General features: G+C 70.8%; 50 protein-coding genes and 3 tRNA genes (1 of these 53 cut by a window edge). 24 read left to right on the forward strand and 29 right to left on the reverse strand.

Annotated elements, in window-relative coordinates; translation table 11 throughout:
• Positions 1-218 precede the first annotated feature (218 nt).
• The 7 genes from AB0D53_RS38095 to galU all read right to left on the reverse strand — a co-directional run bounded on the left by AB0D53_RS38095 (position 219) and on the right by galU (position 5,785).
• Positions 219-292 (reverse strand) — tRNA-Ala (locus tag AB0D53_RS38095).
• A gap of 92 nt (positions 293-384) precedes the next feature.
• Positions 385-1,551, reverse strand: a complete 1,167-nt coding sequence (glpR, locus tag AB0D53_RS38100) for a gephyrin-like molybdotransferase receptor GlpR (RefSeq protein WP_362453954.1) — start codon at positions 1,549-1,551, stop codon at positions 385-387.
• Between the two features lie 158 nt (positions 1,552-1,709).
• Positions 1,710-2,321 carry a GNAT family protein gene (locus AB0D53_RS38105; protein ID WP_362453955.1) on the reverse strand — a complete coding sequence of 204 codons (612 nt, stop codon included), beginning with the start codon at positions 2,319-2,321 and terminating at the stop codon, positions 1,710-1,712.
• A gap of 17 nt (positions 2,322-2,338) precedes the next feature.
• Positions 2,339-2,839 carry a MogA/MoaB family molybdenum cofactor biosynthesis protein gene (locus tag AB0D53_RS38110; protein ID WP_362454008.1) on the reverse strand — a complete coding sequence of 167 codons (501 nt, stop codon included), beginning with the start codon at positions 2,837-2,839 and terminating at the stop codon, positions 2,339-2,341.
• A 104-nt stretch (positions 2,840-2,943) separates the two neighbouring features.
• On the reverse strand, positions 2,944-3,444 hold the full coding sequence (gene moaC / locus AB0D53_RS38115; RefSeq protein ID WP_362453956.1) for a cyclic pyranopterin monophosphate synthase MoaC: 501 nt from the start codon (positions 3,442-3,444) through the stop codon (positions 2,944-2,946).
• A 123-nt stretch (positions 3,445-3,567) separates the two neighbouring features.
• Entirely contained in the window at positions 3,568-4,878 is a 1,311-nt protein-coding gene (gene glp, locus AB0D53_RS38120) for a gephyrin-like molybdotransferase Glp (RefSeq protein WP_362453957.1), read from the reverse strand.
• A gap of 4 nt (positions 4,879-4,882) precedes the next feature.
• Complete coding sequence (galU, locus tag AB0D53_RS38125) at positions 4,883-5,785, reverse strand: UTP--glucose-1-phosphate uridylyltransferase GalU (protein ID WP_362453958.1); 903 nt, start codon at positions 5,783-5,785, stop codon at positions 4,883-4,885.
• Between the two features lie 106 nt (positions 5,786-5,891).
• Here galU and AB0D53_RS38130 point away from each other — a divergent pair, with 106 nt between their 5' ends.
• On the forward strand, positions 5,892-6,479 hold the full coding sequence (locus AB0D53_RS38130; protein WP_362453959.1) for a 5-formyltetrahydrofolate cyclo-ligase: 588 nt from the start codon (positions 5,892-5,894) through the stop codon (positions 6,477-6,479).
• On the opposite strand, the gene AB0D53_RS38135 is transcribed toward AB0D53_RS38130, so the two are convergent.
• On the reverse strand, positions 6,469-9,216 hold the full coding sequence (locus AB0D53_RS38135) for a penicillin acylase family protein (protein ID WP_362453960.1): 2,748 nt from the start codon (positions 9,214-9,216) through the stop codon (positions 6,469-6,471). The two genes, AB0D53_RS38130 and AB0D53_RS38135, sit on opposite strands and share 11 nt — an antisense overlap.
• A gap of 305 nt (positions 9,217-9,521) precedes the next feature.
• On the opposite strand from AB0D53_RS38135, the gene AB0D53_RS38140 reads away from it, so the two are divergent.
• The 6 genes from AB0D53_RS38140 to AB0D53_RS38165 all read left to right on the forward strand — a co-directional run bounded on the left by AB0D53_RS38140 (position 9,522) and on the right by AB0D53_RS38165 (position 15,651).
• Positions 9,522-11,075, forward strand: coding sequence for a potassium/proton antiporter (locus AB0D53_RS38140; RefSeq protein WP_362454009.1), 1,554 nt, complete (start codon positions 9,522-9,524; stop codon positions 11,073-11,075).
• Positions 11,076-11,527: 452 nt separating this feature from the next.
• The gene (locus AB0D53_RS38145; RefSeq protein WP_362453961.1) at positions 11,528-12,811 is read left to right on the forward strand and encodes an MFS transporter; all 1,284 of its coding nucleotides are present in this window, start codon (positions 11,528-11,530) and stop codon (positions 12,809-12,811) included.
• Positions 12,812-12,877: 66 nt separating this feature from the next.
• A complete protein-coding gene (locus AB0D53_RS38150) occupies positions 12,878-13,237 on the forward strand; it encodes an FmdB family zinc ribbon protein (protein WP_362453962.1) in 360 nt (119 codons plus the stop codon).
• 89 nt (positions 13,238-13,326) lie between these two features.
• Positions 13,327-14,160 (forward strand): S-methyl-5'-thioadenosine phosphorylase, encoded by an 834-nt coding sequence (locus AB0D53_RS38155; protein ID WP_329818460.1) that lies wholly within the window; start codon positions 13,327-13,329, stop codon positions 14,158-14,160.
• Between the two features lie 351 nt (positions 14,161-14,511).
• Positions 14,512-15,021 carry an RcpC/CpaB family pilus assembly protein gene (locus AB0D53_RS38160; RefSeq protein WP_362453963.1) on the forward strand — a complete coding sequence of 170 codons (510 nt, stop codon included), beginning with the start codon at positions 14,512-14,514 and terminating at the stop codon, positions 15,019-15,021.
• A 123-nt stretch (positions 15,022-15,144) separates the two neighbouring features.
• The gene (locus AB0D53_RS38165) at positions 15,145-15,651 is read left to right on the forward strand and encodes an MscL family protein (protein ID WP_362453964.1); all 507 of its coding nucleotides are present in this window, start codon (positions 15,145-15,147) and stop codon (positions 15,649-15,651) included.
• A 59-nt stretch (positions 15,652-15,710) separates the two neighbouring features.
• Here AB0D53_RS38165 and AB0D53_RS38170 read toward each other — a convergent pair whose 3' ends face one another.
• The 6 genes from AB0D53_RS38170 to AB0D53_RS38195 form a co-directional block, all read right to left on the reverse strand.
• Positions 15,711-15,920, reverse strand: coding sequence for a hypothetical protein (locus tag AB0D53_RS38170; RefSeq protein WP_072487377.1), 210 nt, complete (start codon positions 15,918-15,920; stop codon positions 15,711-15,713).
• 21 nt (positions 15,921-15,941) lie between these two features.
• Positions 15,942-16,337: a hypothetical protein gene (locus AB0D53_RS38175; protein WP_362453965.1), complete on the reverse strand. Its 396-nt coding sequence runs from the start codon at positions 16,335-16,337 to the stop codon at positions 15,942-15,944.
• A complete protein-coding gene (locus AB0D53_RS38180; RefSeq protein ID WP_362453966.1) occupies positions 16,334-17,005 on the reverse strand; it encodes a Rieske (2Fe-2S) protein in 672 nt (223 codons plus the stop codon). The genes AB0D53_RS38175 and AB0D53_RS38180 overlap by 4 nt, the downstream gene beginning before the upstream one ends.
• Positions 17,002-17,604 (reverse strand): 4Fe-4S dicluster domain-containing protein, encoded by a 603-nt coding sequence (locus tag AB0D53_RS38185; protein ID WP_362453967.1) that lies wholly within the window; start codon positions 17,602-17,604, stop codon positions 17,002-17,004. The genes AB0D53_RS38180 and AB0D53_RS38185 overlap by 4 nt, the downstream gene beginning before the upstream one ends.
• A gap of 7 nt (positions 17,605-17,611) precedes the next feature.
• Positions 17,612-19,837, reverse strand: a complete 2,226-nt coding sequence (locus tag AB0D53_RS38190) for a molybdopterin oxidoreductase family protein (RefSeq protein ID WP_362454010.1) — start codon at positions 19,835-19,837, stop codon at positions 17,612-17,614.
• A gap of 125 nt (positions 19,838-19,962) precedes the next feature.
• Positions 19,963-21,117, reverse strand: a complete 1,155-nt coding sequence (locus AB0D53_RS38195) for an MFS transporter (RefSeq protein WP_362453968.1) — start codon at positions 21,115-21,117, stop codon at positions 19,963-19,965.
• Between the two features lie 124 nt (positions 21,118-21,241).
• Here AB0D53_RS38195 and AB0D53_RS38200 point away from each other — a divergent pair, with 124 nt between their 5' ends.
• The 3 genes from AB0D53_RS38200 (at position 21,242) to AB0D53_RS38210 (ending at position 24,529) form a co-directional block, all read left to right on the forward strand.
• Positions 21,242-22,399, forward strand: coding sequence for a low temperature requirement protein A (locus AB0D53_RS38200; protein WP_362453969.1), 1,158 nt, complete (start codon positions 21,242-21,244; stop codon positions 22,397-22,399).
• Positions 22,400-22,442: 43 nt separating this feature from the next.
• Entirely contained in the window at positions 22,443-23,624 is a 1,182-nt protein-coding gene (locus AB0D53_RS38205) for a P1 family peptidase (RefSeq protein WP_362453970.1), read from the forward strand.
• A 134-nt stretch (positions 23,625-23,758) separates the two neighbouring features.
• Complete coding sequence (locus AB0D53_RS38210) at positions 23,759-24,529, forward strand: DUF6227 family protein (protein WP_329818467.1); 771 nt, start codon at positions 23,759-23,761, stop codon at positions 24,527-24,529.
• Positions 24,530-24,651: 122 nt separating this feature from the next.
• On the opposite strand, the gene AB0D53_RS38215 is transcribed toward AB0D53_RS38210, so the two are convergent.
• A complete protein-coding gene (locus AB0D53_RS38215) occupies positions 24,652-26,244 on the reverse strand; it encodes an MFS transporter (protein WP_362453971.1) in 1,593 nt (530 codons plus the stop codon).
• A 90-nt stretch (positions 26,245-26,334) separates the two neighbouring features.
• On the opposite strand from AB0D53_RS38215, the gene AB0D53_RS38220 reads away from it, so the two are divergent.
• Positions 26,335-27,297 (forward strand): transcriptional regulator, encoded by a 963-nt coding sequence (locus AB0D53_RS38220; protein WP_362453972.1) that lies wholly within the window; start codon positions 26,335-26,337, stop codon positions 27,295-27,297.
• A gap of 224 nt (positions 27,298-27,521) precedes the next feature.
• On the opposite strand, the gene AB0D53_RS38225 is transcribed toward AB0D53_RS38220, so the two are convergent.
• Positions 27,522-28,520, reverse strand: a complete 999-nt coding sequence (locus tag AB0D53_RS38225) for a sigma-70 family RNA polymerase sigma factor (protein WP_362453973.1) — start codon at positions 28,518-28,520, stop codon at positions 27,522-27,524.
• A 148-nt stretch (positions 28,521-28,668) separates the two neighbouring features.
• Between AB0D53_RS38225 and AB0D53_RS38230 the strand changes: the two genes are divergently transcribed.
• Positions 28,669-29,208 (forward strand): N-acetyltransferase family protein, encoded by a 540-nt coding sequence (locus AB0D53_RS38230; RefSeq protein ID WP_362453974.1) that lies wholly within the window; start codon positions 28,669-28,671, stop codon positions 29,206-29,208.
• A gap of 72 nt (positions 29,209-29,280) precedes the next feature.
• Complete coding sequence (locus tag AB0D53_RS38235) at positions 29,281-30,315, forward strand: questin oxidase family protein (protein WP_362453975.1); 1,035 nt, start codon at positions 29,281-29,283, stop codon at positions 30,313-30,315.
• A 36-nt stretch (positions 30,316-30,351) separates the two neighbouring features.
• Here the strand turns inward: AB0D53_RS38235 and AB0D53_RS38240 are convergent, their stop codons facing one another.
• On the reverse strand, positions 30,352-31,131 hold the full coding sequence (locus tag AB0D53_RS38240; RefSeq protein ID WP_362453976.1) for a class III extradiol ring-cleavage dioxygenase: 780 nt from the start codon (positions 31,129-31,131) through the stop codon (positions 30,352-30,354).
• Positions 31,132-31,269: 138 nt separating this feature from the next.
• Between AB0D53_RS38240 and AB0D53_RS38245 the strand changes: the two genes are divergently transcribed.
• Positions 31,270-31,782 (forward strand): MarR family transcriptional regulator, encoded by a 513-nt coding sequence (locus tag AB0D53_RS38245; protein WP_329818474.1) that lies wholly within the window; start codon positions 31,270-31,272, stop codon positions 31,780-31,782.
• 135 nt (positions 31,783-31,917) lie between these two features.
• Here AB0D53_RS38245 and AB0D53_RS38250 read toward each other — a convergent pair whose 3' ends face one another.
• Together AB0D53_RS38250 and AB0D53_RS38255 are read right to left on the reverse strand one after the other, a co-directional pair.
• Positions 31,918-33,450 carry an MFS transporter gene (locus AB0D53_RS38250; RefSeq protein WP_362453977.1) on the reverse strand — a complete coding sequence of 511 codons (1,533 nt, stop codon included), beginning with the start codon at positions 33,448-33,450 and terminating at the stop codon, positions 31,918-31,920.
• Positions 33,451-33,720: 270 nt separating this feature from the next.
• A complete protein-coding gene (locus AB0D53_RS38255) occupies positions 33,721-34,383 on the reverse strand; it encodes a TetR/AcrR family transcriptional regulator (RefSeq protein WP_362453978.1) in 663 nt (220 codons plus the stop codon).
• Positions 34,384-34,676: 293 nt separating this feature from the next.
• On the opposite strand from AB0D53_RS38255, the gene AB0D53_RS38260 reads away from it, so the two are divergent.
• Complete coding sequence (locus tag AB0D53_RS38260) at positions 34,677-35,954, forward strand: M6 family metalloprotease domain-containing protein (RefSeq protein ID WP_362453979.1); 1,278 nt, start codon at positions 34,677-34,679, stop codon at positions 35,952-35,954.
• Between the two features lie 42 nt (positions 35,955-35,996).
• Here AB0D53_RS38260 and AB0D53_RS38265 read toward each other — a convergent pair whose 3' ends face one another.
• Together AB0D53_RS38265 and AB0D53_RS38270 are read right to left on the reverse strand one after the other, a co-directional pair.
• Positions 35,997-37,754, reverse strand: a complete 1,758-nt coding sequence (locus AB0D53_RS38265; protein ID WP_362454011.1) for a class I adenylate-forming enzyme family protein — start codon at positions 37,752-37,754, stop codon at positions 35,997-35,999.
• A gap of 95 nt (positions 37,755-37,849) precedes the next feature.
• Complete coding sequence (locus AB0D53_RS38270) at positions 37,850-38,437, reverse strand: TlpA disulfide reductase family protein (protein WP_362453980.1); 588 nt, start codon at positions 38,435-38,437, stop codon at positions 37,850-37,852.
• A 419-nt stretch (positions 38,438-38,856) separates the two neighbouring features.
• Between AB0D53_RS38270 and AB0D53_RS38275 the strand changes: the two genes are divergently transcribed.
• Complete coding sequence (locus tag AB0D53_RS38275; RefSeq protein ID WP_362453981.1) at positions 38,857-39,810, forward strand: serine protease; 954 nt, start codon at positions 38,857-38,859, stop codon at positions 39,808-39,810.
• 566 nt (positions 39,811-40,376) lie between these two features.
• Positions 40,377-40,449: transfer RNA gene (locus AB0D53_RS38280), tRNA-Arg, on the forward strand.
• Positions 40,450-40,530: 81 nt separating this feature from the next.
• Here AB0D53_RS38280 and AB0D53_RS38285 read toward each other — a convergent pair.
• Positions 40,531-40,653, reverse strand: coding sequence for an integrase (locus tag AB0D53_RS38285; RefSeq protein WP_362453982.1), 123 nt, complete (start codon positions 40,651-40,653; stop codon positions 40,531-40,533).
• Between the two features lie 290 nt (positions 40,654-40,943).
• Here AB0D53_RS38285 and AB0D53_RS38290 point away from each other — a divergent pair, with 290 nt between their 5' ends.
• Positions 40,944-41,204 (forward strand): cold shock domain-containing protein, encoded by a 261-nt coding sequence (locus AB0D53_RS38290; RefSeq protein WP_362453983.1) that lies wholly within the window; start codon positions 40,944-40,946, stop codon positions 41,202-41,204.
• A 451-nt stretch (positions 41,205-41,655) separates the two neighbouring features.
• On the opposite strand, the gene AB0D53_RS38295 is transcribed toward AB0D53_RS38290, so the two are convergent.
• A tRNA-Trp gene (locus AB0D53_RS38295) sits at positions 41,656-41,730 on the reverse strand.
• A gap of 443 nt (positions 41,731-42,173) precedes the next feature.
• On the opposite strand from AB0D53_RS38295, the gene AB0D53_RS38300 reads away from it, so the two are divergent.
• Positions 42,174-43,682 (forward strand): immunity 49 family protein, encoded by a 1,509-nt coding sequence (locus tag AB0D53_RS38300; protein ID WP_362453984.1) that lies wholly within the window; start codon positions 42,174-42,176, stop codon positions 43,680-43,682.
• An 89-nt stretch (positions 43,683-43,771) separates the two neighbouring features.
• Here the strand turns inward: AB0D53_RS38300 and AB0D53_RS38305 are convergent, their stop codons facing one another.
• Positions 43,772-45,673, reverse strand: a complete 1,902-nt coding sequence (locus tag AB0D53_RS38305; RefSeq protein ID WP_362453985.1) for an alkyl sulfatase dimerization domain-containing protein — start codon at positions 45,671-45,673, stop codon at positions 43,772-43,774.
• Between the two features lie 250 nt (positions 45,674-45,923).
• Here AB0D53_RS38305 and AB0D53_RS38310 point away from each other — a divergent pair, with 250 nt between their 5' ends.
• The gene (locus AB0D53_RS38310) at positions 45,924-46,754 is read left to right on the forward strand and encodes a YhjD/YihY/BrkB family envelope integrity protein (protein WP_362453986.1); all 831 of its coding nucleotides are present in this window, start codon (positions 45,924-45,926) and stop codon (positions 46,752-46,754) included.
• Between the two features lie 78 nt (positions 46,755-46,832).
• On the opposite strand, the gene AB0D53_RS38315 is transcribed toward AB0D53_RS38310, so the two are convergent.
• From AB0D53_RS38315 to AB0D53_RS38330, 4 genes are all read right to left on the reverse strand, one after another.
• Positions 46,833-47,684 (reverse strand): hypothetical protein, encoded by an 852-nt coding sequence (locus AB0D53_RS38315; protein WP_362453987.1) that lies wholly within the window; start codon positions 47,682-47,684, stop codon positions 46,833-46,835.
• A 10-nt stretch (positions 47,685-47,694) separates the two neighbouring features.
• Positions 47,695-48,417, reverse strand: coding sequence for a hypothetical protein (locus tag AB0D53_RS38320; RefSeq protein ID WP_362453988.1), 723 nt, complete (start codon positions 48,415-48,417; stop codon positions 47,695-47,697).
• Between the two features lie 223 nt (positions 48,418-48,640).
• Positions 48,641-50,482, reverse strand: coding sequence for an MFS transporter (locus tag AB0D53_RS38325; protein ID WP_362453989.1), 1,842 nt, complete (start codon positions 50,480-50,482; stop codon positions 48,641-48,643).
• Positions 50,483-51,080: 598 nt separating this feature from the next.
• On the reverse strand, positions 51,081-53,702 hold the full coding sequence (locus AB0D53_RS38330) for a D-alanyl-D-alanine carboxypeptidase (protein ID WP_362453990.1): 2,622 nt from the start codon (positions 53,700-53,702) through the stop codon (positions 51,081-51,083).
• A 181-nt stretch (positions 53,703-53,883) separates the two neighbouring features.
• Between AB0D53_RS38330 and AB0D53_RS38335 the strand changes: the two genes are divergently transcribed.
• The 3 genes from AB0D53_RS38335 (at position 53,884) to AB0D53_RS38345 (ending at position 56,241) form a co-directional block, all read left to right on the forward strand.
• Complete coding sequence (locus AB0D53_RS38335) at positions 53,884-54,606, forward strand: GPP34 family phosphoprotein (RefSeq protein ID WP_362453991.1); 723 nt, start codon at positions 53,884-53,886, stop codon at positions 54,604-54,606.
• Positions 54,607-54,885: 279 nt separating this feature from the next.
• Positions 54,886-55,755, forward strand: coding sequence for a helix-turn-helix transcriptional regulator (locus tag AB0D53_RS38340; RefSeq protein ID WP_362453992.1), 870 nt, complete (start codon positions 54,886-54,888; stop codon positions 55,753-55,755).
• 279 nt (positions 55,756-56,034) lie between these two features.
• Complete coding sequence (locus tag AB0D53_RS38345; protein ID WP_329816079.1) at positions 56,035-56,241, forward strand: DUF397 domain-containing protein; 207 nt, start codon at positions 56,035-56,037, stop codon at positions 56,239-56,241.
• Between the two features lie 141 nt (positions 56,242-56,382).
• Here AB0D53_RS38345 and AB0D53_RS38350 read toward each other — a convergent pair whose 3' ends face one another.
• Positions 56,383-57,222, reverse strand: coding sequence for a hypothetical protein (locus tag AB0D53_RS38350; protein WP_362453993.1), 840 nt, complete (start codon positions 57,220-57,222; stop codon positions 56,383-56,385).
• Between the two features lie 80 nt (positions 57,223-57,302).
• On the opposite strand from AB0D53_RS38350, the gene AB0D53_RS38355 reads away from it, so the two are divergent.
• Positions 57,303-57,487: the 5' portion of an SDR family oxidoreductase gene (locus tag AB0D53_RS38355; protein ID WP_362453994.1), read on the forward strand. It continues 598 nt past the right edge of the window; the window shows 185 of its 783 coding nt (coding positions 1-185); the start codon lies at positions 57,303-57,305; the stop codon falls past the right edge of the window.

Below are 57,487 nucleotides of genomic sequence, written 5' to 3' on the forward strand. Positions count from 1 at the left end.
TCAGTTCGGGGCCGCCCACGGGGACGATCTCGGTCATGTACGGAGTCCTTTCACAGCTTTCGCTGCTTTCGCAGCTTTCGCGGCCCGCCCGGCCGCCCTCCGGCCGGAGGGATCTGCCGCCTCCCGCAGCCGGGCCTCCCACCGAGCAACGACCAAGCCCCGGGAACGACAGAGATCCCGCCCGATCTTTCGATCGGACGGGATCTCCGTGTGTGCGGTGGACCTGTGGGGATTTGAACCCCAGACCCCCTCGATGCGAACGAGGTGCGCTACCAGACTGCGCCACAGGCCCTTGCAACGAGTGAAACTCTAGCACCCCGAACGGGGTGCTCGGAAATCCGGTCCGTGCTGGTCAGCCGAGGCGGCGGCGCGGCGGGCCCGGGCTCACTCATTGGCGGCTCTGGGGCGCTCCCCGTCCTCGTACTGGTCGAAGAGCGGGGTCCGGCCCCGGTCACGGCTGCGGCGGGACTGGCTGGTGCGCTGGCGTGGTGCCGGGTCGACCGGGGGCGCGACGGGGTGCGAGGTGCCGGTGGGCTCGGCGGCGCTGGAGCGGGCCGCGCTCCAGGTCTCCGGGTTGCCGACCTCGACGCCGCCCGTGGCGCGCGGGGCGACCGGGGCGGTGACGTAGGTGGGCAGCGGGACCGGGACCGGCTCCCAGCTGTCGCCCTGGGCCCGGCCACGCTCGCGCTGCTGGTCGACCCATTCCGCGTGGTCCGTCTGCTCGACCAGGGCGCGGCGGCCGGCCTCCTGCGGGGAGACCGCGGGCGCGGGCTCCGGCTCGGGGCGGCGTGCTTCGGGCTCCTCGTCGGGCTCGGCGGGGGCCGCCGCGGCCGGCTGGTGCCTGCGGGTGCGGCTCTCGCGCAGATGCTGCGCCGCCACCTCGGCCCGGCGCCGGTCCATGGTGAAGGCGAACCGGCGCCGCTCCTGGGCCCGCAGATGCACGATGTACGTGCTCAGCAGCACGGCCGGGACCGCGGGCGCCCAGAGGAAGTGGAGGCCGCCGACCGCCGCGACGACCGCACCGAGGGTGAAGGCCAGGAAGAGGACGACGGTGGTGCGCCGACGGCGCGCGAGGACCTGAAGGCGCTGGGCCCGCCGGACGCGCTCGGCGTCCGTTCCGCCGGGGCGCTGGCGTGCGCGCCGTGCGGAAGCCGGTGCCTTGGTCCGGGGCTTTGCCTGTGCCCGCGCCTGTGCCTTTGCCGGTTCGGGGCGCCCCTCGGGGGTGCGCTCCCGCGCGCGCGCCGGGTCGTGCACCCGGGCTTCGGTGTGCGCGTCGGGCGCGGCGAAGGCCCGGACGTCCACGGAATCCATTCGGTCCGTGTCGACGTCCGGGTCCGCGTCGGGCTCCGCCTCCTCGCCGATGCGCTCCCGCAGGTCCTTGGCGTACCGGCGCTCCATCGCCGCCCGTCCGGACAGCAGCCGGATGGCGGTGCTGAAGCGTTCCGTCGGACGGGCTTCGTTGAGCTCGTCCTGCCTGCGGAGCCACATCGGTACCAAGTAGGCGGCCCAGGCCCCGACGATGACTGCGTAGATGAGGCCGCTGCTGCTCACGCCTCACACCGTAGAGGGGTTTGCACGGGGGCATCCGCCAATTGGCCCGGTGTGTCGCACGATCCGGCTGATATCACGGACTTTTTTTGTGATTGTTCAGATCAGCCACGGGTGTTTGTGCGTTCGACATCGGTCAACTGCCGATCAATATCGAACATTTATTTTATTTCCCGTGGCGTTCCGGGCCGTGACCGGTGCCAGCGTCGGAGCAGTCCGTCGGGCACTTCCTCCGCGGTGAGCGCATAGATGAGGTGGTCCCGCCAGGCTCCGTCGATGTGGAGATAGCGCGGGCGCAGGCCTTCCTCACGGAATCCCAGTTTCTCCACGACCCTTCTGCTGGGCTTGTTCTCCGGCCGAATGCACACCTCGATGCGGTGCAGTCCGACCGTGCGGAAGCAGTGGTCGACGGCGAGCGCGACCGCGGTCGGCATCACTCCCCGGCCGGCCACCTCCTGGTCGACCCAGTAGCCGACATGGCCCGAGCACATCGAGCCCCAGGTGATCCCGGCGACCGTCAGCTGACCGACCAGCCGGCCGTCGTACTCGATGGCGAAGGGCAGCATCCGGCCCGCGTTGGCCTCGGCGCGCAGGTGACGGATCATCTGACGGTACGTGGGGCGCTGGCCCACCGGTCCGCCCGGGGCGGGCGGCGGCACGGTCGCCTCCCAGGGGCGCAGCCAGTCGCGGTTGCGCCGGTTGACCTCGCGCCACATGCGCTGGTCGCGCAGTTTGATCGGCCGGAGCACGATCTCGCCGTCTCTGAGGACCACCGGCCAGGTCGAGACGTTCAGCTCGGGCTCCCCGGTCGGGGGTGATCGCCGCCGCGCACCTGGTCGACGGCGTGCACCAGGAGACGGGCGAGGACGGCGAGTCCGTCGCGCACTCCGCCGGTGGAGCCCGGCAGGTTCACGATGAGGGTGCGGCCCGCGACGCCCGCGAGGCCCCTGGAGAGCGCGGCGGTGGGGACCTTGTCGCGGCCCTCGGCGCGGATCGCCTCCGGGATGCCGGGGATCTCGTGGTCCAGGACGCGGCGGGTGGCCTCGGGGGTGCGGTCGGTGGGCGAGATGCCCGTACCGCCGGTCGTGACGATGACGTCGTAGCCGGCGGCCGCTCCGGCGCGCAGGGCCTGTTCGACGGGGTCGCCGTCGGGCACGACCTGCGGGCCGTCGACGGCGAAGCCGAGCTGCGTGAGCGCCTCGGAGATCAGGGGGCCGCCCTTGTCGGCGTAGACGCCGGCCGAGGCCCGGTTGGAGGCGGTGACGACGAGAGCGGCGTACGGCGCGGTCAGTGCGCCGCCGAGCGGAGGCTCGGCCTGCCGGGCGTCACCGGACTGCCCGGTTCCGGACGCCGCGTTCCGGTCCGGCCCGCCGGGGGCCACCGCGTCGGGCGCGGTCATGCGTCCGCTCCGTCCGCCTCGGTGCGCCGGTAGTCGCCGGACTTGCCGCCGGACTTCGACTCGACCCGTACGTCCGTGATGACCGCCGCCTTGTCGACCGCCTTGACCATGTCGATCACGGTGAGCGCGGCGACGGAGACCGCGGTCAGGGCCTCCATCTCGACGCCGGTGCGGTCCGTGGTCTTCACGGTGGCCGTGATCTCCACCGCGTCGTCGGTGACGCTCAGGTCGACCTCCACGCCGGAGACGGCCAGCGGGTGGCAGAGCGGGATCAGGTCGGGGGTGCGCTTGGCGCCCATGATCCCGGCGATCCGGGCGGTCGCGAGGGCATCGCCCTTGGGGACGCCCTCGCCGCGGAGCAGCTCGATGACGCGCGGCGAGACGAGGACCCGGCCGCTCGCGCGGGCCACCCGCGCGGTGACGTTCTTCTCCGAGACGTCGACCATGCGGGCCGCGCCCGCCTCGTCGATGTGCGTCAGCCTGTTCTGCGTACTCAACTAACTCCGCCTCGCGGTAGGGCGCCGGTTGCCCGCTGGGCCCGCACCGGGGTGCGGGCCGGGGGCCCGGGGGTGTCCCCGGGACGGCACAGCGCCAGACACCGTACCGCCACTGCCCGGCAATCAGCGGAGCAGGATCACCTCGGTGTCCGTGCCGGGCTCGGCGGAGGTGACGTCCTCGGGCAGCACGATCAGCGCGTCCGCCCGCGCGAGTGCGCCGATCAGATGCGATCCGGCGCCGCCGACGGGGGTGACCGTGCCGGCCTCCGCGTCGTACGTACCGCGCAGGAACTGGCGCCTGCCGGAGGGCGAGGTGAGCACCTTGTCGGTGTCCAGCACGGCCCGGACGGTGGGGCGGTGCACGTCCGGCAGCCCCATCAGGGCGCGGATCACGGGCCGTACGAACAGCTCGAAGGAGATGTACGAGGAGACGGGGTTGCCCGGCAGCGCCAGCAGCGGTGTGTGGTCGGGGCCGATCGAGCCGAAGCCCTGCGGCTTGCCCGGCTGCATGGCGAGCTTGCGGAAGTCGATGCCGCTGCCCGGCTCGTCCTCGTCGCCCACCGAGGAGAGGGCTTCCTTGACGACGTCGTACGCGCCGACGCTGACGCCTCCGGTGGTGACGACGATGTCGGCGCGGATCAGCTGGTCCTCGATCGTGGCGCGGAGCGTGTCGGCGTCGTCGGTGACGGCGCCGACGCGGTAGGCGATCGCTCCGGCGTCCTTGGCCGCGGCCGTGAGCGCGAAGCTGTTCGAGTCGTAGATCCGGCCGCCGGTCAGTTCCTCGCCGGGCTGGACCAGTTCGCTGCCGGTGGAGATGACGACGACGCGCGGCCGGGGCCGCACCTTCACCGTCGAGCGGCCGATCGCGGCGAGCAGGCCGATCTGCGGCGGGCCGACGACCGATCCCGCGCTCAGCGCCAGATCGCCCGGCTTGACGTCACTGCCGCGGGCCCGGACATGGGCGCGGGCCTCGACGGGGCGGTGCACCCGGACCTCGCCGCCCGCCCCTTCCGGGGCGTCGTTCAGGGAGCGCATGGTGTCGGCGGGGCCGCCGCCCGTGCCGCCGTCGGTCCACTCGACCGGGACCACGGCCTCGGCGCCGGCCGGCAGCGGGGCACCGGTCATGATCCGGGCGGCCTCGCCGGGGCCGACGGCCCGGTCGCCGGGCAGGCCGTCGCTGCCCGCCGCGACATCACCGATGACCGTGAGCACCGCGGGGAACTCCTCGTCGGCGCCCTCGATGTCGGCGACGCGGACCGCGTACCCGTCCATCGAGCTGTTGTCGAAGGGCGGCAGGGCGATCTCCACCATGACGTCCTCGACGAGGACGCAGCCCTGGGCATCGTGCAGTTGCAGCTCGATGGGTTCGAGCGGGCGCACCGCTTCGAGAATGTCTGCCAGGTGCTCGTCCACCGACCACATCGTGCTGCTCAAAGTGCTACATCTCCTCGGTGACGTAACTGCGGAGCCAGGTCTTGAAGTCCGGGCCCAGGTCTTCACGTTCGCACGCGAGTCTGACAATGGCACGGAGGTAGTCGCTCCGGTCACCGGTGTCATAGCGGCGGCCCTTGAAGACGACACCGTGGACGGGGCCGCCGGCCTTCTCGTCCTCGGCGAGGAGCTGGAGCGCGTCGGTGAGCTGGATCTCGCCGCCGCGGCCCGGTTCGGTCCTGCGCAGTATCCCGAAGACGGCGGGGTCCAGGACGTAGCGGCCGATGATGGCGAGGTTGCTGGGCGCCTCGTCCGCCTCGGGCTTCTCGACGAGGCCGGTGATGCGCACCACATCGCCCTCGGCGGTGGGCTCGACGGCCGCGCAGCCGTACTGGTGGATCTGCTCCGGCGCGACCTCCATCAGCGCGATGACGCTGCCGCCCTCGCGCTCCTGGATCTCGACCATGCGGGCCAGCAGCGGGTCGCGCGGGTCGATCAGGTCGTCGCCGAGGAGGACCGCGAAGGGCTGGTCGCCGACGTGCGGCGCGGCGCACAGCACGGCGTGGCCGAGGCCGCGCGGGTCGCCCTGACGGACGTAGTGCATGGTGGCCAGGTCGCTCGACTCCTGGACCTTCTTGAGCCGTGCGGCGTCTCCCTTGCGGGTGAGCGCGGACTCCAGTTCGTAATTGCGGTCGAAGTGGTCCTCCAGCGGACGCTTGTTGCGCCCGGTGATCATCAGTACGTCGGAGAGGCCGGCGGTCACCGCCTCCTCGACGACGTACTGGATCGCCGGCTTGTCGACCACAGGCAGCATCTCCTTGGGAGTGGCTTTGGTGGCCGGCAGGAAGCGGGTACCGAGTCCCGCGGCCGGGATGACAGCCTTGCTGATCCTGGGGTGCGACTGAGTCATGCGCAGAACGATAACCGGTGCGTATGTGAGGAAGATGAGGCTCCGGTTAACTTTGTACGGCTATACGCACATATGAGAGATCCGGGGGTGCCCGTTGAGCACTGAGATGTCCCGAAAGACGCTGCTCCGGCGTGAACTGCTGGCCGCGCGGCGCCTTCTGACCAGGGAAGACGTGGAAAACGCCGCGGTGGTTCTGTCCCGGGGCGCACTGGATCTCCCGGAGCTGTCCGGAGCCCGTACCGTCGCCGCGTACGTCTCGGTGGGCAGCGAGCCGGGCACCCGGGTACTGCTGGAGGCCCTGCGCGCCCGGGGCGTGCGGGTGCTGCTGCCGGTGCTCCTCGCGGACAACGATCTGGACTGGGCGCCGTACGAGGGGGCGGACCGTCTCGTCCGGGCCGGCCGCGGACTGCTGGAGCCGGACGGCGCGCGGCTCGGCCCCGAAGCGGTCCTGGAGGCCGACGCGGTACTGCTGCCGGGTCTCGCGGTGGACGGGCGCGGGATGCGGCTCGGCCGGGGCGGCGGCAGCTACGACCGGGTGCTCGCCAGGCTCGCCGCGGCCGGGGCGCATCCCGCGCTGATCGTCCTGCTCTACGACGACGAGGTGGTCGCGCGGGTCCCGGAGGAACCGCACGACCACCCCGTGGACGTGGTGGTGACACCGGCGGCGAGCCGCCGGACGGACCCTAGGGCTTGAGGGTCAGGGTGTCGGTCGTCGACTTGGCGACGGCGTTCGTACCGAAGGACCAGTCGAGCAGTTCACCGTTGACCCACTTGTCGGTCTGATCGGTGTAGTGCGCGCTGAACGCGTGCCCGGAGGCGCCGGTGAGGTTGATCCAGCGGGACTTGTCCCAGTCCCCCACGTTGACCACCATCCGCATCGACGGGACCCAGACGACCTCGTAGCCGCCCGCCGCGTTCCAGCCGCTGGCGTTGACCGCGGCCTCGCCGCCGCCGAGGTTCCACGGGCCGCGGTTGAGGGCCCGCTGGAGCAGTCCGGGGCCCTCGGTACCGAGGGTCTGGTTCTTCAGGGTCAGCTGGTGCAGCCGGCCCCAGCTCCAGGTGGTGATGTCCTTGCCGAGCTTGGCGGTCAGCTCCCAGCGCGCGTCCTCCATGGCGCGGGCGAAGAGCTGGTCGCGGTTCTCGGTCGGCTCGTCCCGGCCGCTCCTCGGCGCCTTCCACCAGTCGCTGCCCCGGTCGTCCATCAGCTGGGCGATCACCTGGTACCAGCGGTCACCGCCGTCGGGCTGGGCGGAGTCCGCGTCGCGCCGGCCGCACTCGCGCACCAGCCTGTCCTGCTCGTCGACCGGGCCCGAACCGCCGGCCCGGGGCACATTGAGGCACTCGCCCTTGACCCGCAGCTCCTTGGGCAGCTTGTTACCGAAGGCCAGCTTGAGGATGTTGCGCCAGACCGCGTTGAAGTACGCGGCCGCGGCCGAGTCGGACTCCTGGGTGTAGTCCCAGCCTTCCAGGAGCTTCTGTGCCTCGCGGACGCTCTTGTCCGAGACGTTGATCTTCATCAGCTCGGGCACCAGCAGCGCGGCGATCTCGCTGGTGTTGTCCATCTGCATCTTCTGCATGTCTTCGGTCGAGATCTTCCCGCCGCCCTTGATCTTCGACTGGATGAGGTCGTCGATCCGCTGGCTGCGGCTGCCGTAGCCCCAGTCCTTGGTCAGCAGGTGCGGGTACTTCTCGTCGACGACGGCCTGGTTGGCGGTGACGATGTAGCCGCGCTTCGGGTTGTACTCGTAGGGCAGCTCGTCGAACGGGATCGGGTCCTTCTCCCAGCCGTACTTCGAGGACCAGCCGGGGCTGGGCATCGTGCCGTCGCCCTTGAGACGGACCGGGATCTTCCCGGGCGCCTGGTAGCCGATGTTGCCGTCGGTGTCGGCGTAGATGAGGTTCTGCGAGGGGACCTCGAAGTGCGCGGCCGCCGCCTGGAAGGTCTTGAAGTCCTTGGCCCGGTTCAGCTCGAAGACGGCGTCCATGGACTTGCCGGGGTCCAGCGCCGTCCACTTCAGGGCGACCGCGTAACCGTCGGCCCGGTCCGGGGCCGCGTTGGCGACAGGGGCCTTCTGGCCGACCGTCTCCAGTTCGCTGCTGCGGTCGGAGACCAGCGGGCCGTTGTTGGTCTCCCGGACGGTGATCTTCCGGTCCTTGCCGCCCGCGACCTTGATGGTCTCCTCACGGGTGGTGAAGGGCTTGACCTTGCCGTCGTACAGGTAACCGTCGCCGGACACCTTCTCCAGGAAGAGGTCGGTGACGTCCGCGCCGAGGTTGGTGAAGCCCCAGGCGATGTCCTGGTTGTGACCGATGATCACGCCCGGCATGCCGGAGAAGGTGTAGCCCGCCGTGTCGTACTGGCACTTCGCCGTGATCTCGCGGCAGTGCAGGCCCATCTGGTACCAGAGCGAGGGCAGCTGCGGCGCCAGGTGCGGGTCGTTGGCGAGCAGCGGCTTGCCGGTCGTCGTGTAGTCGCCGGAGACCACCCAGGAGTTGGACCCGATGCCGTTGCCGTTCGGGCCGAGCAGCGCCGGGATCTGGTCGAGGGTGTCGGAGAGCGCGGAGAGCTGGGTGTTCAGGCCCTCGGTGGCGCCCTGCGCGGTGTTCGAGCCGGTGGTGTCGGACGGGGTCGCGGCCGGGTCGAACTTCCCGGTGACCGGGGAGACCGCCCCCTGGTCGACGATCGGCCGGTGCTTCTCGTACGGGTACGCCGGGTAGAGGTCCTCGATCTGCTTCGCGTCGAGCCTGCTGGTCATCAGCGAGCGGTCGATCTCGTCCTGCATGTTGCCGCGCAGGTCCCAGGCCATGGCCTTGAGCCAGGCGACCGAGTCGACCGGGGTCCACTCGGTGGGCTTGTAGTCGTTGGTGAAGCCGAGGGCCGCGTACTCGACGGAGATGTCCTTGCCGTCGCGGCCCTTGAGGTAGGCGTTGACGCCGTCCGCGTACGCCTGGAGGTTCTTCTTGGTGTCCTCGGACAGGACGTTGTCGTACTCCTCCTGCGCGACCTTGCGCCAGCCGAGCGTGCGCAGGAAGGAGTCCGTCTCGACCTGTCCGGAGCCGAACATCTCGGAGAGCCGGCCGGCCGTCATGTGACGGCGGACGTCCATCTCCCAGAAGCGGTCCTGCGCCTGGACGAAGCCCTGGGCGCGGAAGAGATCGGCATCGGAGTCCGCGTACAGCTGCGGGATCCCGTAGCTGTCGCGTTTGACGTCGACGCTGCCGTCGAGGCCGTCGAGCTTCGTCGACCCGGTCGTCTGCGGGTACGAGGCCCGCACGGTGGATACGGACCAGAACGTCCCGTATCCGATACCCGCGACGAGCGCCAGCACCAGAACGATCACGATCAGGCGGGCACGTCGCCCCTTCTTCCTGCCGGTCTTCGCACCGGGGGCACCGGAGGAGGCGGAAGAGGCGGTTGAGTTGGCGGGCATCGCTGTCCTTCGAGGGGCAGGTGGTCCTGGGAGTGCAGGAGCAACCATAGGCGCAGCGCCGGGACAGCTCTGACGCGGTATCGGGATGATTCGAATTGCGCAGCGATCGTACGGATGCTCGAACGCGTCAAGAAAACGTTAAAGATTAGGTAAGGTAACGAAGTACCGGCCGCCATCGGTCGATGCCGAAGGTCGATGCCGAAGGTCGATCGACCCGGCAGGCGTACGCAGGGAAGGAACGGCCACTGTCTGTCCACACGCTCAACGAACTCCTGCTCGTCTGCTCGCTCGTACTGCTCGTCGCGGTGGCGGCGGTACGCATCTCGTCCCGCAGCGGGCTCCCCAGCCTGCTCCTGTACCTCGGCATCGGGATCGCCATAGGGCAGGACGGCATCTTCGACGTCAAGTTCAACAACGCGGAACTGACCCAGGTCATCGGCTACGCCGCACTGGTCGTGATCCTCGCCGAGGGCGGCCTGGGCACGAAGTGGAAAGAGATCAAACCGGCGCTGCCCGCAGCGGTGATGCTCTCGCTGGTCGGTGTCGCGGTGAGCGTGGGCGTCACGGCGGCCGGGGCGCACTACCTGGTCGGCCTGGACTGGCGGCAGTCGCTGATCATCGGCGCGGTCGTCTCGTCGACGGACGCCGCCGCGGTCTTCTCCGTGCTGCGCAAGGTGCCGCTGCCGGCCCGGGTCACCGGTGTGCTGGAGGCGGAATCCGGCTTCAACGACGCCCCCGTGGTGATCCTGGTGGTCGCCTTCTCGACCACGGGAGCGGTGGACAGCTGGTACGTACTGATCGGCGAGATAGCCCTGGAGCTCGCCATCGGCGCGGCCATGGGGATCGCCGTCGGCTGGCTCGGCTCGTTCGGACTGCGCCGTGTGGCGCTGCCCGCCTCCGGCCTCTACCCGATCGCCGTGATGGCGATCGCGGTGTCCGCGTACGCGGCCGGCGCCCTGGTCCACGGCAGTGGCTTCCTCGCCGTGTATCTGGCCGCGATGATCCTCGGCAACGCCAAGCTGCCGCACTGGCCCGCCACCCGCGGCTTCGCCGACGGGCTCGGCTGGCTGGCCCAGATCGGCATGTTCGTGCTGCTCGGGCTCCTGGTCACCCCGCACGACCTGCTCGACGACTTCTGGCCCGCGGTGGTGGTGGGCCTGGTGCTGACCGTGGTGGCGCGTCCGCTGGAGGTCTTCATCTCGCTGGCGCCGTTCCGGCTGCCCTGGCAGGAGAAGGCGCTGATGTCCTGGGCGGGGCTGCGCGGCGCCGTGCCCATCATCCTGGCGACCATCCCGATGGTCGCCGGGGTCGAGGGCTCCACCCGTGTCTTCAACATCGTCTTCGTACTCGTGATCGTCTACACCCTCATCCAGGGGCCCACGCTGCCCTGGCTGGCGAAGGCCCTGAAGATCGCCGACGACCCGGCCGAGGCCGCCGACCTGGGCATCGAGTCGGCACCACTGGAGCGGCTGCGCGGGCATCTGCTCTCGGTGGCGATCCCGTCCCGCTCGAAGATGCACGGCGTGGAGGTCGGTGAGCTGCGGCTGCCCTCCGGGGCCGCCGTCACCCTCGTCGTACGGGACGGCAAGAGCTTCGTACCGGCGCCCTCGACCGTGCTGCGGCGCGGCGACGAGCTGCTGGTGGTCGCCACCGATCCGGTGCGCGACGCGGCGGAGGAACGGCTGCGCGCGGTCGGCGAGAACGGCAAGCTCGCGGGCTGGCTGGGGCCCGGCGGCAGAAGCGGTGGCGAGAGCCCTGCGGGATCCCATGCGGGGCACGACGTGGTGCACGACGTGACGCACGCGCTGAAGGCCGTGAAGCGGCTGGGGAAGACCGACGGGCCGAAGACGCACCACTGAGGGCGTCGGTGTCCGGTGCGGTTCCGGCCTCTGCGGCTGCTGCGTCCTTGTGGTCGCGTGGCCTTGCGGTCGCGTGGCCTTGCGGTCGCGTGGCCTTGCGGTCGCGTGGCCTTGCGGGTGCAGGCCTTGCGGGTGCAGGCCTTGCAGGGAGTCCTTGCGCACAATCGCAGGGGCGCAAGGACCCCTGCCTGTATCATGAAGGGAATCGACCGCCCCCAACGACGGGGCCGGTCGACCCGATCGACCAATCAGAACGACCAACTCTGCCTGATGCAGAGCTGGCGCGACCGTATGGCGGTCGTGGCGTCCTCCGCCTCTGCTGAGCGCCCGGCATCTACCGCAGTCCCGCGCGAAGAGGACAGCTCTCGGCAGCACCCGCACGAACGGACCCGCACCCCACGGTGCCGGCCGCCGCGGGAGCCCGGCCACCAGGCGGCAGAAAGGCATGGACCGTGGCGTCCACGGTCACCGACCGCCCCGGTTACGGGCAGTTGCTGCGCACCCCGGGTGCGTGGACTTTTCTCCTCCCGGGTTTCGCCGCACGGCAGCCCTTCGCGATGCTGACCATCGGCATCGTGCTCCTGGTCCAGCACACCACCGGTTCGTACGGCAGCGCGGGCGCCGTCGCCGCCGTGACCGGTGTCTCCATGGCCCTGTTCGCCCCGCAGACCGGCAAGCTCGCCGACCGCTTCGGCCAGCGTGCCGTGCTGCTGCCCGGGGTCCTGGTGCACGCCGCGTCCGTATCGGTGCTGACGGCGCTCGCGCTGGCGGACGCGCCCCTGTGGGCGCTGTTCGTGGCGGCCGTGCCGACGGGTGCGTCCGTCCCGCAGGTCGGGCCGATGGTGCGGGCCCGCTGGGCGGCCGTGCTCGGCCCGACACCGGACCGCGAGGCCTCGCCGCTGATGTCCACCGCGGCCGCCTTCGAATCGGTGACGGACGAGTTCACCTTCGTCATCGGCCCCGTGCTCGCCACCGCGCTGTGCACGGGGGTCCACCCGGCAGCCGGCCTGATCACGGAGGCCGCGCTGACCCTGGTCGGCGGGCTGCTCTTCGCCGCGCAGCACCGCACCCAGCCCACGGTCCGCAACGCCGCCTCCGGCACCTCCCAGCGGCACGCCTCCGCGCTGTCCGTACCGGGCGTACGGGTGCTCGCGGTCGCCTTCCTCGGGATCGGCGCGGTCTTCGGCGGCATGCAGGTCTCGCTGACCGCCTTCGCCGAGGAGATCGGCCGCCCGGGAGCCAACGGCCTGATGTACGGCGTCTTCGCGGCGGGCAACATGCTCGCCGGGATCGCCTGCGGTGCCATCGCCTGGAAGAGCGGTCCGCGACGGCGGCTGATCGTCGGGTACGCGGCCCTGACCCTGACCGCGTCCGGACTGTGGGCGGTGCACTCGGTGCCCCTGCTGGCCGGGCTCGGGCTCCTGGTCGGCCTCTCCATCGCCCCGGCCCTGATCAGCGGCTACACGCTGGTCGAGGCCCTGGTGCCGGGGTCCGCCCGGACCGAGGCGTTCACCTGGCTGACGGGCTCGGTCGCGCTCGGCCAGGCCGCGGCGGTGACGGTCGCCGGACGGCTCGCGGACGCCCACGGAGCCAGCACCGGATTCCTGGTGCCGTTGGCCGGGACCGTACTGGCCCTGATCACCCTGGTGGGGCTGCGTTCGAGGCTCGCGCCCGCCGCCTCGGGACGGACCGTGGCACGTGGTGTCGGTCACCGGAAGCCGGTCACGGTGGACTGATGCTGCGGAATACGTCAGTATGGAGCGTCGTTAGCACTCATTGAGTCAGAGTGCCAGGAGGAGCAAGTGCCGACCTATCAGTACCAGTGCACCGAATGTGGCGAGGGCCTCGAGGCGGTGCAGAAGTTCACCGATGACGCCCTCACCGTGTGCCCGAGCTGCGACGGACGCCTGAAGAAGGTGTTCTCGGCGGTCGGCATCGTCTTCAAGGGTTCCGGTTTCTACCGGAACGACAGCCGCGGCTCCTCGTCGAGCAGCACGCCGTCTTCGTCCTCGGCGAAGACGTCCGGTTCCGCTTCGTCGTCCGACTCCTCGTCGTCCACGTCCTCGACGTCGACGTCGACGGGATCCGACTCGAAGTCGTCCGCGTCCTCCTCCTCGGCCTCCGCCTCCTCTTCCTCGAAGAGCGGCTCGTCGGCCGCCTGAGTCGCACACCGCACCGCGCTTCCGCCGGGAGCCCCGTCGATACGTTCGGCGGGGCTCCCGGCGTTTTTCCGCGCCGCTACTGTGATCACATGGTGAACGCAGAGATCGGTGTCATCGGCGGCTCGGGCTTGTACTCCTTCCTGGAGGACGTCACGGAGGTGCGCGTGGACACCCCGTACGGACCGCCGAGCGACTCCCTCTTCCTCGGCGAGGTCGGCGGCCGCCGGGTCGCCTTCCTCCCCCGCCACGGACGCGGCCACCACCTGCCGCCGCACCGCATCAACTACCGGGCCAACATGTGGGCGCTGCGCTCCGTCGGCGTGCGTCAGGTGCTCGGCCCGTGCGCGGTGGGCGGCCTGCGCCCGGAGTACGGGCCGGGCACCCTGCTCGTGCCCGACCAGCTGGTGGACCGCACCAAGGCCCGGACGCAGACGTACTACGACGGCGAGGTCCGGGCCGACGGGGCGGAGCCGAACGTCCTGCATCTGGGCTTCGCCGATCCGTACTGCCCCGAGGGGCGCCGGGCCGCGCTGGCGGCGGCGCGGGCGAACAGCTGGGAGCCGGTGGACGGCGGGACGCTGGTGGTTGTCGAGGGGCCGCGCTTCTCGACCCGGGCGGAGTCGCGCTGGCATGCGGCCATGGGGTGGTCGGTGGTCGGGATGACCGGTCACCCGGAGGCCGTCCTCGCCCGTGAACTGGGCCTCTGCTACACGACGACGACCCTGGTGACGGACCTGGACGCGGGTGCGGAGGCCGGCGAGGGCGTCTCGCACGGAGAGGTGCTGAAGGTGTTCGCCGCCAATGTGGACCGGCTGCGCTCGGTCCTCTTCGACGTGGTGGCCGCACTGCCGGCGGAGGCGGACCGGGACTGCCCGTGCTCGCATGCGCTGGACGGCCTGGAGACGGGGATCGAGCTGCCTTAGCGCGTGCGGCGGGATGGCCGTGGCGTGTGTGGTTGACGGAGTTTGTCCACGACTCCGTGGCCTTCCACAGGCTGCGGATGGCTGTGGCGTGTGTGGGTGACGGAGTTGTCCACAACGCCGTGGCCGTCCACAGGCTGCGGCGGGGATCTCGCGGACGGTGGATCGTGAGGGGTGTTCGTCCGGAACTCCTCATGTCAGGTGGTGTCGGCCATGTTCCCGTCGTCCGTCATGCCGTCCGTGTCGTCGGTGTCGTCCACGTTTCCGTCGTCCCCGTCCTCCGCGTCCTCCCCATCCTCCCCGTCGTCCCCGTGGCCGTCCGCGTCACCGGCGCCGCCGCCCTGTGGTGTGCCCGTGTTCGAGCCCTTGCGGGTGCGCGGGGGTGGTGGGCGCCGACTGCGGCGGGCGCTGTGGCGGCAGCGTCGTGCCCTGGCCGCCGGGCTGGCCCTGACGGCTGCCGCGCTCGCCGCCACGGGGCTGGGCGGTGGCGGCGCGGGCGCGGGCGGTGATGCCGCGTACGGGGCGGGGGCCGGGGGTGAGGCGGTCCCGGCGCCGTCCGAGGCCCGGCGAACGGCTCGGCCGGTGTCCGCTCCGGTCCGGATCGCGGATGCGGGGGCGGTTCGTCTCCTGCGGCCGGGTGACCGCGTCGACGTGATCGCCTCCGGGGAGGGCGGCACCGGAAGCGGGGCCGGAGCCCGGGCCCGGGTGCTGGCGAGAGGCGCGCGGGTGACGGAGGTGCCGCAGGGCCCGGCCGACGGTTCCGCCCAGGGCGGAGCGCTGATCGTGCTCTCCGTCCCCCGGGACACGGCCACCGCGCTGGCCGGTGCGGGCATCTCGTCCCAACTGGCGGTGACCCTGTGCTGATTCGCACGAGTGATCGGTCAAGTCACCTGGTCAAACCTTCGGATTGGGTGGTTTTCATGCGTACTGCCGTAAGTTGCGCAGGAGTTTGCTCCGCCTATGGCACACGCGAAGGAAGGCTCATCCGTGAGCGAGAAGAAGGCCGGTCTGCTGGAAGGGTTCAAAGCCTTCCTGATGCGCGGCAATGTCATCGATCTGGCGGTCGCCGTCGTCATCGGCGCCGCATTCACCCAGGTCGTGAACTCGATCGTCAAGGGAGTCATCAACCCGCTGGTCGGTGCTTTCGGCACCAAGGACCTGGAGAGTTACAGCTCCTGCCTCAAGGGCCCCTGCGTCACGGACCCGAAGACGGGCGAGGCGACCGAGGGCATCCGGATCCTGTGGGGTTCGGTGCTCAGCGCCACCCTCGGCTTTCTGATCACGGCTGCCGTCGTCTACTTCCTGATGGTCCTGCCCATGGCCAAGTACCTCGCCAGGCGGGCCGCGATGCAGGCCGCGAAGGAAGGGGTGCAGGAGACGCTGGAGGTGAGCGAGCTGGAGGTGCTGAAGGAGATCCGCGACGCCCTCGTCCTGCAGCGCGGCGGCCCGGGCGGAACCCCCGGACAGGACCCCGGCCGAGGTCACGACCAGTAGCGCGACGCGTGGCTCGGAAACCGGCGGCACCGCCACCGGACCACCACGGAGCAGGGGGATCAGATGTGGTGGGGCGGCTTCTCGTCGAGGAAGCGCGCCAGATCGGCGGCGCTGCCACCGGCCGGGGCCCGCTCGCCCCACCCTCGGTCCGTATCGTCCGAGGACTGCTGGTCCAGCGGATCGTCGAAGATCAGAGCCGGTTTCGGTTTCGGCCGCTCCGACTGGGAGGGCTTCGAATCGCGCGGGCCGGGGGCGGGGGCGGTGCTCATACGTCAAGGGTACGGCGGTGGTCAGCGGTCCTTCGGATCGATCAGCCAGAGCCCGAGGACGACGAGGAACGACAGGCAGAGGAAGCCGGCGCCCCACCAGGCCGTGCCGGTGTGCCCCTCCATCCATGCGTCGATGACGACGGTCAGACCCCAGAGCTGTCCGACGACCACCGTCATGGCGAGGGCCAGCCGGGCCGTCAGCTTCGAGGACCGCTCGGGCTCCTGGTCGGTGCCCGCCCCCGGGCCCGGGCCGGTGTGGCGGACCCGGGGGTCGCCGTAGCCGCTGGTGGCACGGATCTGCGGATAGCGCTCGTGGATGGGGCGGTTGAGTTCGGCGCGAGCACTTCCCGGGTGGTACTCCGGGTACGCCCCGGGCTCCGGGGGCTCCTGGCTGCTGGACTGCCGGGCGTCGGTCATGGCCGCCTGCCGGAGGTCTCGGCCCCGGCCCCGAGCGACGGGCCCTCCGCGCCGCCGCCCTTGACGGCGGGACAGCCGATACGGGAGGCGAGGTCCGGGCGGTCCTGGTCGAGCTGTCGGCACAGGCCGTGCTCGATGCTCTCGCCCGAGCGCGTCGTGCCGACCGCCCAGATGCTGCCGTCGGGCTGTTCGGTGAGCACCACCTTGGGCAGTGCGCGGGGCGGTGGCCCGGCGGTGACCTCACCGGTGCGGGCGTCGAAGATGCCCTCGTGGCAGGGGCAGTACAGCTCCCCCTCGGCACCTCGGTCCTTGCGCCAGAGCACGGCACAGGCCAGATGGGTGCAGATCGCGGAGTAGCCGACGAGGGTGCCGTCGTCCAGCCGGACGGCGACCGCCCGGTCCTCCCCTTCCGGGTAGTGGAAGGCGAGGGACTCGCCGGGCAGGAGCTGGGCGGCGATCCGCTTCGGCGCCGGTGCCTTGGCGTCGTCGGGCTCGCCGTGGCGCGGCAGGATTCCGCTCGCCACCCCGAGTCCGCCGACGGCGAGCCCGCCGGAGACGGTCGCCACGATCCGGAGGTAGTCGCGCCGGGTGGTGAGGGAGTCGGCGGCGATCCGGTCGTGCAGGGCTTCGCGCGGATCGCCGGAGGACGACCGGTCGGTGGCGCTCATCGGCGGACGTCCTTCCCGTTGATCTCGACGACAGGAAGACCACCGGGCACCGGCCACCGCATCCGGTCGGCAGGGACGACCATGGCCACGCCGGTGCGTACCTCGCTCCGGCCGAAGGTGAAGGTGTCGGCGACCTGGACGCCGGGGCGCTCGGCCTGGAGTTCCTCGACGGTCCCGTAGAACAGCGCTCCGGTCGGGCAGACGGTCGCGCACATGGGGGCGAGGCCGTAGGCGGTGCGGTCGTAGCAGAGGTTGCATTTCATCTGCAGCTTCGCCCGGAGGTCGATCTTCGGGACGCCGAAGGGGCAGGCGTTGACGCAGTTGGCGCAGCCGATGCAGCGGGTGGTGTCGGCCTGCTGCACCACACCGTCGGCGGTCACCAGGATCGCGTCGGCGGGACAGACCTCGGCGCACGGGGCGACCGGGTCCTCGCAGTGCATGCAGACCGTGGGAAGGGAGGCCACGGACTGGCCCTCGTCGGTGTAGTCGAGGTGGATCATCGACTTGCCGCGGTGCGAGTCGCACTCCCGGCAGGCGGAGACGCAGGCCTGGCAGCCGATGCAGCGCCCCGGGTCGATGAAGATCGTTCTGCCCATCATGCGGCGGTCAGCTCCTCTCCGAGGTGCCACGCCCCTGGGGGGCCGTGGGCGGCAGCGGGTCGGTACGGGAGACCTGGGTCTCCGGGTAACTGACGTGGCCGGGTGCGACGGGGGGTGCGGGGACTTCGTCGATCGTCCCGGCGTGCTCGATACGGCAGGCGCACACCTTGTACTCGGGGATCTTGGAGCGGGGGTCGAGGGCGTCGCTGGTGAGGGCGTTGGCCGCGGTGGGGACGGGCCAGTGGTACGGGATGAAGACGGTGTCGGGGCGGATCGCCTCGGTGACCAGCGCGGGGAAGACCTCGCTGCCGCGCCGGGTGACGACGCGGACCGGTTCGCCGTTGCGGAAGCCGTGGGAGGGATGGAGCTCGGCCCAGGGGCGCGGGGTCTGTTCGACCAGGGCACCCAGACGGCGGGTCTGGTTGCCGGAGAGGAAGTGGGCGACGGTCCGTCCGGTGGTGAGCGACATGGGGTGCTCGTCGTCGTACGGGTCCATCGGCGGGTGCCACTCGACGACCTGCAGATGGATCTTGCCGTCGGGGTGGTAGGTCCTGCCGTCCTCGAAGAGCCGAGGGGTGCCGGGGTGGTCGGTGGAGGGGCAGGGCCAGGCGATCCCGCCGGTCTCCTCCAGCCGTTCGTAGGTGATGCCGTAGTAGTCGTTGACGGTGCCGGCGGAGGCGGTCCGCAGTTCGTCGAAGACGGCCCGGGAATCGGCGAAGTCGAATTTGTCGCCGGAGCCGAGACGCCTGGCGAGTTCGCACATCACCCAGGTGTCGGTCCGTACGCCGGGCGGCGGGTCCTGCGCCTTGTTGTGCTTGACGACCCGGGCCTCGGCGTTGGCCATCACCCCGTCGTCCTCGGCCCAGGTGGTGACGGGAAAGACGACATGTGCGTTGGCGGCGGTCTCGGAAAGGAAGAAGTCGAATTGCGCGTGGAACTCTGTGGCGTCGTACCCCTCCTTGACCACCTTGTAGTGGGGAAGGGAGACGAAGGGGTTGTTGCAGATGCCGATCAGGCCGCGGATCTCGCGGCGCTGCATCTGCCAGACCATTTCCATCATCGAGGTTCCGGCGGGCGGGAGTTCGGACTCCTCGATGCCCCAGATCTCGCAGATCTGCCTGCGGTGCTCCTCGTTCATGATCGACCGGCCGCCGGGCAGGAGGTCGGACTTCTGGCCGTGCTCGCGGCCGCCCTGCCCGTTGCCCTGCCCGGTGATGGTGCCGTAGCCGGCGCCGGGCCTGCCGATGTGGCCGGTGGCGGTGCAGAGGTTGATCACGCTGAGGCAGTTCTCGACACCCTGCGAGTGGTGCTCGATGCCCCGGGCGTGCCAGGCCATGGCCCTGGGCGCGCGGGCGAAGGCGCGGGCGACCTGGACGACCTGTTCGGCGGGGACGCCGCAGATCTCGGCGGCCCTGGCCGGCGGGTACTCGGCGGCCTTGGCCTTCACCTCCTCCCAGCCGGTGGCATGGGCGGCGAGATAGGCCTCGTCGGTCAGCCCCTCCTCGACGACCACGTTCAGCACGGAATTGAAGAAGGCCGAATCGGTGCCGGGCCTGAGGGCGACGTGGATGTCGGCGGTCCGGGCGATGGCCGTCTCGCGCGGGTCGACGACGATCAGGCTCGCGCCGCGGTCCCGGGCTCCCCACACGTACTGGGTCATCACGGGGAAGCACTCGCCGACGTTGGAGCCGGCGATCAGCAGGCAGTCGGTGAGCAGGATGTCGGAGAAGGGGTTGCCGGCCCGGTCGATGCCGAAGGCGAGTTTGTTGGCGCCCGCGGCGCTGACCATGCAGAGCCGGCCGTTGTAGTCGACGTGCCGGGACTTGAGGGCGACCCGGGCGAATTTGCCGACCAGATAGGTCTTTTCGGAGAAGAGACTGGCCCCGCCGAGCAGCCCGAAGGCGTCGTTCCCGTAGCTCTGCTGGATGCGGTTGATCTCGGCGACGGTGAAGTCGAGCGCCTCGTCCCAGGAGACCTCGCGGAAGTCCTCGTCACGGGAGCGGCGCATCAGCGGTGCGGTGAGCCGGTCGGGGTGGTTGACCTGCTGGTACGCGTTGATTCCCTTCGGGCACAGCCGCATCCGGTTGATGTCGTGGTTGCGCGGTTCGACGCCGAAGACCTTGCCCCCGCGGTCGACGCGCAGATACATCCCGCACTGGACCCCGCAGAAGCAGCAGTGGGTGGGGACGAGCGTCTCGCCCTCCTGGTCGGCGCGCCACCGGTCGGCGGGGATACCGCCCGCGTCCCGGAAGGCCCGGGTGCCGGGCGGGGCGAGAGAGGGATCGAGAGGAACGGCCGCACGGGGGCCGGTTGTACGGGGGTCTGCCGTGCCGGGGCCGGCCGCACGCGGATCCACGGTCACTTGAAGCCCTTCTTCACCTGGGAGAGATAGGCACTGCCTCGCAGTACCCGCTTGCAGCGCGGGCAGTATTCGGCCCACTCGTCGAAGCCGAGGCCGAGGTCGCGCATGGTGCCGCGGAGGTTGTCGACGTACGGCCCGGTGTCGATGGGCTCCTCGCAGCGGCGGCAGCCGAGCACCTCCTGGTCCTGCCGGGAGGTGTACTTGAACAGCTGCATGCCGACCGCGGCCGGGCGCTGGACGATGTGGAAGAACTTCCCGAACGGGATGTAGATGAGGGTGAAGACCACCGACACCATGTGGAGGACCGCCAGGAACTCGTATCCACCGCCGTGCAGGAAGATCGACGAGAAGGTGAGCAGCAGACCGGTCACCGAGATGACGATGAGAGCGATCAGCGGCACCAGGTCATAGGCGAAGCGCTGGCCGGTGATGGCGCCGCGGTCCTTCATCCGGCGCCACAGGAAGTACGAGGCGCCGGGGATGACGAGCACGGCGGCGATGTCCAGTCCGTGGAACATCAGCCAGCCCAGGATGTCCAGGGAGTCGAATCCGATGATCCTGAAGCCCCAGATACGCATCTCGTAGCCGGGCCCCGAGCCGCTGTTCGAGGTGAAGGTGAACCAGCCCCAGGTCAGCGGGAAGGTGATCAGAGCGGCGAGGATGCAGCCCCAGAAGATCAGCTGGTGGGCGGCCCAGCGGGCGTGCGAGCGGGCGCCGAGGAATTTCTGGAAGCCCAGGTACGTGGCGATCATCCGGGGCAGCGCGGTGGGGGCCTTGCGGAAATTGGCCACCGAGAAGAAGCTCCGCCACCCCTGCTTGAACAGCCGTCGGGCGCCGGGCGCGGAGACCCAGACCGTGTAGCGGTAGGCGACGCCGAAGGCGAGGAAGACGGTGGCGACGGCGTACGGGAGGAGGGCGGAGTCGAAGTTCTCCAGCAGCCGGCTGCCGAACACGATCGCGAGGATCAGCAGGGCGGAGACGGCGACACCGGCCGCGGTCGCACGGCCGGTGACGGAGCGGCGCCCGGCGCCCGGCCTCACGGCGGCCGGGGGCCCGCCGGGCGGTGGCGTGCCCGGCGTTCCCGCGGAGCCGGTGCGGGCACCGGGGGCGGGCTGCGCGGCTGCTGCGGCGGGCTCGGGCGGCTCTGTCACCCCGTCACCGTAGGACCTTATATGATGGTTGGTCCTGTTTTACGGCTCAGCCGGGTGAGCCCCGCCGCCCATCCGGGGCGTGCCCCCTGCGGCGTGGCCGAGCCCGTCTGGTGTGCTGGCTCCCATGCCCGTAATGACGGCTCGCAGCCGCACCGAGAAACATCGCGCCTCGACCCCGCTCGAACTCTTCTTCGACCTCTGTTTCGTGGTCGCCGTGGCCCAGGCGGGCGCGCGGCTGGTCCATGCCGTCGCCGAAGGGCACGCCCTCACCGGAATCGGCAGCTACGCGGCCGTCTTCTTCGCGATCTGGTGGGCCTGGGTCAACTTCAGCTGGTTCGCCTCGGCCTACGACACCGACGATCCGCTGTACCGCGTCGTCACGCTCGTCCAGATCACCGGTGTGCTCGTCCTCGCCGCCGGGGTGCCGCGCGCCTTCGACGCGGGCGACTGGACGGTCGTCGTCATCGGGTACGTGGTGATGCGGCTCGCGCTGACCAGCCAGTGGCTGCGCGCCGCGCACCGCACCCAGGACGGGGAGCGGCGCGTGGCGCTGCGGTACGCCGTCGGGATCTCGGTGGTGCAGCTGGGCTGGATCGCCATGCTGCTGGTGCCCGCCGGGTCGCGCGGAGCCCGTACCGCCGTCTTCGTCGTGCTGGTGCTGGCGGAGCTGTCCGTTCCGGCGCTCGCCGAGCGCGACCGCTCCACGAGCTGGCATCCGCACCACATCGGTGAGCGCTACGGGCTGTTCACGATCATCGTGCTGGGCGAGACCATCGCGGCGGCCACGGTCGCGGTCCAGGAGGCGGTGTACGAGCACGACGCGCTCGGCGAACTGCTGCCGATCGCCGCGGGCGGGCTGCTGATCGTCTTCTCCGCGTGGTGGATCTATTTCGCCGTGCCGATCCATGACTACCTGCGCGGCAGCAGGGAAGCGTTCATCTGGGGATACGGGCACTACCTGATCTTCGGTTCCGCGGCCGCCATCGGCGCGGGCATCGAGGTCGCGGTGGAGGAGGCCGTGGGCAAGGCCCATGTCCCAAACACTGTGGCCGCCGCCGCGGTCACCATCCCCTCCGCACTCTTCCTGCTCACGGTGTGGGCGCTGCACGCCCGCCACTTCAAGCGCGACCTCGCGGAGCAACTTCCTCTCCCCGTCGCCGCGCTGGCGATCCTGGCCTGCACGTTCGCCGGCGGGTGGGCGGTGTTCGCCGCCGGTCTGGTGGCCGCGGCGACCGTGGCCGCGGGGGAGCTGCTGTCCCGGCGGCCCGCCGTGGCCGGGTGAGCGCACATGGACGGCCGGCGACGGCTCGCGCAGTGAGGAGCACGTGATGACGGAAGAACCCCGAAGGCCGGTGGCCCCCGCCGCCCCGCGGAACGCGTCCGGTCCGGACACGCCGGGCCCGGATGCCACCGGTCCGCTCGACGCGCTGACCGATGTCGCGGGGCTGCGCGTCGGCCACGCGCAGGTGCCGGGCGAGGGCGCGCTGAGCGGCACCACCGTGGTCCTCGCCCCCGAGGGCGGTGCGGTCGCGGCCGTCGACGTACGCGGTGGCGGCCCCGGCACCCGGGAGACGGACGCGCTCGATCCCCGCAATCTGGTGCAGCGCATCGACGCCGTGGTGCTGACGGGCGGCAGCGCGTACGGCCTGGACGCGGCGTCCGGTGTGATGGCCTGGCTGGAGGAGCGGGGGCGCGGGGTGCGGGTCGGCCCCGATCCGGCGCAGGTGGTGCCGGTGGTCCCCGCCGCCTGCGTCTTCGACCTGGGGCGCGGCGGCGACTGGCGGGCCCGCCCCGACGCCGCGACGGGCCGCGCGGCGGTGGAGGACGCGGCGGCCTCGGAGCCGGGGGCGCCGGTGGCCGAGGGCACCGTGGGCGCCGGCACGGGCGCGGTCGCCGGCCGCCTCAAGGGCGGCGTGGGCACCGCGAGCATCCGGCTGGCCTCCGGGATCACGGTGGGCGCGCTCGTCGTGGTCAACGCGGCGGGTTCGGTGGTCGATCCGCGTACCGGGGTGCTGTACGGGGAGTACGGCGCCGCCGAACCTCCGGTGCGCCCGGCGCCCGAGGTCCTCCGCGCGGCGGAGCGGCGCCTCACCGAGGCCCGGGAGGCGGAGGCGCGGCCTCCGCTCAACACCACGCTCGCCGTCGTCGCCACGGACGCCGTCCTCGCCCGGGCCCAGGCGCAGAAGCTCGCGGGTACGGCGCACGACGGACTGGCGCGCGCCGTCCGCCCCGTGCATCTGCTCACCGACGGGGACACCGTTTTCGCACTGGCCACCGGCGCCCGGCCGCTGGATCCGCAGAATCCGATCGCGCTCAACGAGCTGCTGGCGGCCGGCGCGGACGTGCTCGCGCGCGCCATCGTGAAGGCCGTCCGGGCAGCTCGGAGCGTGGACGGCCGCCCCGAAGGGGGCTGCTACCCCTCGTACAGCGACCTCTACGGCAGTCGCCCCGGTCCCCCGGGGCCGTCGGCGGACGATCACCCGGATCCCGACTCACCCGCGGGGTAGGGAAGTTCGGACGAATCAACAGGAACCATCTGCGTGCGTCATACGTTTTCCTGAACCCCGGTCACGATGTCGGACCCAGGGACTACGTTATGCACGCAGCAAGTAACACGCGGCAACGGCCTGGAGACAGCACCTTGAGCGATCCGTACGAGACAACCGAGCAGCACCTCGAGCGACTCCTGCGACGGGCACTCAACTCTTTCGACCTGCCCGACAGCACGGTCGAGAGACTCGGTACCGCGCTCGCCCACAGCAGTTCCCTGCACTCCTCGCACCACAGTTCCGTACTTCACCGCGAGACCTACCAGCACACATATCTGCTGTCCGACGGCACTCCTCTCACCCTGTGGGAGCTGGTGCACGGCGGTCCGCGGAGTGCGACGGACCCGCGGTTCCGCACGGAACCCGACCTCATGCACCACGAGTTGTACGACGACGAGGCCGATGCCCATGTCGCGGCCGCCCGGCTGACCGGCAGCTTCGGCGAAGTCCCGGTGTTCGGGGACGACGGGCCCCAGGCCGACCTGGAGATACTGACGGTTCTGATGGCGGCTCCCCCGGCCCCGCTGCCCCGGATGTACGCCCCGGACAACTCCGCCGACCACGCCCGCCGCGTCCTGCGCCGCGCGGAGAACAGCGACGGTCCCGGCGAGGAGACCGCCCGGCTGCTGCGCGCCGCCTTCGCCCACCACATCACCCAGGTCTTCGGACGGCAGTGCCGGGTGGACGGGCGGGACGCCGGATTCACGCTGTACGAGCACGCCTTCCTGCTTCTCGACGGCAGCGAGACGAGCCTGTGGGAGGTCGAGCACACGGCCACGCCGGACGGCCGCCACATGTGCGAGGTGTACGGCGACGAGGACACCGCGCGCGGAGCCATGGAGAACCGCACGCGCATCTGCTGACCGGCGCCGGGGGCTCCCTGCCCCTGGGCCGGCACAGACGCGGGCAGGACGGTGCCCGCACCCTTCCCGGGTGCGGGCACCGTCCTGCTCATCCCTCTTCGCCCATCCCGGCGGAAGTCCGGTCAGGGGGTCAGCGCGGGCTCCTTGGCGCTCCCGGAGCCGCCCGCCGGGCCCTCGACGCCCATCGTGTCCGCCGCGTCCGCGACACCCGCCGCGTCCACGGCCTCGTCGCCGCCCTCCACGTGCTGCCGCGACCGCGCGGGCAGCGCGAACATCACCAGGAAGATCACCGCGAGCACCCCGGCCACCCACCACAGCGAGTGCCGGAACGCCTCCGCGAACGCCGGGCCCACCTCCTGCGGCGCCAGTCGGTCACCGATCGCGCCGAGGAAGACCACCGAGACCAGCCCGAGCCCGAGCGCGTTGCCCATCTGCTGCACAGTGTTGATCAGCCCGGAGGCCGAACCGGAGTGCTCCTTGGGCACCCCGGAGAGCACCGCGTCCGTCAGCGGCGCCACGATCAGCCCCATCCCGAGGCCCATGACCACCAGCGGCAGCGCCATCTGCCAGGACGTGATGCCCATGCCGTACCGGTCGGACTCCCAGATGTAGAGGAGCAGGCCGGCGATCATCAGCAGCGCGCCCGTCTGGAGGACCTTGCGGCCGAAGCGGGGCACCAGCTTCTGTACGGAGATCCCGGCGGCGAGCGACACGGCGATCGAGAACGGGATACCCGTCGTACCGGCCCGCAGCGCGCTCCAGCCGAGGCCCATCTGCATGTAGAGCGTCCAGACCAGGAAGAAGATGCCGAGCCCGATACCGAAGGTCAGCTGCACGGCGATGCCCGCGGCGAAGCTCTTGACCCGGAACAGCGACAGCTCGACCAGCGGCGAACCGTCCCTGCGCGCCTTCGCCCGCTCGAACAGCACCAGGAACAGGAACACCAGCAGGCTGCCCACCATCGACACATGGCCCCACAGCGGCCAGCCCAGCTCGTGGCCCCGGGTCAGCGGGTAGATCAGCATCAGCATCCCCAGGGTCACCAGGGCGACGCCGACCAGGTCGAGCCGGAGCGCCTTCGGGGCCTTGGACTCGGTGATGAACTTCCGGCCGAGGATCAGGCCGGCGATGCCGACGGGCAGGTTGATCAGGAAGATCGGGCGCCATTCGAGACCGGCGATGTTCCACTCGGTGAGCAGCGCGCCCAGCAGCGGCCCGAGCACGGCGCCGAGGCCGACGATCGCGCCGAAGAGACCGAAGACCTTGCCCCGCTCGTGCGCCGGGAAGGTGGCGTGCACGATCGACAGCACCTGCGGAACCATCAGCGCGGCGGTGCCGCCCTGGAGGATCCGGGAGGCGACCAGCATCTCCGGACTCGCGGCGAAACCGCAGAGCGCGGAGGCCAGGGTGAAGCCGCCTATGCCGATGAGGAACAGCCGCTTGCGGCCGTAGATGTCACCCAGCCGGCCACCTGTGATCAGACCGGCCGCGAACGCCAGCGAGTAGCCGGCGGTGATCCACTGGATCGAGCTGAACGAGGCGCCGGTGTCCTCGCGGATGCTCGGGATGGCGATGTTGACGATCGTGACGTCGACCAGGTCCATGAAGGCCGCGGTCATCACGATGGCGAGCGCGAACCAGCGTCGCCGGTCCGACGGGTCCGAGGACACCGTGGGCCCGGATGCCGTGGACGGCAGAGATGAGGAAGAAGTCATAGGAAGAAGTTAGACAGTCATTAGGTCGGTCCATGACCTAATAGGTACGCATCCTGGTGAGACGACCGACACCCGGCAGAAGGCGAGGCCATGACCGACACCCCGGCACGACTGCTGAATCTGTTGTCGCTCCTCCAGACCCCCCGCGAGTGGCCGGGGAGCGAGCTCGCCGAGCGGCTCGACGTCAGCCCGCGCACCATCCGCCGCGACATCGACCGGCTCCGCGAGCTGGGCTACCCGGTCGAGGCCTCGCGCGGATCCGTCGGCGGCTACCGGCTCGTCGCGGGCACCGCGATGCCCCCGCTGCTCCTCGACGACGAGGAGGCGGTGGCCATCGCGGTGGGCCTGCGGGCGGGGGCCGGGCATGCCATCGAGGGGGTGGACGAGGCGTCCGTACGGGCGTTGGCGAAGCTGGAGCAGGTGCTGCCCTCGCGGCTGCGGCACCGGGTCTCGACCCTGCAGAACGCGACGATGCCGCTGACCCGGGGCGACGGCTCGACCATCGACCCGCGGACGCTGACCGTGATCGCGTCGGCGGTCACCGGGCAGGAACGGCTGCGCTTCGCGTACCGCGCGGGCGACGGCACCGAGACCAAGCGGGAGGCCGAACCGTACCGGCTGGTGAGCACGGGGTGGCGCTGGTATCTCGTCGCGTACGACCTGGGGCGCGGGGCCTGGCGTACGTTCCGGGTCGACCGGGTGAGCGAGCCGTTCGCGACCGGGGCCCGGTTCGCGCCGCGCGAGCTGCCCGCGGGTGACGCGTCGCAGTTCCTCGCCGGCTCCATCGCCCGGCGGCAGCCGGAGCTGGCGGTCGACGTGAGCTTCGCGGCCCCGGCGGACTTCGTGTCCGCGCGGCTGCCCGCGTCGATCGGCCCGTTGGAGCCGACCGGCGAGAACAGCTGCCGGCTGCGGGCGGTGCTCGCGGACTCGCTGGAGTGGGTGGCGCTCAGACTGGCGCTGGTGGACTGCGAGTTCACCGCGCACGAGCCGCCGCAGCTGGTGGACCATCTGGGAGAGCTGGGCGCCCGTCTGACCCGCGCGGCAGCCCGCTGACCCGGGTCTCCGAGGTGCACCGGCCCTGAAAGCAGTACACGGGCACTGGAAGCAGCGCACCGGCCCCGAAGGCCGCACACGGGCGCCGGAGGCAGCACACCCGTCCTGGGCAGCACACCGGTCCTGAAAAGAATGAGCCCCGGCGCCAGGGGGGGGTGGGCGCCGGGACTCAGCTCAAGGGGGTCACGCGAAGCGACCCAATTCGGATGTTACTGGACGAAGGCTCACGCCGCAGCGTCAAAACCCGTGTCGTGGGCCATTCGCTTCAGTTCGAGCAGCGCGTGCTTCTCGATCTGGCGGATCCGCTCCCGGGTCAGACCGTGCTGCTTGCCGACCTCGGTGAGGGTCCGCTCGCGGCCGTCCTCGATGCCGTACCTCATACGGATGATGGAGGCGGTGCGGTTGTCGAGCTTGCCGATCAGGTCCTCCAGCTCCTCGCTGCGCAGCAGCGTCATCACCGACTGCTCGGGCGACACCGCGGAGGTGTCCTCCAGCAGATCGCCGAACTGGGTCTCGCCCTCGTCGTCCACGGACATGTTGAGGCTGACCGGGTCACGGGCCCAGTCCAGGACGTCGCCCACGCGCTCCGGCGTGGAGTCCAGCTCGGCCGCGATCTCCGTGTGCTCCGGCTCACGGCCGTGCTCGCGGTTGAACTCGCGCTGCACCCGGCGGATCCGGCCGAGCTCCTCCACCAGGTGGACGGGGAGCCGGATCGTACGGGACTGGTCGGCTATGGAGCGGGTGATGGCCTGACGGATCCACCACGTCGCGTACGTGGAGAACTTGAAGCCCTTGGCGTAGTCGAACTTCTCGACCGCGCGCACCAGACCGGCGTTGCCCTCCTGGATCAGGTCGAGCAGGGGCAGCCCGGCCCGCGGATAGCGGCGGGCGACGGCAACGACGAGCCGGAGGTTGGAGCGGATGAATATGTCCTTGGCGCGCTCGCCCTCGGCGACCAGCGCCTCCAGCTCCTCGCGCGTGGCTCCGCCGGCTTCGCTGTCCACCGAGCCGTCGAGTACCTGCCGGGCGTAGACACCCGCCTCGACGGTCTGCGACAGCTCGACCTCCTTGGCGGCGTCGAGCAGTGGCGTACGCGCGATCTCGTCCAGGTACATGCCGACCAGGTCGCGATCGGCGATCTCTCCGCCCGAGGCGCGAACACTGCTTGCCCGGCTGGTCCCACCGGTGGCGGACGAACGACGGGCGACGGCACGGGTTGCCATGCGTGCTCCCTTGCTGAGTAGGTCGCGACACCCTTCCGGGTGCCCTGCATCCGATGGAAACAACGACTGGAATCCGGACAGAATTCCCACGCCTGGCATTCATTTTCTCGATCATGCAGTACCCTGTGCCGCCGCGAAGGGGGTGCGCATGCCGGAGGGTCCCACAGAAGTGCAGGTCAGGCCGGGCGTCGAGGGTGATTTGGTGGCGCTCACGGACATCTACAACCATTACGTACGTGAGACCGCGCTCACATTCGACACGACTCCCTTCACTCCAGAACAGCGGCTGCCCTGGTTGCGTTCCCACCCTGAAGACGGCCCGCACCGTCTTCTGGTTGCTCAGGATGTCCGGGTTGTCGGCCCCGCTTCGGTCCTGGGATACGCCACCAGCAGCGCTTTCCGCCCCAAGGCGGCCTACGCGACCTCGGTCGAGGTGAGCGTCTACTGCGCCCCGTGGGCCACCGGCCGCGGCATCGGCACGCTGCTCTACACCTCCCTGTTCGAGGCGCTCGCGGGCGAGGACCTGCATCGGGCGTACGCGGGCGTCGCCCAGCCCAACGACGCCTCCGGCCGGCTCCACGCGCGCTTCGGTTTCCGCCATGTCGGTACGTACGCGGAGGTGGGCCGGAAGTTCGGCAGGTACTGGGACGTGGCCTGGTACGAGAAGCGGCTGGGGCCACAGCCCTAGTCCCCGGGCAGGTACCGATCCGGGTCCCCGGTCCGTTACGCCGCGCGGGCCCCGCGCCTAGCGTGCTCGCGTATGGACGACACGAGGCACACCGCGGACGACACCACCGGAACGCTCGACGAGGCGCTGGAGCGCCTCCACTCCTCGGGCCCCGAACGCGACGGCTGGCTGAGCAATCACGGCCCGATGGCCGTCGAGGCGCTGGTCCGGCACGGCCAGGCACCGGTCGTGCACCGCTGGCTCGACCACTACAGCCACAAGCTGGAGGACATGCCGGACGCCTCGGCCCGGGTGACGGCGGAGAACTGGCGCGAGGCCCTCGGCGACCCGCGCCGGATCGCCGACTGGACGGCGTACTTCGAGCGGGAGACCACCGAGCACCCCTGGCGGGACGTACTCGCCGAGTGGTGGCCGCGGCTGCTCCCCGGCATCGCGGCGGGCGCCACCCACCCCGTGATCCGGGTCGGCCACTCCGTACGCACCCTGCTCGTCGGCGAGGCGACCGCACCCCGGATCGCCGAGCTGGCCCACGGCCTCGGCTACTGGGCCGCCCGCCACCAGCCGCTGCCCGCACTGGCCCCGCTGGCGCCCGCGCCCACCGCCGCGGCCGCACTGGACGCCGTACCGCCGGTGCCCGAGCAGGACGGCGGCATCCGGGACCGGCTGGCGCAGCTCACCGGGTTCCCGGTGTGGCCGCCGCGGTTCACCGGCGACCCGGACGAGGCGCGGGCCCGGCTGACGGAGCTGGTGCGGGCCGCGACGCACCGGTTCGCCACGCACGGGCACGGCGAGCCGATCATGCTGGTGCACGCCGCGACCGCACCCAATGCCGTGCTGCGCGCCCTGCCCGCGCTCCCGCGCGAGCTGTGGGCGCCGAGCCTGGAGGCCGCGTGGGCGGCGAGCGCCGCGGTCACCGCCGCGTACAGCCCGGCCGAGGCCGCCCCGTACGCACCGGCGGGCGCCTCCGCCGACGAGTTGTTCGCACGGGCGGCGGCGCACGGCGACGACCACACCATCAAGTTCACCGACACCGCGCTGGACGTCGGCGACGAGACGGCCCTCGCCGCCACACTCCGCTCGATCGAACTGAACCCGCCGGCTCTGTGACGGGAGCCTGAACCGGCGCCCGGGCGGGGACCGGGCTCAGCCGAACTGCACCGACCGCTTCGCGAGCCCCATCCAGAACCCGTCGATGACACTGCGCCCCTGGTCCAGCTCGCCCTCCGAGGCGCCGAGCGTCACGAAGAGCGGCGCGAAGTGCTCGGTGCGGGGGTGGGCCAGGCGGCCGGCCGGGGACTTGCGCTCGAAGTCGAGGAGCGCGTCGATGTCCTGCGCCTGGAGTGCCCGGCTCCCCCAGTCGTCGAACTCCGCCGACCAGCCGGGCACGCCGCCGGCGTGCCGCAGGGCGGCCAGGTTGTGGGTGAAGAAGCCGCTGCCGACGATCAGCACGCCCTCGTCGCGCAGCGGCGCGAGCCTGCGCCCGATGTCCATCAGCTTCTGCGGGTCCAGCGTCGGCATGGAGATCTGGAGCACGGGGATGTCGGCGTCCGGGAACATCTCCACGAGCGGGACGTACGCCCCGTGGTCGAGCCCGCGGTCCGGGATGTCCTGGACCGGCGTACCGGCGCCGCGCAGCAGCTTGCGCACGCTCTCCGCCAGCTCCGGGGCGCCCGGGGCGGCGTACCGCACCCGGTAGTAGTGCTCGGGAAAGCCCCAGAAGTCGTAGACGAGCGGGACCGTCTCCGTGGCCCCGAGGGCCAGCGGGGCCTCCTCCCAGTGCGCGGAGACCATCAGGATCGCGCGGGGGCGGGGCAGCCCGGCGGACCAGGCGGCCAGTTCACCGGGCCAGACCGGGTCGTCGGCCAGCGGCGGGGCGCCGTGGGAGAGATAGAGGGCGGGCATGCGCTCCGCGGTGACTGTCATGGCACTCCCCATCCACTGCTGATCCGGGTATGTCTTCTACAGGCGTCTTTTTGAGAAGGAAGGGTTCTTTAATGTTCAAGCTTCCCTCCTCGGAGACCTTAGCTCTATCTAGTTCAACTTTCAAGAAAAGGTCGTACAGTGGAGTACATGACCACGGCATCCACCGGTGAGCCCCACTGGCTCTCCGACGAAGAGCAGAGCGTCTGGCGCGCGTACCTCCACGCCACCACGCTCATGGAGGACCACCTCGACCGCCAGTTGCAGCGCGATGCCGGTATGCCGCACATCTATTACGGACTGCTCGTCCAGCTCTCCCAGGCCCCCCGCCGCCGGAAGCGGATGACGGAGCTGGCCAAGGACGCCAAGATCACCCGCTCGCGGCTCTCGCACGCCGTCGCGCGGCTGGAGAAGAGCGGGTGGGTGCGTCGCGAGGACTGCCCCTCCGACAAGCGGGGCCAGAACGCGGTCCTGACCGACGAGGGCTTCGAGATGCTGCGCCGGTCCGCTCCGGGCCATGTCGACGCCGTACGCCAGGCGATGTTCGACCGGCTCACGCCCGAGCAGGTGCGCTCGCTGGGCGAGATCATGCAGGTCGTCGCCGCCGGACTGCAGCCGGAGGGCACGGACGCGGATCTGCCCTGGCTGCGCTGAGCCGGACACGTACGGACACGGCTGTGCCCCGGTTCCGTCCGGACCTTCGGACAGGAGCCGGGGCACAGCCGCGTTCACTTCACCTTCGTGTCACATCGCACCCCGTGTGTCACGTCGCGCGTCACGCTTCGGCGTTCAGTGGGCGACGACCGGGATCTTGAACTCGTCCTCGACACCGTCCGCGCTCCCCGAACCGGAGGCTCCGACCGCCGGGCCCGCCGAGGGACGCCCGGCGTTGATGAAGGTCACCGCGATCGCGGAGGCCACCACCAGGATGCCGACGGCCCACCAGATGGCGCCGGTGAAGCCGTGCACCATCGACTGGAGCTTCAGCAGCTCCGGGTTCCTGGCACCGAGCGCGGCGTGCGAGGAGGCGTACGCCGTCGCGGCCGACGCGGCGATGGTGTTCAGCAGCGCTGTACCGATCGCACCGCCCACCTGCTGCGAGGTGTTGACCATCGCGGACGCGACACCCGAGTCCCGGGGCTCGACACCGTGCGTGGCCAGCGACATCGCCGGCATGAACGCCGTTCCCATGCCCAGACCCAGCAGCAGCTGCGCGGGCAGGATGAGCCCGGCGTAGGAGGTGCCGATCTCCAGCTGCGTCAGCAGCAGCATGCCGACCGCCGCCGTCAGGAAGCCGGGGCCCATGAGCTTGCGCGCCGGGACCCGGGTCATCAGCCGGGCACCGATCTGCGTCGAGCCCGTGATCATGCCCGCGATCATCGGCAGGAAGGCGAAGCCGGTCCTGATCGGCGAGTAGCCCTTCACGACCTGGAGGTAGTACGTCAGGAAGAGGAACAGCCCGAACATCGCGATGATGGCCAGCCCCAGCGAGAGGTAGACACCCCCACGGTTGCGGTCCAGCACCACGCGCAGCGGCAGCAGCGGCGACTTGACCCGGGACTCGGTCAGGACGAAGGACAGCAGCAGCACACCGGAGGCGACGAACATGCCGATGGTCAGCGCGTCCGACCAGCCGGCGGACTCGGCCCGGGTGAATCCGTACACCAGCGAGACCAGACCCAGCGCGGACAGGGCGACGCCGGGGACGTCGAGCGGCGAGCGGTTGCGGCTGCCGGCCGGCTCACGGATCACGAAGTACGCGCCCGCGGCCGCGACGACGGCGAACGGGATGTTGACGAGGAAGGTCCAGCGCCAGTTGAGCGCCTGGGTCAGGAAGCCGCCGAGGATCAGACCGACGGCGCCGCCGCCACCGGCGATCGCACCGTAGATGCCGAACGCCTTGGCGCGCTCCTTGGCATCGGTGAACATCACGGCGAGCAGCGACAGGGCGGCCGGGGCGAGCAGCGCCCCGAAGACGCCCTGGAGGGCGCGGGAGCCGAAGAGCATGCCCTGGTTCTGTGCCACGCCGCCGAGTGCGGAGGCCAGCGCGAAGCCGATCAGACCGACGACGAAGGTCCGCTTACGGCCCCAGAGGTCGGCTATCCGGCCGCCGAAGAGCAGCAGCCCGCCGAAGGCGAGGGCGTACGCCGTGATGACCCACTGCTTGTTGGCATCGGAGATCCCCAGGGCCGTCTGGGCGTGCGGCAGCGCGATGTTCACGATCGTGGCATCGAGCACGACCATCAGCTGCGCGAGGGCGATGAACGCCAGCGCTTTCCAGCGACTGGGGTCCGGGAGTCGGATATCGGCTGTTTTTGACATGGGGGTATCCACCTAAGGACGCACATGCATGCGCACGCACGCGAAGAGTCGTGAACCGAGAAGTCGGTGAAGGGTCGAGTGGTGAAAGGGACGGTGAAGGGTCGGGTGGTGAAAGGAAGGAATGGTCAAGGCGCGGCTGACGCGTCACCGGGCGCCCGGTCCTGGAGACCGGTCTTGAGTCCGGATCGGAAGCCCGGCACTGGAGCCCGGTTTCAGAAGCCCGGCTCGGAAACCTGGCTCGGAAGCCCGTTCAGAAGCCCGGTGCGGATGTCATGGCCGGCGCCGCAGATCCTCCAAGGTCGCTGCCGTCCCGGGCAGTTCGGACCGGGCCGGGGCCTGAAGTCCGTCCAGGAACAGCTGTAGATGACGGTGCGTGAACCGGTCGATGTCCGGGCAGCCGATGCCGGGCAGCGGCCGGGTGAGCTGGGAGAGGGCGACGAGTACGTCACCGACGGCGATGTCGGTGCGCAGCCGCCCCGCTGACATGGCGCGCGACACGAGCCCCTCGACCGCCTCTTCGAGGCGCCGGCGCTCGGCGAGCAATTCGGGATGGTCCTTGTCGAAGCCGCCGGAGAGCATCGGGCACAGCGCCCCGATCCGCTCGTCGGCCGCCGCGTGCACGAAGCGGCTGAGCGCGGCGAAGGGGTCGGCCTCCGCGGCCGCCGCCTCCTCCGCCCGGTCGGTGGTCCGGGAGGTGACCGCGAGCACGACCTCGTGCACCAGTGCGGCCCGGTCGGGGAAGTTCCGGTAGAGGGTGGCGTTGCCGACGCCGGCACGCCTGGCGACCTCGTCGAGCGGCACATCGGGCCCGAACTCGACGAACATCTCGCGCGCGGCCGTCACGATCCGCTCCCGGTTGCGCAGCGCATCGGCCCGCGGACGCGGTGTCCGGGGGTGCGGCGCTCCGGTGGCGGTGCGGCTGACGGTGTCCACGACGGTTGTCCTCTTCCTCTACGACGATCCCCGTTCTCCACGGCGACCGCACATCGACCCCTTGACGCCCCTCCCGTAACCGGGGACCGCCTCCCCGTTTCGCGGGGGACACGAGTTCAAACGGGGAAACAGTCCCCGCTTATTTCCCTCATGCGGTGTGACCTGAGTCACGTGTCAGGGTGGAAGATCAGCCGAACGGCGCACCCAACGAGCGACCCCGCACCACCCGCAACAGGCTGATCCGCAGAGCGCAGTCAGGGTCGGCCGGCTGCCGCGGACCCCGAGGCGCCTGTATGCAAAAGCCCCGCCACCGGATACGCAACCGCCGCCGCCCGATCGCGCTCGCCTCCACGACAGCCCTGGTCATAGCCACAATGGCCACAGCCAGCAACACGCTCCCGATAGCCAGCAGAGCCTCGGCGGGCCCGGTGGCCACCGCCCGTTCGGCAGGCATAGCCGCGTGCCGGATACCCGCGACCATGGGCGTACAGATGTCGGAGGGCATGCCGACACCGGAGGGCTACGCCCGCTCCACGGGCAAGATCCACGCCCTCAACCTGATGATCGACTTCCCGGACGCACCGGGCGCCGGTTCCGCGATGGACCGGTACGCCGAATTCTTCCCGCGGACCACCGACTGGTTCCGGACCGCGTCGTACGGACGGCTCACCTACATCCCCGAGACCCCGCTGAAGTCCTGGCTGCGGATGCCACTGCCGTTCTCGGAGTACGGGATAGACCGGGGCGCACCGTACGAACCGGGCTACCGCCACCTCGTCGAGGACATCGTCTCCGCCACCGACCGCAAGGTGGACTTCGCCAAGTACGACCTGGTCAACATCCTGGTCACACCGAACGCCGGGCCCTCCGCCCTGGACACCGTCCTGTCCGTGACCTTCTCCGGCAACGACGACGCCCCACGGGCGGACGGCGTCCCGCTCTCCAACACGTCCTTCATCTACAGCCGCCAGGACGACGGTTCGGGATCGTTCAAACAGACCGGGTTCCGTGTCCTGCCGCACGAGAACGGCCATGTCTTCGGCCTCCCCGACCTGTACACGGTGGAGGGCGGCGGCTCGGTCGGGCACTGGGACATCATGTCCGAGGACTGGGGGGCCGACAACGACCTGCTGGGCTGGCACAAGTGGAAGCTCGGCTGGCTGGACAACAGCCAGGTCAGCTGCGCCGCCCGGTCCGGCACCAGCGACCACGTGCTCGGTCCGCTGGCCACCCGCGGCGGCACCAAGCTGGCGTTCGTACCGCTGAGCGGCAAGTCCGGTTACGCGGTGGAGGTACGCACCAAGGCCGGCAACGACCAGGCGGTCTGCAAGCCGGGCGTACTGATCTACAAGGTGAGCTCGGACGTCGACACCGGACAGGGCCCGGTGTCCGTCACCGACAGCACCAAGGGCAGCGCCGGCTGCACCCGGCTGCCCAATGTGCACGCCGAACTCTCCGACGCCACCTTCCGGCCCGGCGAGACCTTCACCGACCGGGCCAAGGGGATACGCATATCCGTGGTCGACAAGGACGAGAAGGGCAACTACCGGATCCGCATCACCCGCCCCTGACGACGCCCCGCCCGACACGACATCTCCGCCCGGCCTCGCCGCTCAGCCGCCCCGGACCTCCGCCTCGACGGTCCCGCGCAGCTCACGCTTGAGGACCTTCCCGGTCGGATTCCGGGGCAGCGGCTCCTCGCGCACGAGCACATGGGCCGGAACCTTGAACGCGGCCAGACTCCGCCCGACGTGCGCCCTCAGCTCCTCGGCCGTGACAGTGGCACCGTCCCGCAGCCGGACGACGGCCGCGACCTCCTCGCCCAGAACCGGGTGCGCCACCCCCAGCACCGCCGCGTCCTCGACGTCCGGGTGGTCGTGCAGCACCGCCTCGACCTCCACGCAGTACACGTTCTCCCCGCCGCGGATCACCATGTCCTTGATCCGGTCGACGACGTTGACCCGCCCCTCCCGCACCACGGCGAGATCACCGGTACGGAACCATCCGCCGGCGAACGCCCGCGCGGTCGCCGCCTCGTCGCGCCAGTAGCCGCGGACCAGGGACTGGCCGCGCAGCCACAGCTCACCGACCTCGCCCTCGGGCAGCGCCTCGCCCGCGGGCCCGGAAATCCGCACCTCGGTGGTGGGGGTCGGACGGCCGACGCTGTCCGGGTGGAGCCGGTACTCGGCGCCGAAGTTCGCCAGGACACCGCCGCTGGTCTCGGTCAGTCCGTAGCCGTTGCGGGGTTCGATGCGGTCACCGTGCCCGGCGGTCAGCCGGGCGACCAGATCGGGCGGGGCCGCGGCCCCGCCGGTGTTCAGCATCTGCAGGCTCTCCAGGCCGTCGCCCGCCCGCTCGGCCGCGGCGAGCAGCTGGAGCGCGGTGGCCGGGACACCGGCGTAATGGGTGACGCCGTGCTCGCGGATCAGCCGCAGCGCCTCCTCGGCGTCCCACTTCCGCATCAGGACGAGGGTGCCGCCCGCCGCCATCGCCGCGTAGAAGCCGGTGAACGCGGCGACGTGGAAGAACGGGAACGTCAGCAGCGTCACGGGGGCGGGCCCCTGCCCCGGGATGATCCCGCGCCCGAGCGCGGAGGCGGCCGCGTGGTAGCGCGGGTTGAGCACGGCCCCCACCTGGGCGAGATGGGTGGCGACGGCACCCTTGGGCCGGCCGGTGGTGCCGGAGGTGTAGATGATCGTCGCGTCGTCCTCGGGCCGGATCCCGGCCTCGGGGGGCGCGGCGAGCGGATCGGGCGCGGGCAGGTCCTCGTACCGCTCGACACCGTCCGGAAAGGTACCACCCGGGGCCGTACCGTCCGGGGCCGTCTCCTCCCCGTGGAAGACGAGCACGCGTGCCCCGTTCTCCGCCGCCCACCCGGCGACCCCGGGCAGCCGCTCCCCGTCCACCAGGAGCAGCCGGGGCCCGCAGTCGTCCAGCGCGTACGCGAACTCGTCCTCGGTCCACCAGGCATTGAGCGGTACGGCGACCAGGCCGGCCAGCTGCGCCGCCCAGAAGGCGATCTGCCACTCGGGGTGGTTGCGCATCGCGACAACGGCCCGGTCGCCCCGGCGCAGCCCGTACGTCCCGGTCATCCGGCACGCCAGCGCGGAGGCGGCGGCGAAGAACTCGGCGTACGAGTAGCTGCGCTCCCCCGAGATCAGGAACGGCTGGTCCCCGAAGGCCCAGGTGGTCTCCACGAACTCACGGAGCGTCCTCGGCCCGTCCGCGTACACGAGCGAGCCGGTGTGCGTCCCGTCCTCCACCCGCACCACGGCGAACGGGGCTCCCGGCCCGGTCAGCGCGGCTTCGATACGCCCGGCGTCCGTCGGGGCCGGGTCGGGGGTGGCGGGGGCGGGGTCGGTGTGCGGCACGAACGACCTCTCCAGCATCTAAGCGCTTGCTCAGTCATCGGTACATTCGCGACGCTATGCCCGCACCCCTCCCCCGTCAAGACAACCCGTCCCGCTCAGCGCGCGGCAGGGGAACCGGCCCGCGCGGCGGCGACAAGGCCCTCCAGCTTCCCTTCACCGAGGGGCCCGGACACCGTGGCGGCGACCCGCCCCCGCTCGTCCACGACAAGGGTGACGGGCAGACCCTTGGTGTTCAGCACGCCCTTGGGCAGCGAGAGGAGGTGCTTGCCCCCGGGGTCGAGAATGCTGGGGTAGGGCATGTGGAACTCACGGGCGAAGGCGCGCGCCGCATTGGCGGAACCGTCCCGGTTGATCCCCAGGACGACGACGCCCCGGTCCTTCATCTTCTCGTGGTAGCGCACCAGGGCCGGGGTCTCCTTGCGGCAGGGTTCGCACCAGGAGGCCCACGCGTTGACCACGACGGTCTTCCCCGAGTAGTCGGCGAGCTTCACCGGGCGCCCGTCGGCGTCCATCCCGATGAAGTCCGGCGCGGCGGGACGGTGCGCACTGTCTATCGTCAGCGTGCCGTCCTTGCCGCGGTGGAAGCCCGCGGGCGTGCCCGGACCGCCTCCGGTCGTGATCCCGACGATGAGCGCGACGGCGCAGGCAAGGGCAGCCAGAAAAGGAACAAGAGGGCGTTTCATGGGGGTCCTTCGGGGCGGCGTCGGTCAGGCGCCACCCGACGTCCGGGCCCGGGGGCTCCCGGCCCCGCACCACGCCGCTTCCCCCGGCCGCCCGTACGACAACACCCGGCACCTGGAGGCCCCGGAATCCGCGGTGCGGTGCGGACACGGCATGCGGGCATGCGGGTACACCCCCGCGCATGCTGAACAACGGTTCTTGCTGGTCAGTCAGAACGGTACGCCCACCCCCAACTGCCCCCATGAACAGCCCCCTTACCAACGCCTCCCCGCACCGGCCTCCCACCGGACGGACATGTTCTCCCCAGCACGGGGAGGGGGCTGGCCACACCCCCGACCGGCCCGCTGCCCGGATGGTCCGGCAGGCCCCGGACGAGAAGGCTGAGCACATACGGATCCACCAGGCGACAAGGAAACCCTCTGTGTTCAGCTTCAAGCAGCTGCCCCGCCGTACCGCCCGCACCGCTGCCGTCGGCGCTCTCGCCGCCGCGGTCTGCGCCACCGTCATGGCCGGCAGCGCCGGAGCCATCGTCAACGGATCGGACTCCACCGAGAGGTACCCGTTCATGGCGACCATCCCGGAGTCGGCCCCCACGCACGGGCTGAACGACGGGAACTGTGGGGCGTCCCTGATCGACCAGCGGTGGGTGCTGACGGCGGCCCACTGCGTAACGGGCGACGGCCTCGAACTGGACGGCACCGTGCGCGTCGGCAGCGACCACCGCAAGTCCGGCGGCACCGTCCGAAAGATCGACCGGACGTTCATCCACCCCGGCTATGCGAACGGCGGCGGCAAGGCCCCCAACAAGAACGACATCGCGCTGATACGCCTGGACCGCCCGGTCCCCCAGCGACCCATCAAGATCGCCGGGCAGCCCGGACGGCCCGGCACACCTACCCGGCTCCTGGGCTTCGGCACCACCGTCGACACCGAGTTCCGGTTCCCGGACCGGCTGCAGGAGCTGAACACCCGCAGGGGCGCCGAGTCCGAGTGCGCGCCCGGCTACGCGAACCGGACCCGGCTGTGCACCATCACCACCGTGCCCGACGCCATGGCGTGCTTCGGCGACTCCGGCGGACCGCAGGTCCAGAAGGGCCGGAACGGCCGCTGGGAACTGATCGGTGTCACCTCGGGGCCCGGCGCCCCGGACGTGCCGTGCTCGCAGGGCCCCGGCCTCTACACCAGCGCGCCCGCCTACGCGGGCTGGATCGACAGGACCATGGAGATCAACAGCACCAGGCCGGCCACGGCCAAGAACCCCGACCCTGCCGGGACCACCACGACCGACAACACCGCAACGCTCCCCGGCACGGCCACCGCACCGATGGCCACCAGCGGCGGCACCGCCTTCGCACCACCCCACCGCACCACCTGAGCGGAACCGGCACAACCCGATGACGGCACCCCTTCGACGGGGACGCCCCCCTTCGCCGACGCCCGGCCCATCGCCATCCACGATCCGCGATCCGTCACCCACCACCAAGACCGCCACCCACTGGACTTCCTGAACAGCCTTCAGAACACATGGAGGCCCGCCTTCCGGCCCGTGAACGCATCCTCGCCCTGGCAGCGGCACTCACCGGGACCTTCCGTAGCCCCCGCGCATCATCGCCACCCCGCCAAGGGCCCATACGCCGCCGGGAACGGACGCCCCAGCCCCCACCCCACGCTGCACCGCATCTCGCCCCCCCTCCCAGACACACGAAGAACAGCAGGCCGGAGGGCCACCGCCTCCACTCCCACGGAGCCGGCCCGATACGGAAACCCCTCATCGACGCACATCCGCTACGCTGTCCCTGGTCGGTCGTCCGCGCGCCCCACTGTCTGCCCGAGCAACATCGCAGGAAGTGCCGCGCCTCGTCCGACCAGCGGGCTTGTACGCCTCGTCGAAGATCCACTCGCTGGATTTTCCCCAAGGTTTCCTACAAACCCTCGCCTTACGCCTTCGTAGCTCAGGGGATAGAGCACCGCTCTCCTAAAGCGGGTGTCGCAGGTTCGAATCCTGCCGGGGGCACAGCGCTAAGGGCCAGTTCGGAGGTTTGATCCTCTCGAACTGGCCCTTTTGTGTGATCACGCCCGTGCCACGCATGTGCCACTACGTCTCGACCTCTCCATGCCGCTTACGGATCATCGCCCCCAGTTGATCAGCAATGGCACGGTCCCGGTCGGCCGCCATGTGCTGATGGATCAGCGCGGCACGGGCAGTGCCGTGTCCCATGCGCGTCATCGGCTCACATGTGCTTGCCGTGGCAGCGACCACGTTGTTCCCCGTGTACCGCAGATCGTGGAAGTGGACATCGGCATCGGTGCCCGCCTTGTCGCGCGCCTTGATCCAGTCGTCTCGGCGAGACCCCCGGCGGAATCCACTGCAAGGGCTACATCCTTGCTTCGCCCGTACATCTTTCGAGCCTCCTGACTGCCGGTGTCACAGTGCCTCCCACGCAGGACCGTGACAGCCTGACAGGTCAGGTCTTTTGTGATCTGTGGGATGGATGAGGGGAGAAACAGATGCATCGCCACAGAGGGACCCGGAGGGTCCCCGCAGTCGTGACTGCGACTGTGCGTGAGTGGAGGGACGAGGAGGGGTGGGGTGTGCTCGACTCGCCCGAGACTCCCGGAGGGTGCTTCGGCCACTACGCCGACATTCAGGCGCCCGGCTTTCGCACGCTGTCACCAGGGCAAGAGGTCGATCTCATCTGGGAAGCACCCGGCTTCAAGCAGGACGGGTACGACTACCGCGCGGTGAGCATCGTCCCAAGGAATGTCTGACATCCACACCTGACATCAGCGGCGGCGAACGCCGCCATACCGAAGCGGCCACAGCCGGACCAACAACGAGTCGTTCAACGCCGTTCCAGTACCGCGCACAACGCGGTGACGAACTCCTGGAGCGGGTTTCGCAGGTTCGAATCCTGCCGGGGCATCGGCCAGAAGGCCTCGGACCGATCACGGTCCGGGGCCTTTTGACGGCACCGTCCGACGGCAGTCGCGTCCCAGGCACCGGCAAGCAGAGCTTGGGCGGGCGGTCCAGCACACGGAGTGGGTCGAGCCCTTGGGGCCGGCCCACGGCGTTCACGGGACCCGGCCCGGACCTCGTGGCCGCTGAAACTGCGCGGCGGGTGGCGGGGTGGGTCGGGTGGCGAGGACTCACGGTCGAGCCGGGCCCGAGCGCCCGCCCGGTGCCGCATGGCAGGCACGCCGAAAGCGATGGGTGGGAAGGCGGAGCCGGCCGGAATCGAACCGGCGTCCTCGCGATTTTGGAGACCGCGCGCGACGACCTCTGCGCTACGGCTCCGCCCCGTCCGCCATCGTACGGACTCCCGCTGCACTCTGGTGGCGGCTTTGGGCCGGGGTGCCACCGGCGCCCGTTGACGGGCTGATCGGTTTCGGCGCGGTGGCCGCCTCGGTCGTCGCGGGCGCCTCGGCCGCCGACGGCCGCGGCTTCGCGGGTCCCAGGCGCTCGCCGGCCGCTGGCCGGTGCTCGGCGCGAGACAGTGGTGGGACGCCACCCGCCCGCTCTCCCGAGGTGGTGGCCGCGAGCCGGTGGTGGTGCATACCTCGGTCCGGGACGGCATCCGGTCGTCGTCATGGGCGATGCCGCGTCGCCGCCGGTCGCCTGAGCGGCCGCGCGAGGTGACCAGGGCCGGGTTCGATGCCCCCTGGGGCCCTCCGGCGGAACTCTGCCCGGGGGCCGGGCCGCGTCGGCTGCCCGTTCAACGGCTTCGTAGAGTCGGGGAGATGAACCCGGACCGCATCCCCGACACCGACGAACTGCTGCGCGATACGTACGCCCGGCTGCTGCCCGTCGGCTCGATCACCGCCGAGATCGCCGGCTCCCTCCGCTACGCGCGGCTCGTGGCCGACGGCCTCGTCCTCTCCTATGCCCTCGACCGGCCCACCGATGTACGGATCCTCACCGACCCGGACGTCGAGCGCGTCGGTCCGGAGAAGCTGGGGCGGGCGGCGTACGAGAATCTGATGCGTGTGCCCGTCACACACGAGGAGATCCCCGTCGAGGGGGTGGTCCTGCACTCCTTCTACGGTGACTCGCACTTCGTCGGCAGCCAGGCCCTGTTCCTGTCCGCCGCGGTCCGCCAGGTCACCGGTGAATCGCTGCCGCACGCCGGTGCGCTCGTCGTCGTGCCGAGCCGTCACAACCTGGTGTACCACCCGATCGCCGACGGCACGGTGGTCGATGCCGTCAACACCCTGGCGGCCTACGCGCTGGGGGCCTACGAGGACGGGCCGGGCGCGCTGTCCCCGAGGGTCTACTGGTGGCGCCGCGGCGGCCTGACGTCGCTCACGGCCATCGACGAGGACACCCGGTCGCTCTCCATCCAGCCGCCGCAGGACCTGCTCGGGCTGATGAGGGGGCTGGTGCGTCTCGACCGCGCCGGCCGGCTCGCCACCCCTGCCGCCATCAAGGCGCCCGCTCCCGGACTCGCCGAACTCACCCGCGCCACGGCCGAGTCGATGGCGGGTATCTCCCAGGACCCGGTCGCCGGTCCGGGCGACGCCTTCACCACCGCCGTCGCCCACGCCCTCGCCCACTGCACCGCCGACCCCAGGGCGTCGGGGATCGACACGTGGGATGCCTGGGCCACCGCCGTACAGCTCGGTTCCGCCCTGTTCACCGGTGCGCGGTCGCAGGAGTGCCGGCTGGGCGAGGACCTCGTACGGCAGTTACCGGCCACACCCGCCGCACCGCCCGCGGACGCCCGTGCCTGGCTCGACGCCCTCTATCTGGCGATCGTGTGCCGGGAGAGCGACCGGATCCGGCGACTGTGCCAGGTGTCGCTGGAGACGCTGCGGCAGGACGACACCGTCGATGCGTACGTGCTGTGCTGGATCGACACCCTGCGGACCTTCTTCTCCGAACGCGACTCCATGGACGGGGTCGTGGAGAAGCTGGTCGCCACGATGGAGGCGTCCGGGCCCGATGAGGTGACCCGCGCGCCGATGGAGTTCGTGAACGGGATCGACTACCAGCCGGTCGCGCTCTTCCACCGGATCGTCGCTCGGGACCACGACAGCTTCGCCGAGACGCTCACCGAGGCGCTCGCGGAACACGACGCCTACTGGGGCAGGTCGACGGCGCCGCGCGCCCAAGTCGCCCTGGGCGTACTGGCGATGGCGAGTCTTGCCTTCGACTACGGGTTCCCCGTCGCCCCGGACCGGCCGGGTCGGCCGCGCCTGCCCCTGTACCTGCTCAACCGTGAACGGATCGAGCAGATCCCCGGCGCGTGACCCCGGCTCCGGCCCGGTCCGGCTCCGGCCCGGTCCGGTCGCCAAAGGCCGTCGGGCCGCTGCCCGGCCCCCGGATCACGGTGTCCGGATCACGGTGTGACGATGGCGAAGTCCGGGTCCGGAGCGCCGAGGTGGCCGAGGAGTTCGGTGAGTCTCCCGGCGTCGCCGACGACCTTGACGGTGTCCCGGGCCGCCAGTTCGGCCGGGGTGACGGTGCCGAGCAGGACGGCGCGCAGGTCCGCCTCGTCGAGGGTGAACTCGACGTCCGGGTCGGCCGCGGCGGGGCCGGTGCCGGTGACGCGGACGAGGACGCCGTTGCGCAGGCGCAGGGTGACGGGGTCGCCGCCCCTCGGGTTCCAGCGCACGGCGATGTCCGCGTCCCAGCTGCGCGGGCCGTCGACCCGGACGGCGAGGGCGTCGAAGAGCTGGTCCAGGGTCAGCGCGGCCAGGAGGTCGGGCGAGGTGGTGGCCGTGGGGGTGCCGACCGGGCCGTGGCGCAGCTCCAGGGCCCCCATGAGGAAGAAGTTGCGCCAGGTGCCGTTCTCGCTGCCGTATCCGAGCTGTTCCAGCGCGTCGGCCTGGAGGGCGCGGGCTTCGGCGTGGTCCGGGTCGGCGAACACGACGTGGTTGACGACCTGGGCCACCCAGCGGAAGTCCCCGTCGGCGAAGGACTGCCGGGCGCGGCGCAGCACTTCGTCGGCGCCGCCCATGAACTCCACGTACCGGCGGGCGGACTCGGCCGGCGGGTGCTCCCACAGATGCGCCGGGTTGCCGTCGAACCAGCCCAGGTAACGCTGGTAGACGGCCTTGGTGTTGTGGTTGACGGAGCCGTAGTAGCCGTGGGTGTGCCAGGCCCGCTCCAGGACCGGGGGCATCTGCATGCGCTCGGCGATCTCCAGCGCGGTCAGGCCCTGGTTGAGCATGCGCAGGGTCTGGTCGTGGAGGTAGGAGTACAGGTCGCGCTGTTCGGACAGGAAGGTGACGATGCGCTCGCGGCCCCACACCGGCCAGTGGTGCGAGGCGAAGGCGACGTCGCTGGATCCGGTGAACAGGTCGATCGCCTCGGTGAGGTAGCGGGCCCACACACGCGGGTCACGGACCTGGGCGCCGCGCAGGGTCAGGAGGTTGTGCAGGTTGTGGGTGGCGTTCTCCGCCATGCACAGCGCCGCGTGGTCGGGGAAGTGGATGTTCAGCTCCGCCGGTGCCTCGGTGCCGGGGGTCAGCTGGAAGACCATCCGGATGCCGTCGACGGTCTCCGTCTGCCCGGTGCGGGTGATGTCCACCGTCGGCGGGATCAGGCCGACCGTGCCGGTGGAGGTGGTCTGTCCGAGCCCCGCGCCGATCTGCCCGCGCTCCCCCTTCGGCAGCGCCGCGCCGTACATGTAGGCGGCGCGGCGGCCCATGGCCGTACCGGCGTAGACGTTCTCGCTGACGGCGTGTTCCAGGAAGCCGTGCGGGGCGAGGACCGGTACGCCGCCCGCGATGTCCTCGTCGGTGACCACACCGCGTACGCCGCCGAAGTGGTCGATGTGGCTGTGGGTGTACAGCACGCCCGTCACGGGCCGGTCCCCACGGTGGCCCCGGTACAGGGCCAGGCCCGCGGCGGCCGTCTCGGCGCACAGCAGCGGGTCGATGACGAGGACGCCGCGCTCGCCCTCGACGATCGTCATGTTCGACAGGTCGAAGCCGCGCACCTGGTAGATGCCCTCCACCACCTCGAACAGGCCGTGGTCGGAGCACAGCCTGCTCTGCCGCCACAGGCTCGGGTTGGCCGTGTCCGGGCAGTCCTGCGCCAGGAATCCGTAGGCGTCCAGGTCCCACACCGCACGCCCCCCGACGTCGCGGACCACGCTCTCGGGCGCCGTGCCCATGAAGCCGCGCCGTGCGTCCTGGAAGTCCTGGTCGTCGTCGAAGGGGAAACGCCGCCACACCGACCGGTTGGCCTCCACGATCCCCGGTTGCGCGGGCTTGGTCTCGGTGGTCCGGGGCATGTCGGTCTCCCTCGCGCAGCACGGCGGGGCCGGTGGGCCCGGCCAGTGCCACCCTCGCCCGGGCCCGCCGGTACCACGACCGGGTGTACGCCGTACGGGGGAACGGCGCCCCGACCTGTATGCGGGCCGACGCGTCCGGGGGCGGCGGGGCCCGGCGAACCGCATGCTCGGCGGTGGACCGGGTCGGCCACCGGCAGGAGGACGAAGTCGACCACCAGCAGGAGGACGAAAGAGGAGGGGAGGAGGCGGCATGGAGTTCCCGGCGTGGCTGGAGCGGCTGCGTGCCCGTGTCGAGCGGCGCTTCCCCGTCGTGAGCGAGCTGACGGCCCGGCTGCTGTCGGCGAACCTCCTGGACGCGGCGACCCGGCTGGCCGCCCAGGCGTTCCTGGCCTCCGTGCCGCTGCTGTTCGCGTTCGCCGCCTTCACCCCGCTCGGCGTCCGCGACCAGCTGCTGCAGTCGCTGCGCGCCATGTTCGGTCTGACAGGCCGGACGGACTCGGAACTGAGCCAGGTACTGAAGAGCTCCGCCGACGACAGCCTGCGCGAGACCAGCGGCATCATCGGCCTGCTGGTCGCGCTGCTCTCCGCAACGAGCTTCAGCCGTGCCATGGCCCGGGTCTGCGAGCGGGCGTGGCGGCTCCCGAAGGCGGGCACGAGGATCGCCGCCTGGCGCTGGATCGTGTGGCTGCTCGCACTGGTACTGGTCGTCCTGTTGCAGGGCCCCGTACGCGATGGATTCGGTGTCGGTGCGTGGCTGGGCACCCCGTTGCTCTTCCTCGTGAGCACGGGGGTGTGGCTGTGGACGCAGCACCTGCTGCTGGCCGGCCGCGTCTCCTGGCTGCCGCTGCTGCCCGGTGCGGTCCTGGCCGCGGCCGCCACCAGCGCCCTCGCGCTGACCGCCCCTCTCTACATGCCGACCGCGATCGATCGCGCCCTGCACGAGTACGGTTCCCTCGGCCTGGTGCTCACGCTGCTGTCCTGGCTGATCGTGGTGTGCGCCGCGGTCACCTTCGCGGTGACGATCGGTGCCGTACTGGCGGCGGCGCCGCCGCTGAACCGATTCCTGGCCCGTCGGCGGTGACGGCTTCGGTCACGGCTTCGGCGACGGCTTCGGTGACGGTTTTGGTGACAGATCTGTGCGAAGTCCTCGGTGGCGGCCTCAGTGGTGTCGGCCCTGCCGTCGGCAGTGGTCGTGGCCGAGGGTTTCGAGGTTCGCCCACTTGGGGTTGGGGACGGTGCGCTCCGCGGTGCGCACCAGTCGTTCGACGCGGTATCCGCCGAGGGCCTTGCACCGGTCGCAGTAGAGGACATAGCTGCCCACCGCCTTCGCCACATGGCTGAGGACCATCTCGCCGCCGCACTGGCCGCACGGCTCGTACGGACCTGCGGGGGCGTCGGCGTACTCGTGTCGGGGCAGCTCGCGGGGTTCGCAGAACATGCCGGGCAGGGTGTTGTTCTCGATGGCGGTACGCGGCAGGCCGCCCACGCCGAGGAGGTTGCCGAGGGCTTCGTACACGAGCTCGTAGGAGGGGGCGTGCGGGAGGGTGTGGCCGAGGTCGGTCAGGGCGTTGTTCAGGAGATCGGGGCTGGGGCCGTCGAAGCCGCCGTCGAAGAAGCCCCAGACGAACTGCCCGTCCTGCATGAGCTCGATCCGGGCCGGGTCCATGCCGGTGAAGACAGCGCCCAGCGTGCGGATGCCGTGCGAGGGGTGGTGTCCGAAGGTGCTTTCCGGGCCGGTGCGACCGGACTCCCAGTACGCGGTGCAGGGCAGCAGCACGAACGACCAGCCGTTGCCCGCGTCACCGATCCGGCCGATGTCGGGGACGGATCCGCTCTCCGGGGGCGCGGCCCGGTCGATCGTCGCGATGGTCTCCGCGTCCAGCACCTGCGCCCCTTCGGGAGCCCCGAGCCGCACCGCCAACTCCTCGGCCGGTATGCCCTCCGCCAGGGTCAGGCAGTAACCCTCCAGGCCTCGGCCGAGCCAGGCGAGCCCCTCACTGTGTCCCGTCATGCGTACGAGCCTAGACGCGGGCACCGACACGCCCGTCCCGCCGCGGTCCCAGGTCGCCCACGGAGTCCGCGTAGTAGGCCGACTCGGCCAGGTGGAAGGCGAGTTGGCGGAAGGTCCAGCCCGTTCCGGCCGAGCGGTCGAGTTCGTCGGGTGTCAGGGTGTCCAGGCGGTTCGCCCAGATCCTGGCCAGGCGGGTGAGCCGGCTGCGGGCCTCGTCCAGGTCGGCCGCGGTGAACGGGGCGAGGTCGGCCTCGGTGGTGGTCGCCGAGGCGTGCCAGTGGTCGGGCTGCGTCTCCTCGCCGACGAGCCGCGCCTCCATCTCCGCGAGATGGTCGACCATGTGGTCGGCGACGCGGCGGATCGCCTTGTGCGGGGTGTAGAGCCGGTCACCGGCGGGGACGGGGCGGCCGTCCCAGGCGGTCCAGGTCGCGGCGAGGTCCAGGACGTGGTCGACCATGGCCGTCAGGAGCTGCGCGGGGTCGCGGTCGTCGGTCGCCGGTACCTCGTCGACGGCGTCGGGGCTGCTGCCGGGAGCGGCGAGGAGGGTCGGCGCGGTCGGGGTGCCGGGGGCGTGCTCGATGTCCGGCGCGGTCGAGGTGCCGGGTGCGGCAAGGATGCTCGACGCAGTCAAGGTGCCCGGTGCGTGCTCGATGTTCGGCACGGCCGAGATGCCAGGTGCGTGCTCGATGTTCGGCACGGTCGAGATGCCGGGTGTGTGCTCGGTGTTCGTCATGGCTCGATACTGGATCCGGGACGCTTCGGCCCCCGCCGAACCGTCCCTGTCCAGAAGGTCACCTCGGTCCCGGAGACCGTCCCGGTCCCGTAGGCCACCCCGGGCCCGAAGACCACCCTGGCCAGGAGACCACCCCGGTCCCACAGACCACCCCGGTCCCGGAGACCGTCCCCGGCCCGGCGGGCATGGCGTCCCCCGGCCGCGGGTACCAGGCCGAGGAACGTCAGCGCAGCTCCTCCGGGCACGGTGTGCCGGGTGACAGCTGGTAGGGGGCGGCCAGCCGGTACACACCCGGCCGCGGTGCGAGCAGCTCCGTCCACTCGTCGCCGTCCGCGTCCTCGTCGACCTTGAACAGACAGCCGTTGGTGTTGACGAAGGTCCGCGGAGTGCTCTCGTCCGTACGCTGCTTGGACTCCTCGGTCTCCTGCGGTCGCTCGACGCCCTTGCCCTGCTCGTCGACCACGGCGAGCCAGCGCGAGTAGGGGATTCGGATCAGGATCCGGCCCGGCTTCTTCACATGGATGGTCAGCTCGCCCGCGCCGGCCCGGTCCACCGTGGCCGGCGGATCGGCCAGCGGCACCGGGCTGTCCACCTCGAAGAGCCGCCAGTTGGCGTCGGACCACACCGGCTTCAGATACGGCAGCCCCTCGTCGACCAGCTCCGCCTCCTGCACCGCGCCGCTGGAGTCCGGCGTCCCCTTGGGCAGCACCACGTAGTGCACCGCCCAGCGGTCGAGCCACTCGCGGTAGTTGGCGCGGTCCAGGGTGTCGTCGTAGAAGAGCGGGTTGCGCTCCATGTCCGCCTGCCGGTTCCAGCCCCGGGCCAGGTTGACGTACGGCGCGAGCGCGGAGGCCTCCCGGTGGCTGCTCGCGGGCACGACCTCGACCCTGCCCCGCTCGGCGCCGACCTGTTGCAGCTCATTGACCAGCGGGGCCAGCTCACGCGCCCAGGAGGCGGTGGGGGCGGTGCGGACGATGTCGTCGACGCCCTTGAAGCCGATCCAGAAGTTCAGCCCGGCGAACGCGATGATCAGCGCGTACCAGCGCCGGGAGCGCGGTGTGGTGTACGGCAGCGCGGCGAGGAACACCACTCCGGCGAACAGCATCGCCATCCTGGTGACGTTCGACCCGATCTGCGAGTCGATCACATAGGTCAGCAGCGTCCCGACGCCGTACACGGCGGCCGCGGTGCGGACCGTCTTCCAGTCGCGCGGCACGAGGACGAAGACGAGGACCGAGAAGAGGAACGGCAGCGAGAGCGTCGCGATGGACATGGGCTGCGTACCGGAGAACGGGAACAGCCAGGCGGACAGCGCCACCACCGCGACCGGGGCCAGCCCGATGGCGTACGCGCCGGGGCGCCGCTTGTTCAGGAACAGTGCGGCGGCGACCACGCCCAGGAACAGCCCGGCCACGGGGCTGCTCGCCGTCGCGAGCGCGGCGAGCGGCGCGGCGACGGCCGCCTTCGCCCAGCGCTTGTACCGCCAGCGGTACGGCCAGCAGAACACCGCGGCCGTCGCACCCACCGCGAACATCATGCCGAGCCCGAAGGTCACCCGCCCCGACAGCGCGTTGCACAGATACGCGAACGCCCCGGCGAGCGAGCAGGCCAGCGGGTTGCGGACGGCCCGGACCCGGACCAGGATCAGCGCGGTCAGCGCCGCCGACACGGTCCCGGCGACCATCATCGTCGTACGCACGCCGAGCACCGACATCAGATACGGCGAGACGACGCTGTACGAGACGGGGTGCATGCCCCCGTACCAGGCGAGGTTGTACGCCGTGCCGGGGTGCCGGCCGACGAATTCGGCCCAGGCGTCCTGGGCCGCGAGGTCGCCGCCGCTGTTCGCGAAGAAGAAGAACCAGAGCAGGTGGGTGACGGCTGCGACGGCCGTCGCGATCAGGACGACGCGGCCCGCTTTCCCGAACCAGAAGCTCTCCTGCGGGGAAGGGCTCGACCCTGCCGAATCGGGCGCAGGTGTGCGCAGCCCGGAAGACGACGCGTTCGGGCGCCCGTCAGGGGTGGCGCTGCTGCCGTCCTCATGCGTCGACTCAACGGCAGTCACTACAGATCTCCACGTCTTTCGTCCTACCGCCACGATGCCCGTTACGCCGACAAGGCCGGCAGCCGGAGGGACGCCTTTTCGAGCCCCGTAGTTGCCCTGGCCACCGAACAGGCACTCCCCCACTCGCCGGATGTCCGATCCAGGAAGTCGGCCGACCAGGATCCCCCCTTTCGCCGACCTCACTCGCCGTACAGGCTCTGTGAAGATCGTCTACTTGGAGGGGTACTGCGCATGCGCAAATCCCGTGCCATCACCCTGACCGTTGCGGTTGGCGAACGGCGATTCGAACTGTGTTGTGACCATACGAGCAACCGCTGGCGGAGCTACCCTAATGCACGCCAAAGTCGGAGTGGAGGGCGGAAGCCGGAAGCCGGAAGCCGGAAGCCGGGCGAAGCAACCACACCTCCCGCGCCGGGCCCGTCCGCGTCGCAGCGAACGGCGAACCGCGAACGCGTGATGTGGGACGGCGGCATCAACGAGGCGTCCTGCACGAGCGGCTGGGGACACTGCGGCCGGCTGCACCACACACACTCCGGAGCCGGACAACGGAACGGGCCCCGACGCCAAGAAGCGACGGGGCCCGTTTTCCGTGCCTCGCTCAGCCGATACGGGTCAGCTTGTCCCCGAAGGTCGGCTCCGTCATCTCCGACTGGAGCGTGACCGGAGCGGAGACCTTGCCGGTACCCGTGCCGACCGTCACCTCGCCGACCGTGGTGCCCGCCTTCGCGGAGTGCGGGATCGGCTTGTCGCCCGCTCCGATCTTGAGACTCACGGTGAGCCCTCCCCAGCCGATCGCCTTGAGGTCCTTGGTGGAGACCACGGGGGTCCGGCCACCGAGTCCGTCGTCGACATACCCGACGACATCGCCCTTCTTGACGACAGCAGCGGAAACGACGCCCTTCTGGGCGGCCTTGATCAGCTTCAGGCTGTTCTGTATGGCTCGCTGCAGCTTGGCATCCAGGGTGCCGTCCAGCTGGGCACCCATCACCGCACCGACGATCCGGCGGCTCTTGCCGTCGATGACCGTGTCGGCCGCCCAGACCAGGTTGCCGCCGGCCGGAGTCGAGGAACCGGTCTTGATGCCGCTCACCCCGGGCTCCAGCAGGATCACGTTGTTGTTGTAGATGGTCTTGCCGATGCCCGGGATGTCGGCCTGCGGCATGTTCACGATCTCGCGGAAGATGTCGTTCTGCATGACCGCCTTGGCCAGCTTGAGCTGGTCGGCGGGCGTGGACCTGGTGGAGGACTCCAGACCGCTCGGGTCCGTGTACGTCGAGTTCGTCATGCCGAGGTCCTTGGCCGCCGCGTTCATCCGCTCGACGAAAGCATCCTCGGTCTTGGCATCCCAGCGTGCGAGCAGCCGCGCCACGTTGTTCCCGGAGGGGATCATCAGCAGCTGCAGCATCTGGCGCTGCGTGTACTTCTGCCCCTCCTGGATCGGAGCGGTGGACTCGTCCGGGCGGTTGGCTTCCTCTCCCGCCTTCTTGTCGACCTCGATCAGGCCACCGTTCTGCTTACCGGTGATCGGGTGGTCCTTGAGGATCACGTACGCGGTCATGATCTTCGCGACGCTCGCGATCGGCGCAGCCTTCTGGTTGCCGTACGTGCCGAGCGAACCGACGCCCTCGACCTCGACCGCACCCTGCCCTTCACCGGGCCACGGCATGTCCAGCTTCCCACCACCGAAGGTGTATGTGGGGTCCACGGAGAGCGCCAGGGTGGGTGCAGGCAGTGGACGTACTGCCTGCACGATCGCAAAGACGATCAGCAGGAGCAGGACCAGCGGGGTCCAGATCTTGACCCTGCGGACGGCGGTGCGGACCGGCGTCTCCGGCGGCGGGGGCGTGTTCGTCAGCTCGGCCAGCAGGTCGAGCGGCGGCCTCGGCGGCATCGGCTGCTGCGTGGTCCGCTCGGCGGGGGTCAGCGCAGCGGGGGCGGGAGCGGGGGCGGCGGGTGTCTCGGGCTTGCGGGGCGCGGGCGCCGTCGCCGGCCGTGCTTCGTCCCCGCGCAGCGGTACGAACTTGCTGGTCCGCTCGGCGGCGGACTCGGCCTTGGAGTCGGTCTTCGGCTCCGGCTTCGACGGCGGCGGGGTGATCTTCAGCGCGGTGGTCGGCTGGTCGCCCCGGGGCGCGGTGGGCGCCCGGAAAATGGCGGTCGGCTGATCGATGCCCTGCTTGTCGCCGGCGTTCTTGGCGTCGCCGGCGTTCTTGGCGTCGCCAGCGTTCTTGGCGTCGCCAGCGTTCTTGGCGTCGCCAGTGTCCTTGGCGTTCTTGGCGTTCTTGGCGTCGTCTGCCTCGTCGGCGTCCTCAGCCTCGCCGGACTTCTTCGCCTCGCCGGACTTCTTCTCCTCGCCGGAGGAAGCCTTGTCGCCGGACGGCTCGTCATCGGACGACTCTTCCGCGTCCTCGTCCGCGTCCTCGTCCGCGTCCTTGCCCGCGTCCTTGCCCGCGTCCTTGCCCGCGTCGCCGGCATCGTCGGCATCGCTCGACGCAGCCGCCGCGTTCTCCGGTGCGTCGTCCTCCGAGACCTCGGCCTTCGCGTCCTCGGCCTTCGCGTCGCCCTCGTCCGCCTCGTCGTCCTTCGACACCCAGGCGGCAACGGCCGCGCGCAGCCGCGCGTCGCCTCCCCCGGCGCCGTCAGCGCCGTCAGCGCCATCAGCGCCATCAGCGCCATCAGCGGCCTCGGAGCCGGCTGCGGGCTCCGCCGCACCCTCCTCGTCCGCTGCCGCATCCGCGGACTCAACCGCATCCGCGCCCTCAGAGGCCTCAGGCGCCTTCTCCGGACGCTCCGCGCCCTTCGCGACTCCCCCGGTCTCCGCGGCCTCCTCGGCGCCCACAGCGCCGCCAGGGCCCTCGGTCCCGGCCTCCGCGTCCGCCGACGGCTCCGCATCGCCACCGCGCTCCGAGCCGTCACGACCCTCGGCGCTGTCGCCACCCTCGTCGTCCCCGGCACTCTCGCCGTCCCCGGACGGCTTCGTACGGAAGACAGCCGTCGCCGTGTCCGCCTTCACACCCTCGGCGCTCTCGCCACCCTCGTCGTCCTCGGACGGCTTCGTGCGGAAGACAGCCGTCGCCGTGTCCGTCTTGGTGCCGGCCGCATCTTTGGCGGACGGTTCACGGAAGACGGCAAGCCGCGGATCGCTTTCGCTCGTAGCCGTCCCCGACGACTTCTGCTGCTCCGACTTGTCGGGGGACTCGCCCGCCACCGATGCCTCCTCCATGCGGCACGGGGGACACCCCCCGCGCTGTCCGAACCATCTACCAGTGTCCCGTGTGAACCACCGGCCCGGCTGCTAGACGAGAACGACATACCTACTGGTTCCCATACAAAGCACCCAGGCACCCTCGACAGACCAATGTGAGAGGGGTCACCCTGTCATTCATCCACGCGGGGAGGCATGGATGGGCAGGAGCCGCAGAACAATTCCGGAGGAGCTTCTGCTGCTCGCTCTGGACCCGACCACGGGTACCACAGCGCAGCCGCAGTCGCTCGACCTCGGCCTCGCCGGGGCGCAGCTAGTGGAGCTGGCTCTGGCAGGACGGATAGCCCCTGACGGGGATCGTATCGCCGTGGTGATGCCACGGCCGACAGGAGATCCGACTCTGGACTCCGCACTGGAACTGCTGCGGCGACGCGGCAGCCCGGTTCGGGCGGTCCACTGGATCGGCGGGCCCCGGCTGGGGCTGCGTCAGATCTACCTCGCTCATCTGGAGCGGTGCGGCATGGTGCATGCCGTGGCGGGCCAGATGTGCGGGGTGCTGCCGACGACTCGCTACCAGGCGACGGACACGGCAATCAGCCGGGACATCAGAGCCAGGCTGGACAGTGCGATCCGCACCGGTGTACCGCCGGACCCGCGGACCGCGGCGCTCGCCGCGCTGGCCCACGCGGTCGGACTCGGCAAGCACCTGTACCCCGGGAACGAGGGGCGTTCATCACGCTCCAGGCTCCGGGACCTGATCAGACACGACCCCATGGGCGGACTCGTGGCGCACGCCGTGATGGACGTCCAGAACGGGGCGGTCGCACAGCCGCGCCGCAACCAGGCGGCCGGAGTTCCGTTGCAACCGCAAGTGCAGTCGCAGTCACGCCGCGGCAGCATGGCGCAGACCGCGGTCCACTAGACGCATCAAGCCCCCGGGGCCGTAAGCACCGCAGCACCGCAGCACCGACACACCCCAGCACCGCCGCGCGACCGCACGGACGCACGGCAGCACCGACCGAATACCGCCGCACCGTCGTCCCCAAGACCCGGTTCGGGAGCCGCACCACGCGCGGGGCAGCCACCACCATGGCTGCCCCGCGCGCCTGCGTGTGGCCGTTTTCCAGCGCGGCCGGGGGAAGTGGTGGCAATCTGCTCAGCAGTAGATACGCACAGCTACACAGCCGGAGGTGCCGTTTCCGTGCCGTCCAACGTCAATCCCACCGTCAGGCGACGCCGGTTGGGCCAGGAATTGCGCCGACTGCGCGAGCTCAAGGGCATGACGGCCGAGGAGGTGGCGGAGCGGCTGCTGGTCTCGCAGTCGAAGATCAGCCGCCTGGAGAACGGCCGCCGCTCCATCAGCCAGCGCGACGTCCGCGACCTCTGCGGGGTGTACGAGGTCGACGACCAGCGGATCGTCGACTCGCTCATGCAGATGGCCAAGGACTCACGCCAGCAGGGTTGGTGGCATGCCTTCGGCGACATCCCGTACAGCGTCTACATCGGTCTGGAGACCGACGCCGAGTCGCTGCGGGTGTACGAACCCCAGGTGGTCCCGGGCCTGTTGCAGACCCGGAGTTACGCCGAGGCGCTGATCAACGGAGCGCTGCCGGAGGCCCCGCCGTCCGAGATCGACAAGCGCGTCAGCGTCCGGGCCCGCCGCCAGGACCGCATCACCGACCCCGAGCACCCGCTGCGGCTGTGGGCGGTCATCGACGAGTCCGCGCTGCGCCGGATGGTCGGCGGCAGGCAGGTGATGATCGAGCAGCTGGAGCAATTGGTCGAGCTGTCCCATCTTCCGCACGTGACCGTGCAGGTGCTCCCGTTCGAGATGGGCGCGCACCCCGGAATCAACGGGCAGTACGCCATTCTCGAATTCCCGGACGCCGCGGACTCCAGCGTCGTCTATATCGAAGGCGTCACCAGCGATCTCTATCTGGAAAAAGCCCACGATGTGCAGCGGTACAGCGTCATGTACGAGCATCTGCGGGCGCAGGCGCTGAATGTGGAGCAGACGCGCCACTTCATCACCGAGATCGCGAAGGGGTACACCGGACTCAGCACCGACTGAGCGCCGAGTGGGCACCGACTGGGCACCGGTCGATTACCGGCTGAGCGGTGCGGCACCCCGGCCCGACCCGCAAAGTCCGGATTGCGGAAAATGAAGTGATGTTACGGGAGGGGCGGCGGTAAGGTACACCGCCGCCCGACCCGAGCGGAAGATGTATCTGACATATACCACTCGGTCGAGTGAACGCCCCCTTCGGCAAAGGAACTTGGCGAGTAGCGTCGATCACACCAACCGGAACCCGTTGGTGTCATTCACGCGACTCTTTGAACCGGAGTGAACATGGCCATTCGTCAGGGTGCTACGGACAAGTGGACGAAGTCCTCGTATTCCGGGGGCAACGGCGCCTGCGTCGAAGTCAAGTCCCCTCTCACGCAGGCAATCGACGTACGCGACTCGAAGGCCCCCGAGGGCCCCTCGATCACGTTCGTCCCCGCCGCATGGAACGCATTCGTGCGCGATGTCGGCATGGGTGCCGTCGACGCCTGATCAATCGTTTTTCCCGCTCGCATCGCGACGCCGGTCCTGGTGTCGCCGTCAGCCCTCTCGACCGGTCCGCCGTCCTGGCCGAGGGGGCTCGGTGCCCGGCCCGGCGGACAGCCGGGCGTCCGGAACACCGGAGCCCCGTGCTCAGCGCAGCCGGTCGACGTACAGATCGGTGCCCGGCACCGTCGGGATGAACGGCGCCACCAACTCCACCCGCCCCAGGCCGGATTCCGCGACCGCCGCGTCGAGTCCGCCGAAGTGGTCCGCCCAGCACTCCCCCGGGTCCTCCTGGAGGAACCACAGCAGGGTCAGCCGGGTGTCGACGCCCTCGACCTGCTTCACATAGCTCATCCGGTCTCCGGGCAGCGGCGTGGGACGGAAGACGGTCACCATCGCCGCCGGAGAGCCGGCCAGCCGCTTCGGCAGATGACGCGAGCGCAGCCACTCCAGCAACTCGGCGCGCCCCTCGGCCCCTTCGGCGTCGATCACTTCGAGAACCAGCCCCCGGTAGGGGTGGTCCAGTGCGTGGAAGTCCCGGGGCCCCGCCGCACCGTCCCGGTAGACCGTCGCCTCGTGGTCCTGGAACGCGGTGAACACATGGGTCCGGCCCTGGTGGACCCGGCCGTCCCGGTTGAGCCTCTTGTTGATGCCGACGGTCCACCTCATGTGGTCGTCGTAGCGCCCCTCCGTCACCCAGTACGTCGACAGGTAGCAGCCGGCCGTGACGGGCTGCGCGACGGCGGACGCCTCCGGGTAGCGCAGTTCCTGGAGCTCCCGGGTGGCCACCCAGCGCCGCCCGGCGGACATCCAGGGCATCGCCATCGCGCCCGCGTAGTAGTGGTCGTCCTCGTACCAGCGGTTGTACGCGTACTCCTGGCCCGGGTGCGGTTCGACCATGGTGATCAGCGCATGGCCGGGATGGACTCCGTACGGCCCCAGCGCGGCCAGTTCGGCGTAGGTGTCGCTCCGCGTCTCGTCGCTCATGCCGTTCCCCTTCCGTACTCCGCAGCGGCGTCCTACTCTGACGCCCCGTCAGAAGAACTGCCAGAGCCGGGAGGCCGCCGATGTTGCTCGCGGGGAAGACCGTCATCGTGTCGGGGGTGGGCGCGGGCCTCGGACACCGGGTCGCGGCGGCGGTCGTGCGGGACGGCGGCAACGCGGTGCTCGGCGCGCGCACCTCCGGGAATCTCGCCAGGACCGCCGCAGAGGTCGACCCGGACGGCCGGCACACGGCCGGGCTGGCCACCGA

This window comes from Streptomyces sp. NPDC048295 (assembly GCF_040652135.1).
Lineage (GTDB): Bacteria > Actinomycetota > Actinomycetes > Streptomycetales > Streptomycetaceae > Streptomyces.

Coding starts and splice junctions, on each gene's coding strand:
- AB0D53_RS38235 (WP_362453975.1), top strand. CDS start 29,281: ATGGACGACACGAGGCACACCGCGGACGACACCACCGGAACGCTCGAC.
- AB0D53_RS38260 (WP_362453979.1), top strand. CDS start 34,677: ATGCAAAAGCCCCGCCACCGGATACGCAACCGCCGCCGCCCGATCGCG.
- AB0D53_RS38175 (WP_362453965.1), bottom strand. CDS start 16,337: ATGACCGACGCCCGGCAGTCCAGCAGCCAGGAGCCCCCGGAGCCCGGG.
- AB0D53_RS38230 (WP_362453974.1), top strand. CDS start 28,669: ATGCCGGAGGGTCCCACAGAAGTGCAGGTCAGGCCGGGCGTCGAGGGT.
- AB0D53_RS38315 (WP_362453987.1), bottom strand. CDS start 47,684: ATGACGGGACACAGTGAGGGGCTCGCCTGGCTCGGCCGAGGCCTGGAG.
- AB0D53_RS38250 (WP_362453977.1), bottom strand. CDS start 33,450: ATGTCAAAAACAGCCGATATCCGACTCCCGGACCCCAGTCGCTGGAAA.
- AB0D53_RS38330 (WP_362453990.1), bottom strand. CDS start 53,702: ATGGAGGAGGCATCGGTGGCGGGCGAGTCCCCCGACAAGTCGGAGCAG.
- AB0D53_RS38305 (WP_362453985.1), bottom strand. CDS start 45,673: ATGCCCCGGACCACCGAGACCAAGCCCGCGCAACCGGGGATCGTGGAG.
- AB0D53_RS38155 (WP_329818460.1), top strand. CDS start 13,327: ATGGTGAACGCAGAGATCGGTGTCATCGGCGGCTCGGGCTTGTACTCC.
- AB0D53_RS38215 (WP_362453971.1), bottom strand. CDS start 26,244: ATGACTTCTTCCTCATCTCTGCCGTCCACGGCATCCGGGCCCACGGTG.
- AB0D53_RS38185 (WP_362453967.1), bottom strand. CDS start 17,604: ATGATGGGCAGAACGATCTTCATCGACCCGGGGCGCTGCATCGGCTGC.
- AB0D53_RS38135 (WP_362453960.1), bottom strand. CDS start 9,216: ATGCCCGCCAACTCAACCGCCTCTTCCGCCTCCTCCGGTGCCCCCGGT.
- AB0D53_RS38320 (WP_362453988.1), bottom strand. CDS start 48,417: ATGACGAACACCGAGCACACACCCGGCATCTCGACCGTGCCGAACATC.
- AB0D53_RS38270 (WP_362453980.1), bottom strand. CDS start 38,437: ATGAAACGCCCTCTTGTTCCTTTTCTGGCTGCCCTTGCCTGCGCCGTC.
- AB0D53_RS38170 (WP_072487377.1), bottom strand. CDS start 15,920: ATGAGCACCGCCCCCGCCCCCGGCCCGCGCGATTCGAAGCCCTCCCAG.
- galU (WP_362453958.1), bottom strand. CDS start 5,785: ATGACTCAGTCGCACCCCAGGATCAGCAAGGCTGTCATCCCGGCCGCG.
- AB0D53_RS38335 (WP_362453991.1), top strand. CDS start 53,884: ATGGGCAGGAGCCGCAGAACAATTCCGGAGGAGCTTCTGCTGCTCGCT.
- AB0D53_RS38180 (WP_362453966.1), bottom strand. CDS start 17,005: ATGAGCGCCACCGACCGGTCGTCCTCCGGCGATCCGCGCGAAGCCCTG.
- AB0D53_RS38300 (WP_362453984.1), top strand. CDS start 42,174: ATGAACCCGGACCGCATCCCCGACACCGACGAACTGCTGCGCGATACG.
- AB0D53_RS38310 (WP_362453986.1), top strand. CDS start 45,924: ATGGAGTTCCCGGCGTGGCTGGAGCGGCTGCGTGCCCGTGTCGAGCGG.
- AB0D53_RS38290 (WP_362453983.1), top strand. CDS start 40,944: ATGCATCGCCACAGAGGGACCCGGAGGGTCCCCGCAGTCGTGACTGCG.
- AB0D53_RS38285 (WP_362453982.1), bottom strand. CDS start 40,653: ATGGGACACGGCACTGCCCGTGCCGCGCTGATCCATCAGCACATGGCG.
- AB0D53_RS38225 (WP_362453973.1), bottom strand. CDS start 28,520: ATGGCAACCCGTGCCGTCGCCCGTCGTTCGTCCGCCACCGGTGGGACC.
- AB0D53_RS38130 (WP_362453959.1), top strand. CDS start 5,892: ATGTCCCGAAAGACGCTGCTCCGGCGTGAACTGCTGGCCGCGCGGCGC.
- AB0D53_RS38220 (WP_362453972.1), top strand. CDS start 26,335: ATGACCGACACCCCGGCACGACTGCTGAATCTGTTGTCGCTCCTCCAG.
- AB0D53_RS38200 (WP_362453969.1), top strand. CDS start 21,242: ATGCCCGTAATGACGGCTCGCAGCCGCACCGAGAAACATCGCGCCTCG.
- AB0D53_RS38240 (WP_362453976.1), bottom strand. CDS start 31,131: ATGACAGTCACCGCGGAGCGCATGCCCGCCCTCTATCTCTCCCACGGC.
- AB0D53_RS38345 (WP_329816079.1), top strand. CDS start 56,035: ATGGCCATTCGTCAGGGTGCTACGGACAAGTGGACGAAGTCCTCGTAT.
- AB0D53_RS38350 (WP_362453993.1), bottom strand. CDS start 57,222: ATGAGCGACGAGACGCGGAGCGACACCTACGCCGAACTGGCCGCGCTG.